The 57,671-nt window shown below is 38.2% G+C and carries 50 protein-coding genes (2 of these 50 only partly in view); 20 read left to right on the top strand and 30 right to left on the bottom strand.

Features of this window, described 5'->3' with window-relative positions:
• Positions 1-2,595: the 5' portion of a carboxypeptidase-like regulatory domain-containing protein gene (locus P0077_RS09520; RefSeq protein WP_276168945.1), read on the bottom strand. It extends 135 nt beyond the left edge of the window; the window shows 2,595 of its 2,730 coding nt (coding positions 1-2,595); its start codon is at positions 2,593-2,595; the stop codon falls past the left edge of the window.
• Positions 2,596-2,641: 46 nt separating this feature from the next.
• Between P0077_RS09520 and P0077_RS09515 the strand changes: the two genes are divergently transcribed.
• Positions 2,642-3,763: an endonuclease/exonuclease/phosphatase family protein gene (locus tag P0077_RS09515; protein WP_489980872.1), complete on the top strand. Its 1,122-nt coding sequence runs from the start codon at positions 2,642-2,644 to the stop codon at positions 3,761-3,763.
• A gap of 61 nt (positions 3,764-3,824) precedes the next feature.
• Here P0077_RS09515 and P0077_RS09510 read toward each other — a convergent pair whose 3' ends face one another.
• The 10 genes from P0077_RS09510 to uvrC form a co-directional block, all read right to left on the bottom strand.
• Complete coding sequence (locus tag P0077_RS09510; protein WP_276168944.1) at positions 3,825-4,418, bottom strand: 3-keto-disaccharide hydrolase; 594 nt, start codon at positions 4,416-4,418, stop codon at positions 3,825-3,827.
• A 42-nt stretch (positions 4,419-4,460) separates the two neighbouring features.
• Complete coding sequence (locus P0077_RS09505) at positions 4,461-4,901, bottom strand: hypothetical protein (protein ID WP_194525618.1); 441 nt, start codon at positions 4,899-4,901, stop codon at positions 4,461-4,463.
• Between the two features lie 93 nt (positions 4,902-4,994).
• Positions 4,995-7,610 carry a TonB-dependent receptor gene (locus P0077_RS09500; RefSeq protein ID WP_276168943.1) on the bottom strand — a complete coding sequence of 872 codons (2,616 nt, stop codon included), beginning with the start codon at positions 7,608-7,610 and terminating at the stop codon, positions 4,995-4,997.
• Positions 7,611-7,782: 172 nt separating this feature from the next.
• A complete protein-coding gene (pgi, locus tag P0077_RS09495) occupies positions 7,783-9,420 on the bottom strand; it encodes a glucose-6-phosphate isomerase (RefSeq protein ID WP_276168942.1) in 1,638 nt (545 codons plus the stop codon).
• Between the two features lie 78 nt (positions 9,421-9,498).
• Complete coding sequence (locus tag P0077_RS09490; RefSeq protein ID WP_276168941.1) at positions 9,499-10,791, bottom strand: M23 family metallopeptidase; 1,293 nt, start codon at positions 10,789-10,791, stop codon at positions 9,499-9,501.
• A gap of 1 nt (position 10,792) precedes the next feature.
• Positions 10,793-11,764 (bottom strand): tryptophan 2,3-dioxygenase family protein, encoded by a 972-nt coding sequence (locus tag P0077_RS09485; RefSeq protein ID WP_276168940.1) that lies wholly within the window; start codon positions 11,762-11,764, stop codon positions 10,793-10,795.
• Positions 11,765-11,771: 7 nt separating this feature from the next.
• Complete coding sequence (locus tag P0077_RS09480; protein ID WP_276168939.1) at positions 11,772-12,551, bottom strand: DUF3108 domain-containing protein; 780 nt, start codon at positions 12,549-12,551, stop codon at positions 11,772-11,774.
• A 503-nt stretch (positions 12,552-13,054) separates the two neighbouring features.
• Entirely contained in the window at positions 13,055-14,197 is a 1,143-nt protein-coding gene (gene hppD / locus P0077_RS09475) for a 4-hydroxyphenylpyruvate dioxygenase (protein ID WP_276168938.1), read from the bottom strand.
• A gap of 188 nt (positions 14,198-14,385) precedes the next feature.
• A complete protein-coding gene (locus tag P0077_RS09470; protein WP_276168937.1) occupies positions 14,386-16,647 on the bottom strand; it encodes a patatin-like phospholipase family protein in 2,262 nt (753 codons plus the stop codon).
• Positions 16,648-16,668: 21 nt separating this feature from the next.
• Positions 16,669-18,456 carry an excinuclease ABC subunit UvrC gene (gene uvrC / locus P0077_RS09465; RefSeq protein WP_276168936.1) on the bottom strand — a complete coding sequence of 596 codons (1,788 nt, stop codon included), beginning with the start codon at positions 18,454-18,456 and terminating at the stop codon, positions 16,669-16,671.
• A 428-nt stretch (positions 18,457-18,884) separates the two neighbouring features.
• Between uvrC and P0077_RS09460 the strand changes: the two genes are divergently transcribed.
• Positions 18,885-19,448, top strand: a complete 564-nt coding sequence (locus P0077_RS09460; protein WP_276168935.1) for a 5-formyltetrahydrofolate cyclo-ligase — start codon at positions 18,885-18,887, stop codon at positions 19,446-19,448.
• 6 nt (positions 19,449-19,454) lie between these two features.
• Here the strand turns inward: P0077_RS09460 and P0077_RS09455 are convergent, their stop codons facing one another.
• The 4 genes from P0077_RS09455 to ileS form a co-directional block, all read right to left on the bottom strand.
• The gene (locus tag P0077_RS09455) at positions 19,455-20,099 is read right to left on the bottom strand and encodes a lipoprotein signal peptidase (RefSeq protein WP_276168934.1); all 645 of its coding nucleotides are present in this window, start codon (positions 20,097-20,099) and stop codon (positions 19,455-19,457) included.
• 37 nt (positions 20,100-20,136) lie between these two features.
• Positions 20,137-20,751, bottom strand: coding sequence for a DUF4097 family beta strand repeat-containing protein (locus tag P0077_RS09450; protein ID WP_276168933.1), 615 nt, complete (start codon positions 20,749-20,751; stop codon positions 20,137-20,139).
• Positions 20,752-20,822: 71 nt separating this feature from the next.
• Positions 20,823-21,206 carry a TraR/DksA family transcriptional regulator gene (locus P0077_RS09445; RefSeq protein WP_276168932.1) on the bottom strand — a complete coding sequence of 128 codons (384 nt, stop codon included), beginning with the start codon at positions 21,204-21,206 and terminating at the stop codon, positions 20,823-20,825.
• A 4-nt stretch (positions 21,207-21,210) separates the two neighbouring features.
• Positions 21,211-24,609, bottom strand: a complete 3,399-nt coding sequence (ileS, locus tag P0077_RS09440) for an isoleucine--tRNA ligase (protein ID WP_276168931.1) — start codon at positions 24,607-24,609, stop codon at positions 21,211-21,213.
• A 220-nt stretch (positions 24,610-24,829) separates the two neighbouring features.
• On the opposite strand from ileS, the gene P0077_RS09435 reads away from it, so the two are divergent.
• Complete coding sequence (locus P0077_RS09435; RefSeq protein ID WP_276168930.1) at positions 24,830-25,207, top strand: hypothetical protein; 378 nt, start codon at positions 24,830-24,832, stop codon at positions 25,205-25,207.
• A gap of 78 nt (positions 25,208-25,285) precedes the next feature.
• Here the strand turns inward: P0077_RS09435 and P0077_RS09430 are convergent, their stop codons facing one another.
• The 4 genes from P0077_RS09430 to P0077_RS09415 form a co-directional block, all read right to left on the bottom strand.
• Positions 25,286-27,697: a TonB-dependent receptor gene (locus tag P0077_RS09430; protein WP_276168929.1), complete on the bottom strand. Its 2,412-nt coding sequence runs from the start codon at positions 27,695-27,697 to the stop codon at positions 25,286-25,288.
• A 1-nt stretch (position 27,698) separates the two neighbouring features.
• Positions 27,699-28,418, bottom strand: a complete 720-nt coding sequence (recO, locus tag P0077_RS09425; protein WP_276168928.1) for a DNA repair protein RecO — start codon at positions 28,416-28,418, stop codon at positions 27,699-27,701.
• 137 nt (positions 28,419-28,555) lie between these two features.
• A complete protein-coding gene (gene gdhA, locus P0077_RS09420; protein ID WP_276168927.1) occupies positions 28,556-29,899 on the bottom strand; it encodes an NADP-specific glutamate dehydrogenase in 1,344 nt (447 codons plus the stop codon).
• 86 nt (positions 29,900-29,985) lie between these two features.
• Positions 29,986-31,140 (bottom strand): cystathionine gamma-synthase, encoded by a 1,155-nt coding sequence (locus P0077_RS09415; protein ID WP_276168926.1) that lies wholly within the window; start codon positions 31,138-31,140, stop codon positions 29,986-29,988.
• 85 nt (positions 31,141-31,225) lie between these two features.
• Here P0077_RS09415 and P0077_RS09410 point away from each other — a divergent pair, with 85 nt between their 5' ends.
• Complete coding sequence (locus P0077_RS09410; protein ID WP_276168925.1) at positions 31,226-31,966, top strand: DUF3298 and DUF4163 domain-containing protein; 741 nt, start codon at positions 31,226-31,228, stop codon at positions 31,964-31,966.
• Between the two features lie 3 nt (positions 31,967-31,969).
• Here the strand turns inward: P0077_RS09410 and P0077_RS09405 are convergent, their stop codons facing one another.
• On the bottom strand, positions 31,970-32,431 hold the full coding sequence (locus P0077_RS09405) for a DinB family protein (protein ID WP_276168924.1): 462 nt from the start codon (positions 32,429-32,431) through the stop codon (positions 31,970-31,972).
• Positions 32,432-32,517: 86 nt separating this feature from the next.
• On the opposite strand from P0077_RS09405, the gene P0077_RS09400 reads away from it, so the two are divergent.
• Both P0077_RS09400 and P0077_RS09395 read left to right on the top strand, forming a co-directional pair.
• Complete coding sequence (locus P0077_RS09400) at positions 32,518-32,871, top strand: arsenate reductase family protein (protein WP_276168923.1); 354 nt, start codon at positions 32,518-32,520, stop codon at positions 32,869-32,871.
• Positions 32,868-33,770, top strand: coding sequence for a DMT family transporter (locus tag P0077_RS09395; RefSeq protein WP_276168922.1), 903 nt, complete (start codon positions 32,868-32,870; stop codon positions 33,768-33,770). The genes P0077_RS09400 and P0077_RS09395 overlap by 4 nt, the downstream gene beginning before the upstream one ends.
• Here P0077_RS09395 and P0077_RS09390 read toward each other — a convergent pair.
• A complete protein-coding gene (locus P0077_RS09390; RefSeq protein ID WP_276168921.1) occupies positions 33,745-34,221 on the bottom strand; it encodes an acyl-CoA thioesterase in 477 nt (158 codons plus the stop codon). The two genes, P0077_RS09395 and P0077_RS09390, sit on opposite strands and share 26 nt — an antisense overlap.
• 124 nt (positions 34,222-34,345) lie before the next feature.
• On the opposite strand from P0077_RS09390, the gene P0077_RS09385 reads away from it, so the two are divergent.
• The 4 genes from P0077_RS09385 to P0077_RS09370 all read left to right on the top strand — a co-directional run bounded on the left by P0077_RS09385 (position 34,346) and on the right by P0077_RS09370 (position 38,137).
• Positions 34,346-35,320 (top strand): NAD(P)H-dependent flavin oxidoreductase, encoded by a 975-nt coding sequence (locus tag P0077_RS09385; RefSeq protein ID WP_276168920.1) that lies wholly within the window; start codon positions 34,346-34,348, stop codon positions 35,318-35,320.
• Between the two features lie 72 nt (positions 35,321-35,392).
• Complete coding sequence (locus P0077_RS09380; protein ID WP_276168919.1) at positions 35,393-36,355, top strand: YheT family hydrolase; 963 nt, start codon at positions 35,393-35,395, stop codon at positions 36,353-36,355.
• A 75-nt stretch (positions 36,356-36,430) separates the two neighbouring features.
• A complete protein-coding gene (locus P0077_RS09375; protein WP_276168918.1) occupies positions 36,431-36,916 on the top strand; it encodes a c-type cytochrome in 486 nt (161 codons plus the stop codon).
• 105 nt (positions 36,917-37,021) lie between these two features.
• Positions 37,022-38,137 (top strand): glycoside hydrolase family 88/105 protein, encoded by a 1,116-nt coding sequence (locus P0077_RS09370; RefSeq protein WP_276168917.1) that lies wholly within the window; start codon positions 37,022-37,024, stop codon positions 38,135-38,137.
• Positions 38,138-38,259: 122 nt separating this feature from the next.
• Here P0077_RS09370 and P0077_RS09365 read toward each other — a convergent pair whose 3' ends face one another.
• Positions 38,260-39,831 carry a SulP family inorganic anion transporter gene (locus tag P0077_RS09365; protein ID WP_276168916.1) on the bottom strand — a complete coding sequence of 524 codons (1,572 nt, stop codon included), beginning with the start codon at positions 39,829-39,831 and terminating at the stop codon, positions 38,260-38,262.
• Positions 39,832-40,058: 227 nt separating this feature from the next.
• Positions 40,059-40,970 (bottom strand): nicotinic acid mononucleotide adenyltransferase, encoded by a 912-nt coding sequence (locus tag P0077_RS09360; RefSeq protein ID WP_276168915.1) that lies wholly within the window; start codon positions 40,968-40,970, stop codon positions 40,059-40,061.
• A 173-nt stretch (positions 40,971-41,143) separates the two neighbouring features.
• On the opposite strand from P0077_RS09360, the gene P0077_RS09355 reads away from it, so the two are divergent.
• The gene (locus tag P0077_RS09355; protein WP_276168914.1) at positions 41,144-42,139 is read left to right on the top strand and encodes an NAD(P)H-dependent glycerol-3-phosphate dehydrogenase; all 996 of its coding nucleotides are present in this window, start codon (positions 41,144-41,146) and stop codon (positions 42,137-42,139) included.
• A gap of 104 nt (positions 42,140-42,243) precedes the next feature.
• Here P0077_RS09355 and P0077_RS09350 read toward each other — a convergent pair whose 3' ends face one another.
• The 3 genes from P0077_RS09350 to P0077_RS09340 all read right to left on the bottom strand — a co-directional run bounded on the left by P0077_RS09350 (position 42,244) and on the right by P0077_RS09340 (position 46,058).
• Entirely contained in the window at positions 42,244-43,911 is a 1,668-nt protein-coding gene (locus P0077_RS09350) for a glycerol-3-phosphate dehydrogenase/oxidase (RefSeq protein ID WP_276168913.1), read from the bottom strand.
• Positions 43,912-43,951: 40 nt separating this feature from the next.
• Complete coding sequence (gene glpK, locus P0077_RS09345) at positions 43,952-45,433, bottom strand: glycerol kinase GlpK (RefSeq protein WP_276168912.1); 1,482 nt, start codon at positions 45,431-45,433, stop codon at positions 43,952-43,954.
• 271 nt (positions 45,434-45,704) lie between these two features.
• Positions 45,705-46,058 (bottom strand): hypothetical protein, encoded by a 354-nt coding sequence (locus tag P0077_RS09340; protein ID WP_276168911.1) that lies wholly within the window; start codon positions 46,056-46,058, stop codon positions 45,705-45,707.
• A gap of 84 nt (positions 46,059-46,142) precedes the next feature.
• Here P0077_RS09340 and P0077_RS09335 point away from each other — a divergent pair, with 84 nt between their 5' ends.
• The 7 genes from P0077_RS09335 (at position 46,143) to amaB (ending at position 52,678) form a co-directional block, all read left to right on the top strand.
• Positions 46,143-46,676 carry a CvpA family protein gene (locus P0077_RS09335; RefSeq protein ID WP_276168910.1) on the top strand — a complete coding sequence of 178 codons (534 nt, stop codon included), beginning with the start codon at positions 46,143-46,145 and terminating at the stop codon, positions 46,674-46,676.
• Positions 46,677-46,852: 176 nt separating this feature from the next.
• Positions 46,853-47,272, top strand: a complete 420-nt coding sequence (locus P0077_RS09330) for a lipocalin-like domain-containing protein (protein WP_276168909.1) — start codon at positions 46,853-46,855, stop codon at positions 47,270-47,272.
• Between the two features lie 479 nt (positions 47,273-47,751).
• Positions 47,752-48,228, top strand: coding sequence for a CAP domain-containing protein (locus tag P0077_RS09325; protein WP_276168908.1), 477 nt, complete (start codon positions 47,752-47,754; stop codon positions 48,226-48,228).
• Between the two features lie 137 nt (positions 48,229-48,365).
• Positions 48,366-48,905, top strand: a complete 540-nt coding sequence (locus P0077_RS09320) for a 3-hydroxyanthranilate 3,4-dioxygenase (RefSeq protein ID WP_276168907.1) — start codon at positions 48,366-48,368, stop codon at positions 48,903-48,905.
• Positions 48,906-48,997: 92 nt separating this feature from the next.
• A complete protein-coding gene (locus tag P0077_RS09315) occupies positions 48,998-50,608 on the top strand; it encodes a CHASE domain-containing protein (protein ID WP_276168906.1) in 1,611 nt (536 codons plus the stop codon).
• 37 nt (positions 50,609-50,645) lie between these two features.
• Positions 50,646-51,002: a DUF1304 domain-containing protein gene (locus P0077_RS09310; protein WP_276168905.1), complete on the top strand. Its 357-nt coding sequence runs from the start codon at positions 50,646-50,648 to the stop codon at positions 51,000-51,002.
• A 122-nt stretch (positions 51,003-51,124) separates the two neighbouring features.
• Positions 51,125-52,678 carry an L-piperidine-6-carboxylate dehydrogenase gene (amaB, locus tag P0077_RS09305; protein ID WP_276168904.1) on the top strand — a complete coding sequence of 518 codons (1,554 nt, stop codon included), beginning with the start codon at positions 51,125-51,127 and terminating at the stop codon, positions 52,676-52,678.
• 139 nt (positions 52,679-52,817) lie between these two features.
• Here amaB and P0077_RS09300 read toward each other — a convergent pair whose 3' ends face one another.
• Positions 52,818-52,949 carry a hypothetical protein gene (locus P0077_RS09300; protein ID WP_276168903.1) on the bottom strand — a complete coding sequence of 44 codons (132 nt, stop codon included), beginning with the start codon at positions 52,947-52,949 and terminating at the stop codon, positions 52,818-52,820.
• 420 nt (positions 52,950-53,369) lie between these two features.
• Here P0077_RS09300 and P0077_RS09295 point away from each other — a divergent pair, with 420 nt between their 5' ends.
• Both P0077_RS09295 and P0077_RS09290 read left to right on the top strand, forming a co-directional pair.
• The gene (locus tag P0077_RS09295; protein WP_276168902.1) at positions 53,370-54,287 is read left to right on the top strand and encodes an OmpA family protein; all 918 of its coding nucleotides are present in this window, start codon (positions 53,370-53,372) and stop codon (positions 54,285-54,287) included.
• Positions 54,288-54,310: 23 nt separating this feature from the next.
• A complete protein-coding gene (locus tag P0077_RS09290) occupies positions 54,311-54,889 on the top strand; it encodes a hypothetical protein (RefSeq protein WP_276168901.1) in 579 nt (192 codons plus the stop codon).
• Between the two features lie 343 nt (positions 54,890-55,232).
• Here the strand turns inward: P0077_RS09290 and P0077_RS09285 are convergent, their stop codons facing one another.
• The 3 genes from P0077_RS09285 to P0077_RS09275 form a co-directional block, all read right to left on the bottom strand.
• Positions 55,233-56,231 carry an acyl-ACP desaturase gene (locus P0077_RS09285; RefSeq protein ID WP_276168900.1) on the bottom strand — a complete coding sequence of 333 codons (999 nt, stop codon included), beginning with the start codon at positions 56,229-56,231 and terminating at the stop codon, positions 55,233-55,235.
• A 62-nt stretch (positions 56,232-56,293) separates the two neighbouring features.
• The gene (locus P0077_RS09280; RefSeq protein ID WP_276168899.1) at positions 56,294-57,019 is read right to left on the bottom strand and encodes a metallophosphoesterase; all 726 of its coding nucleotides are present in this window, start codon (positions 57,017-57,019) and stop codon (positions 56,294-56,296) included.
• On the bottom strand, positions 57,016-57,671 hold the 3' portion of the coding sequence (locus P0077_RS09275; RefSeq protein WP_276168898.1) for a TFIIB-type zinc ribbon-containing protein. It continues 430 nt past the right edge of the window; the window shows 656 of its 1,086 coding nt (coding positions 431-1,086); its start codon lies off the right edge, out of view; it ends in the stop codon at positions 57,016-57,018. The genes P0077_RS09280 and P0077_RS09275 overlap by 4 nt, the downstream gene beginning before the upstream one ends.

Genomic DNA, 57,671 nt, shown 5'->3' with positions numbered 1-57,671 from the left:
TCCCGTTCGATACACTGCATCAAAAAGATTATTGACACTTGCAAAAACACTAATATATTTTCCTTTTCTCAACCAAGATTTACCACCTACTAGGTTTAGTAAGTAAAAATTATCTAATGGCTCTTGGGCCAGCGCGTTACTAACGTTCTCTTCTGTGGCCTCCGGAAATGGTTGATTTGTCTCTGGGTCCAAATAAAAACTTCGGGTTCTAGTAAGAGTAGATATATTGGCATAATTATTTGACAAGTAATTTGTTGTAGCACCCACCCACCAATATTTTGGATCGCGATATTCAATACCTATTGCGTAGGCTTGCTGTGGACCTTGCGCCAATTTATAATTTTTAACCTTTGCGACACCCAGGTTTACCGCTCCTTCTAAATTGATAAGGTCTTCTTCCCTTCCTGCCGTATCAAAATTAATGGCAACATTAGGGTCGCTTGCATACACATACTTACCTACGGCAGCCACAGCGGTTAGTTTTACCGCTGACGACAATTGATACTCCAACCCCAGTTCCGTGCCCATATGAAGCTTATCTAGACCTGTAAGCACCTCCTGCACGAAGTCCGACCCAACACCCGCATCAACAAAAAAGAAATTAACGTCTGTTGTATTTTGAAAACGGGTATAAAAACCTGTCAGCCTCCCTGTCAATTTTGGAAGGCGTAAATAATAATTAAGGTCTAAAGTGGAATTTGTTTCGCTTTGGATATTAGGAACAATACTATTATTTTCCCTAGGGTTGATAAATACGTTTTGCAACACTGGAGGCCTATTCATATATGCCCCATGAGCAGATAACCAATGCCTTTCCGTTACCTTATAGGTAAAACCCGATTTCACTCCGTATGTACTAAAACTAATAGTCTCTCCCTTACCTAAAGAATTATTTGGGTAGCGATCATTGCCAAAAAGGCCTTCACGTTGATAACCGGTGGTCATATACTTACCCCCAATAAAAGCACTCCACTTTTCTTGATTGTACCTAAGTTGGGCAAACGTTTCAAACTGATCAGCATCCATTAGGTACTTATAATTAAAAATATCACCTTCAGTTTTCTCTACCTGACCGGTATTATCATTTAGGGTTTCTGAAAAAGGGTCAATATCCAAATGAAAATCAGCACCGAACAAATCATTGATTCTGGCATAATTTTCTGAATTCATGGTTTTATAGGTGAAACCAAAATCAACTAAGAGCCTATCGGTCAAAATTAGATTTCCTATTGTATTTACACTTATCTGAGTGTCATCTGCAACATCATCATACAGCACATAAGCAGCCTGCCCATTTGAGTTAGCGGTATAAATTTGGTTCCAATCCATTTGAGGACTGTTCAAGAAACCTTCTTTTGCCGTATTTGCACTGATAAAATTGGCACCCACGGGGCTGTTAATGTAAAAACTAGGCAGATAACGGTAATATGTTGGGTCAGGATTTGGAGCTTTATAGTACCCCAAGCGGCTTCTAGAATTTGTGCCAAATTGATAGGCCATTCCAGTATTTAAACTAAACTTTTCCGAGTTAAAATAATGATTGAGCATAAAAATGGGTTCCGCTATTTTTCGTTCCCGAGAATTCCTAATCTTATCATCTTGTTCTCCCCAATAGGGATTGTATTTCTTCCCTGCCAACTCAAAAACCTCTTCCGTTATTGCCGAAGAACGTCCTCGCCGGTTGGAAGCCCACAGAGCTGTAGCATTTAGACTATGTTGTTCATTAATCTGATACTCTATAGCACCAAACAACGAAAACGCATCGTATAAAGTTCCGTCTATATAACCTTGTTTTGCCCATCTTCTTGAACCGGATACACTATATACTAAGCCATTTTTTTGAACGCCTGAAGTATATGTGGCCATTAACCGCCCAGCATAGGTTCGGTTCGAAAAAGACGAAGAAAGGCGCGTACCCGGCCTCAAACCAGAAGGTCGGGTATCTATGTTGGTGTTCCCCAAAATACCACCAAACGTATAATCAGATGCCTCAAGTCCATTCGTAAATTGTTGATTTCTAGTTACGTCGTTCATGCCGCCCCAGTTGTTCCATTGCGGTCTGCCGTCATAAAACTTGTTCATTGAAATACCATTCAGCAATACAGTTCCATTTTGCGAGTCATAACCACGAACTCGGAAAAATGCCTGACCGAAATCAAAAGCCGCTCTGTTGAGAAACAAATCGCGTGTTGCCCTCAGCAATCCCGATGAATTAGAGCTTACCTCATCATCTAACAATTCTGAATCGCTTAGAGAAATAAGATTGTCCGACTGTTCAATTTGCAGGTCTTGATCTAGCAAAAGTGTTCCTAAATCAAGCCTCTCTTTCGTTACAGAAACAGGCAAACGTTTTACGATATAACCTGTAGCTTCTATGGATAAAATATACTCACCCGCATCTGGAACAGATAAAGCAAATCTTCCCTTATCATTGGAATTGGAAGAAATCATTAGCCCTTCCAAGCTAACTTTTGCATTTACAATAGACAGTTTTGACCGAAGCGAGAGAATCTCCCCTTCAATAGAATGACTCGTTTGAGCCCAAACAGTACACTGCCATATAAGAAAAAAGAGGGCTACAAAAGGAAAGCGCATTAACGGGGGTTTAATGGTCGGTAATCCTGGTCAAGATATCGAAAACATGAAGTATCTGACAAGAAAGACCTACAAAATCCATCGTTTTTTCGTTAATTGGTATTTACATCTATCTGATTATATGAATTTTAGACTTGTAGCAATTTTCATTTTACTCTCATTTGGGGTCAATTCCCAAGAAAATAAATCGTATCGAATTAGAACAATTGCATTCTATAACTTAGAAAACCTGTTCGACACGGAGAATGACACCCTAATATTTGATGATGACCGAACACCGGAAGGAAAAGATCAATGGACCGAGGAACGTTATAATAAAAAATTGGACAATCTTTCTTACGTACTATCAGAAATAGGTTCTGATAAAAGCAGAACCTCTCCTGACATTATTGGTATCTGTGAAGTCGAAAACCGTAAGGTTATTGATGACTTGATCAATCACCCAAACCTAATTACTAAAGATTATGGCATAGTCCATTATGACTCACCTGACGAACGTGGTATTGACGTGGCACTCTTGTACAAAAAATCTGTGTTTCTACCTACTTCTTCCGCAAGCCACAGATTACTTTTAATAAATGATGACGATGAAAGAAACTACACCAGAGACCAACTCATTGTAGGCGGATTGTTAGATGATGAGCAATTCTTCTTCATGGTAAATCACTGGCCCTCCCGTAGTGGTGGTGAGGCTAGAAGTAAGCCCAACCGAATGGCAGCGGCAAAGCTTAGTAAACGCATTATAGATTCGGTCCAACGCTTAGACACTGATGCCAAAATCATTAGTATGGGTGATTTTAATGACGACCCTAACAACGATAGCTTCAAAAAAATACTGAAGACCGTTGGAAAAGCTAAGCAATTAGATAGTATGAGTTTATACAACCCCATGGAAAGACTTTACAAAAAGGGTGTCGGCTCACTCGCCTACCGAGACAAATGGAACTTATTTGACCAAATCTTCTTCACCGAAAACATTCTAAACCCTAAAGTTGGCAATTATAAATTTTGGAAAGCCAATGTCTTTAACGCACCATATTTAATCTCGCAAAAAGGACAATACAAAGGATACCCACAAAGAACGTATGCCGGCGGAAGCTATACTGGCGGCTATTCAGACCACTTTCCCGTCTATATGTATCTCATAAAACCTGTGCATAAAAAATGAAAGCAGCCTGCTCGTAATAGATTCTGAACAGGCCGCTTCAAATATTTTAAGAACACAAAAATTACTTCAGTTCTTTAATTTTAATATTTTTCCATTGTACCTTGATTCCTCCACCGTCATGAATCTGTAGTATTACAGAGCCGTCACCTGCACCTACTTTTTCATCATTTAAGGAAACCATTTCAGTACCGTTTAACCATGAAGTAACATTGTCTCCATTTACACGTATTTTCATAGTATTCCATTCACCCATTTTAAGAGCTTTGTCTTTTTCAGGGGCAGGTTTCACCAACCAATGACGACCATAGGATTCATAAATACCACCCGTGAAATACCCCGGTGGCGCAACCTCTACTTGCCAACCACTAACTGTTGTACCCTCTACGGTAGAACGAATAAACACGCCACTATTACCGTCTGCCAATTGCTTAAAATCTAAGGACAGTTCAAAATTTTTGTAGTGTTTGTCCGTAGCTAAATATCCGTATTGTTCATCAGGACCACTCTCGCAAACTAGAAGCCCATCTTCTACGTACCACCTTTCAGTTCCGTAGACCGTCCAGCCGTCTAAATTTTTTCCATTAAAAAGTTCTTTCTCCTGAGCAAATGTAAGAGCTGTAAAGAGTGTAAATACTAATACTAAAATCTGTTTCATATAGTTGGTTTAGTTAATGTTCCTGGTTGAATGGCCATTGATTTAACCAAGCCATTGCCCCCAAGGAATGCGGCTAAGAATAAGTACTAATCCAAGACCGTAAAAAATTGCGATGCTTTTGAACTTCTTATCGCCTTCAACAAACTTTTTATGACGCGACCAACCCACCGTAATTAGAACGATAGCAATAATATTTATGAACGGATGTTCTACTGCCAGTAATCTTGATGCAGAATTAAGACCGCCCATCCCCAAGGCCTGAATAGCTTGAAGCCCACTTGGCGAAACAAAATATAGTATCAAGCCCACCAACAGCTGAATGTGAGACAAAATCAATGTAAAAAGACTTAGACGCAAATCCTTTTCCATAGTAAACATTTTATTGCCTACCCAGCCCATAATAGCATTAGCAACGGCAAAAAATAAAAGCGCAAGCACAACATAGGCCAAATAAGAGTGAACCACCTGAATAACTTCGTACATAATAGATATATTTTAAGGTTTAAATGTACTGATTTTTGGGCATAAAAAAACCCTGCCGATGGGCAGGGTTTTAGTATACAAGTTATTCTATTCTTAGAAATCATATCTAACAGACGCATTCCATGTGAATCCGTTTGTATTATAATAACCAAAATCATCTGTTTGCTGAAGCTCAATGTCATCTAACAAGTTAAACCCATTAGCTCTAAGAGTTAACTTATTCTCTCCAAACATGAATGCATATTCAATTCCAGCATCAAGTAACGAATAAGAAGGTAATATCCCATTGTCTTGAGTTTCTATATCAGATCCTGAGAAATCTATATCATTTTGGTAATGTCTTTCGTAAAAGTTCCAGTTGGCATCTATTCTCAAACCTTTAAAGATTTCTCCATCAAAAGTTAAACCTGCAGTAGTTTGAGGCGCAGTAGTGATATGTGTTCCGTCCACACTGTTCAAATCATTACCAGATGTTACACTTGAAAGCAATTCTCCGCTATCATCACTATAAGAATCGATTCTATCAATACTTCTATAATTCCAAGAACCAGCAGAAATATAACCACCTAAGTTATATTTGTTAGCTATCCTATATTTAAGATCTAATTCTACACCTTTATGTTCTTGGCGTACACCTCTTCTGAAGTTATTAACATCAACCTCATCTCCATCGATCATTTCAGTACCTGTAGTTAGAATAACTCTGTTATCCCAATTCGTGTAATAAAAGTCAAAGTTTGCTCTAAAGTTTCCTTTATTAAACCTAAATCCAGATTCAACACTTGTTATTTCCTCGTTATCTACATCTGGCACAACTAAATCATTAGAATACCGAATATTACTAAAAACATTATCCAAGAAAGGTTGACGAGAGTAATGACCTGAATTTACGAACAAAGTAAATTCTTCATTAACATCATAACTCATACCTCCTTTAAGGTTATATCCTATTTTATTCAATTTATCAGACTTTCCAGGACCAACCAATCTACCATCTCTAACATAAGATTGATTAGATACAGCTCCTTGCAAGAATGCAGAGAATTTATTCTTAGAGTATTCAACCTGGGAAAATATACCTTGATAATTGATTGTTTCAGAATAATCATAATCTATTCTCTGATCCTCATCCGCATAATCAAAAAGTGTAGACCAAGGATTATAATCGAAAGATTCAGTCACAACAAGATTATCTGGTCTATCATCTGCCCAGCCATCTAAACCATAAAAATCAGTTACTTGTCTAAAGTGGTCTCCTGTATAAAATCTAAAATCAGCACCAACATTAAAATCGAAATATTCATTCAATTCAGTTTCGTAGTTGGTTACTAAACCATACCATAAATGATTGTTCATTGAAGATCGGCGAATATAGTTACCTTCTTCTTCTCCATCATCAAGAATAAAATAATCTCCAGATTGCCCAATTCCATCAGGATCAGCTAAATTTTGCTGTTCAATACCGTAATAGTCCATTTGACCATCATCCGTTCTAACACGGCCATCACCACGATCTCCGGTTCCACCACCTCTACCAACAGAAGCATATACTACTGTAGACAATTGTGACTTATCATTAATTAACCAGTCCCAGTTTAAGTTTGCTACAGGCTTATGGTAAAAATTGGTTCTTTCAGATTCTATATCGTCTGTGTAATATCCTGTTGAAGAGTTCAAACCTGAAGTATATCCCCAATGTTGATTGAACTTTGGATCCTCCTCTATTGTAGTTAAACTTTGTGACCATCTTTGACCATGTTGCTGAGGAGCACCAGTAATCAAGAAATTAAATGAATGGTCTTCATTTGGCTTATAACCAACAGAGAAAAAATAAGTTTGTCCTGAGCCAAATGTTCCATCTGCCCACTTATTTTCTGCTTGCCAATGATCTAACAGCAAAGAAAAGGACCAACCCTTATCGTTAATTCCTGTATCATAAGAAACAGTTCCTTTTAAATAACCATCGTTTCCTGTTAAAAATCTAGCAAATCCACCTTGCTCTCTATCCGTAGATTTCATAACTAAGTTCATTGTACCACCAACAGAAGAGATAGCCAGCTTTGAAGAACCTAGACCACGCTGCACCTGAACACCATTTGCTATATCTGCAATACCCGCCCAGTTAGACCAATATACTCTTCCATCTTCCATACCATTTACAGGCTGACCGTTCAATAGTACTGCAACATTTGTTTGATCGAAACCTCTCATAAACAATTGTCCGTCACCAAATCCAGTTTGACCAGATACATAAACAGAAGGTGTGTTTTTCACTATTTCAGCAACGTCAACATTACCAACAGCTTTTCGCTGAATAACACCTTTAGTTACCGTACTAACTGCCACAGGAGTCTTTCTGTCTTCTGCTAAATCTATAACACCAGATCCAACAACAACAACTTCCCCTAATTGTTCTGCATCAGGCTCCAAAGTAATAGAACCTATACTACCAGTAGCAGTGAAAGCTACCGTCTTAGATGTGTACCCAATATAAGAAACTACTAGAGTTCCTGTACTTTCAGTAACATCAATTTGAAACTTACCATCAAAATCAGTGGAGGTACCATTTGTGGTTCCTTGAATAACAACACTTGCGCCCGGTAATGGCTCATTAAGCTCACCATCTATAACGGTTCCCGTTATAGTAGCTTGTGAAAATGCGATGGTCGTCATTAGAAATGCGACCCATGCGAAGTACATTTTTTTCATTTGTTCAGTTTTTACGTTTTCTCAATTTGCTGCAAAAGTGCTTCATTTTGGTCTTGCGAATGTTAAGGGAAGGTTAAATAACCCCTTTGCGAATATACAGAACAATGGCGCAACATCTTCTTAAAAATAAGATGTTGCGCCATTGTTCTAAAAAAAATACGGAAACGGTATTCTAACCCTTAAAATATTTTAGAAGTTGCAAAGTAGAACTATCATGATCAGCAATTTCCGAACCTTGAATGTCTTTCAAAATCGTACCCGCCAATTGTTTACCCAGTTCCACACCCCATTGATCATAACTAAATATGTTCCAAATAATGCCTTGTACAAATATTTTATGCTCATAAAGTGCAATTAGGCTTCCTAAACTTCTTGGCGATAATTTATCTATAAGGATGGTGTTGGTAGGTTTGTTTCCTTCAAATATCTTAAAAGATAATAGCCTATCTATTTCGCCTTCACTCATCCCCTTGCTCTCTAGCTCTTCACGAACTTGATCACCAGTCTTACCGTTCATTAAGGCTTCTGTTTGGGCAAAGAAATTGGCCATTAATTTATTGTGATGATCAACATCGCCATGTAAAGACTTCTTGAAACCAATAAAGTCTACTGGAATAATTTTTGTTCCCTGATGAATCAACTGAAAGAAAGCGTGTTGTGAATTCGTACCTGGCTCTCCCCAAATAATAGTACCGGTCTCATAGTTTACACGCTTGCCATTACGGCCTACGCTTTTACCGTTACTTTCCATTATACCTTGCTGAAGATATGCAGAAAATCTACTAAGATATTGTGTATATGGTATGATAGCCTCGGTTTCCGCCCCATAGAAATTATTGTACCAAACACTTATCAATGCTAAGGTTACAGGAAGGTTGTCTTTAAAATCAGCGGTTTTGAAATGCTCATCCATTTCATTTGCACCTGCCAATAACTCATCAAAATTTTCAAAACCTACAGCCAATGCAATTGAGAGACCAACGGCACTCCATAATGAAAAACGACCGCCAACCCAATCCCACATTGGAAATACGTTTTCAGCAGCGATACCAAATTCAGAGATAGCTTCCGTATTTGTAGATACAGCAGCAAAGTGTTTGGCTATATCTTCTTGCGTTCCGTGTTTTAGAAACCATTTTTTAATGGTAGTAGCATTACTAAGGGTTTCTTGAGTTGTAAATGTTTTGGAAACAACCACAAATAGCGTAGTCTCTGGATCAAGTTCCTTTAACACCTCATTTACAAGATCCCCATCTACATTACTTACAAAATGAAGCTTTAGGTGATTTTTGTAAAATTTAAGCGCTTCAGTTACCATGGCAGGCCCTAAATCCGACCCACCTATACCAATATTAACCACATCAGTGAAAGCTTTACCGGTATACCCGGTTGCACTTCCGGAGATAATAGTTTCTGTAAATTCCTTTATATGCTCTTTAACTTCATACACCTCATCCATTACATTCTCGCCATCTACTAAAATGGTATCGGACTGTTTAGCACGAAGTGCGGTATGAAGAACCGAACGGCCTTCGGTTTGGTTGATCTCATCTCCACCAAATTGTTTCTGAATAGCATCCGCCAAGTTTACCTCGTTGGCCAATTCTAAAAGCAATTGCAAAGTTTCGTCTGTAATTCTGTTTTTTGAGAAGTCTACTAAGAAATCGTTCCACTTTAAAGTGAATTTTTCCGCCCTGGATGCATCTGAAGCAAAAAGGTCTTTTAACTGTTCTTCTTTGGTGTTTTCAAAGTGCTGAGAAAGCTTCTTCCAAGCAGAAGTTTCAGTAGGATTAGTGCTATGTAATGACATTTTGGATTTTTTATAGTGTTAGCAATTGTCTATGGCGAAAATAAACCATATCACTCTAAACCAAAACCCTAGGAGCCGTTATTTTTCGGCAGATGCCAAATCTTCAACTAGAATATCCTCTTGTACCGGACTTTCTGGATATGTCATGCAATCTAACTGGTCTTTTATTGGATTGACATAGTTGAAGTACTCCGGTTGCAAAGACTGATCCAATGGCTCGGCCAAGGGCAGCTCCTCTCTTAAAGGATCTACTTGCCTTCCATTTTTCCAAAAGCGATAGCAAACGTGGGGACCACTAGTATTACCTGTCATTCCGATCCACCCAATTACATCTCCCTGTCTTACAAATTCTCCTCGCTTTACATTTTGCTTGCTCATGTGCAGGTATTGCGTAGAGTAAGTTCCGTTATGTCTGATCTTTACATATTTTCCGTTACCTCCTCTTCTTGTAGATTCCGTTACCGTACCATCTGCAGTGGCCAAAATAGGTGTTCCTTTTGGCGCGGCATAATCCGTACCTCTGTGAGGTCTAATTTTATTTCCGTAATAACGGATTCTTCGTTTTAGATTATAACGTGAAGAAATTCTACTGAACTGAACCGGAGCTCTTAAAAAGGTACGTCTAAGGTTGTTCGCCTCCTCATCAAAATAATCAACAATATTTTTTAAGGAATCATTTTCGTAAGCAAAAGCGTAAATTGGTCTGCCGTTGTGCTCAAAATATGCAGCTTCAATAGGGCCGGCACCGGCATAAATAGAATCATTGATAAATTTTTCTTTATAAATTACCTTGAATTTATCTCCTTTTTGAAGACGGAAGAAATCAATGGTCCAAGCATAAACTTCAGATAAGCTATTGGTAACTGTATAATCTATGCCCTGTTCCAAGATAGCCTGAGACAATGAACTTTCAATAACCCCTGAAGCTTCACGCTCCACATAGGTCACTTCTTTTTTATTTTTATATGCTTTTACGGTATCTCTTAAATCAACGACCGTATAATTAATTGGGTCATTTTCATAAATAAAAACTTGGGCCGCTTCCGTGGTGTCTTTAGATTTTAGAATGAGGTATGGTTTACCCACACGAATCTTGCGAACATCAAAAGTATCTTTAAACTCTTGGGTAATTTTAGCAATTTTAGGATAGTCTACCTTATGCTGAAGCATTAATTCACCAAAGCTATCACCTCTCTTTACCGTATCTAACTGCACGGTAAAATCATTTAAGTTAAACCCAAATTGCTTCATGACGGGCTTTTCAATTGGAACAATTGACGCCATTTGCACCGGTTCTTTCTGAACAGGTTTATCATCTTTACAAGAAATGGTTACTAAAATAACTAAAAGAAGGCCCCAATATTTATTCATGCTAATCTGTATGTTTCTTATCCGGGTTAAAGATATGGTCTACCCATTCTTTACCCCAATTATTTAACTCTTGTTTTGTGTAGATTTCCGGGAAGAACACGATTTTCTGAAAACTGGGCGGTAAATACTCCTTCCAATTTGTTCCTCCTGTAGCATCTATCTGTTCCTTATCCTTTCCTAAATAACGATGAGCAGACCCCATATGCATTAAAGGCCAATTTACGTTGGCATTCATATCCAATGTCTTTAACGCTTCTATTAGCTCTTTATTATCTTTCTTATCAGCAGGTAATTGCAGGTATTTCCGATAAATGGTATTCTGCTCCACCTGTTTTGCAATTCTGATCAAGCGAGGTGTATACCTATACTCAAACTGCTTGAGCGTCAATGTCTTTTCTCCCGTAGCTAAGTCAGTGGCTCCTTTTTTCCAATATATTGCCTCATAAAGCTCTTCTATACTATTCTGCGAGGAAAAGGAATCTCTTTCTGTATGGTGTACTAAATTTTCCAAAGGTGTGGCATAAATCTCTATCATACGGTACTGTGCCGACTGAAAACCACTGGCCGGAAGCAATGCCATACGGTATTGAAGAAACTGTTCTCTCTCCATACCTTTTATCATAATACTAAAAGAAGATATCAAAGCCTTAAAATAACTATTGATACGTCTTGCCTTTTCTATAAAGAAATCTATATTTTGAGATTTATCATCCACCAACTGCTTTTGCTCATGAAGAATAAGCTTAAAATACAACTCTGTAATCTGATGGTACATGATAAAAATTTCCTCATCCGGAAAATAGGTGCGGGGCACCTGAAGACTTAATAGGGTGTCTAAATGAATATAATCCCAATAGGTGAGGTAACGTTGATAAAGAAGCCCATCTAAATAAGAACTTAAATCCTGACCGGAATCTTTGTACTTCTCTTCTAGTTTTGAAATTTGTGAATCTATTCGCTCTTTATCTCTCATTAGGGTTTTAATCCATTATTATCTTGAACTGATGCTTTAGTCCGTTATATCCGTCAAGGTCCGCCTTTATCGATCCGACCGCCAAATCTGCCTGAATGCGAATAGGTATTCTATTATTGTCAGTAGAAACCCAAAGCGAAAGACTTTCTTTTTCCTTAAAAACTCGACCGGACTGTACCAAAGGCCTAAATTTATAACATTCTACCTTACCGAACTTAGTTTTAAGCACTTCTGTACCTAAATATTTTAGCTTAAAGTTGAAAATACCGTCGTCATCGAACAACATTTTCAATTTCACGGCCTCACCCTTTACCAAATCCTTAGGATCATAGTTGTTTCTAAGGTAATAGAATGCGGATAACAAATCTTGAATACTATCCTGTAGTTCAAAATTATACTTTTTATTATGCTTTTTATCATTCAGAACGGCTTTATCTTCCTCATGATCAAAATTGATTTCTACATCCTTGGTATACCCACCCTCGTTTATTTTCCTAATAAATCTATATGGCTTACCGTCTTCTTTACCAAAGTAACTTTCATATGTATCGTCTACTTTAAAAAACACACTTGCAAACCCGGTAGTCTCTCCCCTACCTACAACATGATACACAGGTACATCATCAATTATATCAGATTTAACATGTAGCGTTGCATAACTAGCGTTTAGAAAACCGTAATGCATTCTAAATTTAAGCCACTCACCGGCATCAAAGGCCGACTTACTATTCTGAGAGTAAGAAGAAAAAAATGTGAAAAGGAAAAGTAATGCAAAGGCTTTTTTCATAGCTGTAGTATTACGATAAAAATACAAAACGCATTCATATCATATTAAGGGCTTACAATTACTTAAACAAAATTTATTCCAAAGTATTGTATGCATTACACAGCTCTGTTTTTTTAATGATTTTCATAGGATTTCATCTACATTAAAAATCCTAAACTGGTGTTGAACCGAACAGGTCCAACTACGGATTAAAAAAAAAGCCCCAACATTTCATGTCAGGGCTTTTCCTAAATAACCAACCAAACTTTAAATTATGAAAAACCAATACTTAAAGTTGTAAGGGAACCACCCCTTACGCCTACAAATTTAAGGCAAACCTTTAAACCAAAAACCGTTTTAACTTACTTTAACTATTACATTAACAGTTATTTTTGCTTACAGCTCTAAATTTGGCAATTCATTAAGATATGACCTCTAATTTAGGCCCAAAACACACCATTTTTACCTGCAAAATCACCTGTTCTACCATTAAAAACCGAACTAAAGAATCCGCAAGACAAAATTTACAGTGTACCCCTAGACTCTTGTTCTCTTTCTATAGCCTCAAAAAGTGCTTTAAAATTTCCTTTACCGAATGATTTAGCTCCTTTTCTTTGAATAATCTCAATAAACATTGTGGGTCTATCCAAGATTGGCTTGGTAAATATTTGTAATAGATACCCTTCTTCGTCTCTATCAATAAGAATTCCCAATTCACTTAGAGGTGCTAAATCTTCATCTATTTCTCCTACACGATCCAGCACATCTTCATAATAACTAGAGGGTACCTTTAAAAATTCCACACCCCTATCTCTTAAGGCCGTAACCGTTTCAACAATATTATCCGTAGCCAATGCCATATGTTGCACACCTGCCCCATTGTAAAAATCTATATATTCTTCTATCTGTGATTTTTTTCTACCATCGGCAGGTTCATTAATCGGAAACTTAATTCTTCCGTTACCGTTACTCATCACCTTACTCATGAGCGCCGTATATTCCGTAGAGATATCCTTATCATCAAAAGATACCAACTGAGCAAACCCCATGACCTTGGCATAAAACTCACACCATTTGTTCATTTCGTTCCAACCCACATTTCCCACCATGTGGTCTACATATTTAAGTCCCACATCCGTTGGTTTAAAGTATGGATTCCACGGCTGATAACCGGGCATAAAAACACCCTGATAATCCTTTCGTTCCACGAAAATGTGTACCGTTTCACCATAGGTATGTATTCCGGACAAAACTACTTTCCCATCTTCATCTGAAATGGTTTTAGGCTCTAAATAACTTTCCGCACTTCTTTTTGTTGTTTCAAGATAACTTTTGGAAGCATCATCTACCCAAAGTGCAATAGCTTTGACACCATCTCCATGAGCATCTATATGTTTATTAATATCTCCTCCAGATTTTAACGGGGAGGTAAGCACCAGCCTAATCTTATCTTGCTGTAATACGTAGGACACGCGGTCTTTTAGTCCGGTTTCAAGCCCTGCATAGGCCAATGGCTGAAAACCCCAAGCTGCCATATAATAATGGGCAGCTTGCTTGGCATTGCCTACATAAAGTTCTATATAATCCGTACCCAATAATGGAAGAAAATCTTCTGCTTCCGGATTTTCCTTGGGCAAATTCAACGAGGTAGTGTCTAAAGTTGACATGATATATGTTTTTAGTGAATTGAAAATTTAAAAAGTCGAAAAAATAATAACGCCGTTCACGCTTTAGCATGAACTATGGAAAATTGGCTATTTACCACATGGCTCTAAGGTGAGCAGTAATATCAACTCTTAATTGTAGCATACATCACAAATATCGGAAAAAAAACAGCATCCTTAACCTAAGGACGTTAAAACCAATACCCTAGACTAAAAAAGAAATTATTGGTCTTGCCTTCCGGAGACCATGAATAGTGCATTTGCATTGGTCCTACGAAAGATTCCCATCCGTAGCCAACACCATAACCAGAGTAAGTTGGCAACTCAAACCAATCTCCCGTTCTAAAAATATCATCTGCAACGTTGGCATAATTTGCCGTGAACATTAAATGGTTTTTTGGTGCAAATTCATAATCTAGTCTTCCATATGCCTTTACAAAAGCGTTACCCGGAAGTGCTAAAAAATCATACCCAAAAAACGGTGTAAAATTGCTCAAAAGATGCGTGCCATAACCCCCAAGAATAAAATCAAAAGAAGACACATTGGAAGTACCCAATTTAAATCCGCCCTGAGTCTCAACATTCAATGAAAAGTTCTTTAAAAAAGGTATAGCGAGTCCTGCTTTTGCCTTTGCAATTGAAAACTCTTTAAAGTTATTATTAAAGTCCGATGAGAAAACGTAGAAATGAAAATCACCATCAAAATACAACCCTTTTGACGGAAAATATTTGTCATCATATGTATCAAAAGTAAGCTGGCCGAAAGCACTGTAAAAACTACTTTTTTCAAGAAATGTTCTCGTATTGGTATTTCCGGAAACCTGCCCTGTATTTGCTACCTGCGCTAAAGTTTTGGTACTATATTTTAAATATTTATGCTCTACGCCCATTCTGAAAGCAAACTCCTCCCGCAATACCGTTTGAACATACACCTGATTGGTAAAATCTGTTATATCCATATTAATGGAATTCAAGTTTGCCCCGGCCTGTACACCAAAATTACTTCTCACCAGATCAAAATCGACATCCTTTTCAAACTCATTAAAGCTTGAGTTGAATCCAAAACTCCAATAAAACCCTTTATCTACATAATACTGTAGTTTGTATCTAACGTTATCCCCAATAATAAAGTCAAAAGAAGAAACATCATCCCTAGTGATCAAACTTTTTCGCGTATAGTTTAGAATAGCCGCAGTTTTATAAAGGTTATCATAATGTGCCCCAATGCGAATAAAAGATTTACTCTTATTTTCTTTCAGGTCCAAAATCATCTCTTGCTCATCATTGTCTTCGTCATCCTGTATTTTGTAATGAATGGTATGGAAATTTCCCGTGGCCGCTAAATTACTGATGCCTTGCTGTACCCGCGAAAAGGTGGTTGGCTTATCCGTATCAAATCTTAATTTTCCTTTTACATAACCCCTAGAATAATTCTCACTTTCCAATATCACCAAATGACTAATACTTAACGTATCGGAAGAAATAATTCTTTGCTTAGCTTTCCTTTTTCCGCTTTGCCTAGAAGCAATAGCTCTTAAAGTATCTATTTTTTTGCGGGCCGCCTCTTCTCCACTTTTAATAATTACATCACCAAGATTAAAATCTATAATAGAGTAATCTTCCATATAAGGTTTTATATAGATATCCGTCTTTTTAGATTTTTCGGCCATATCCAGAACGGTCCTATAATTGTTGATTTGCAATAAAATCTCGGTAGCGGTCAATAACGACTCCCTGTTTCTAAGGCCGTGCTGTACATCTACCCCAATTATTATATCCGCACCCATTTTTCTGACCTCATCAATAGGGTAGTTATTCACTACTCCGCCATCTATCAATACCTTACCATTAATTCGGGCCGGTTCAAAAAGTGAGGGCAACGTACCACTGGCCATAACAGCTTCTGGCAAATAACCTTCCCTTAAAATAACTTCTTCACCTGTCTCCACATCTGTGGCCACACAAACAAACGGAATTGGCAATTCATTAAAATCATTTACATTCCGCACGGGATACAAGAACTTCACAAGCTCATTATAAACATTTTGGCCACCAGAATACGCAGGCGGAACGGATACTTTAAAATTGTCAAAAGGAAGGGTAACGGCATACTTTTCCGAGTTCTCTTTCTCATAGAAGGTTTTAGCGTTTCTAGGCAGATTATCCTGTATAAGGTTGGTGAAATCCGTTGCTCTAAAAATAGAATCTAACTGGTCTCCCCTATAACCCGCCGCATATAAAGAGCCCACAATGGCCCCCATACTGGTACCTCCTATATAATCTACTTGAATACCGGCCTCTTCCAAAACTTTTATGGCACCAATATGCGCCATTCCTTTTGCACCGCCACCACTTAACACCAAACCCACTTTCAGGTCTTTCTTTTCCGGGTCTTGTGCCATGGCAAAACAGGTAAATAAAAATAAACCAATACCTAATATGACTCTCTGCATAGTATAGTCTTAGTCGTAACTTTAATGAAATGCTTCATAAATTTTTTTCGCCCTAGACACACCAACGGTTTCGGTGAGGTTTTCTATGGATGCTTCTTTTATTCGCTTTACGGATTTGAACCGCTTTAAAAGTTCTTCTGCCGTCTTTTCGCCAATGCCTTCAATGCTCTCTAACTTAGAATTTATAGCGGACTTACTTCTCTTATTCCTATGAAAAGTAATACCAAAGCGGTGTGCTTCGTTTCGTAATTGCTGAATAATCTTTAAACTCTCAGACTTTTTATCGAGATACAGGGGAATATTATCTTCTGGAAAATAGATTTCCTCCAAACGTTTTGCTATTCCTATAATAGCTATTTTTCCACGTAATCCAAGGATATCCAAACTTTTTAAAGCGGATGACAATTGCCCTTTTCCCCCGTCAATAACAATTAACTGCGGCAATGGCTCATCTTCCGCCAGCAAACGCTTATAACGCCTAAAAACAACCTCCTCCATAGATGCAAAATCATCCGGACCTTCTACCGTTTTAATATTGTAATGACGGTATTCTTTTTTAGAAGGTTTGCCATTTTTAAAAACTACACATGCCGCCACCGGATTACTACCTTGAATGTTACTGTTATCAAAACATTCTATGTGTCTAGGCTCCTCAGAAAGACGTAAATCTTTTTTCATCTGCGCCATGAGCCGGTTGGTATGCCTATCCGGATCAATGATCTTAATTTGCTTAAAACGTTCTTGCCTATAAAATTTAGCATTCCGTTCGGACAATTCCAGAATTTTCTTTTTATCACCCAATTTAGGTACGGTAACCTTTAAATGCGATTCTACCGGAACCTCAAAAGGAAGGTAGAGTTCCCTGGAAAGAGAATTAAACCTCTGCCTTATTTCTATAATGGCCAATGCCAGAAGATCCGCATCCGTTTCATCTAGTTTCTTTTTTATTTCCATGGTATGGGAACGTACAATGGAGCCATGGGATAACTGTAAGAAATTTATATACGCATGACTTTCATCTGAAATAATAGAAAAAACATCTACATTATTAATTTTAGGGTTAACAATTGTGGACTTGACTTGATAATTTTCAAGCACTTCTATCTTCTCCTTAACCTGTTGTGCTTCCTCAAACTTCATTTCAGAAGCCAAGATTTTCATTTGTGAACGAAAATAATTCAGCGACGATTTAAAATCGCCCTTAATTATCTTTCTAATATCTTCAACTTGACTATGGTAGTCTTCTGCACTCTGATAACCTTCACAAGGGCCTTTACAATTACCTAAATGGTATTCTAGACAGACTTTATATTTACCTGCCTCTATTTTTTCCTGTGACAGATCGTAATTACACGTACGCAAAGAATACACGCCCTTAATTAAATCCAGCAGTGTCCGGACCGTTTTCATACTTGTATACGGTCCATAATACTCACTACCATCTTTTATTAGTTTGCGAGTAGGGAAAATTCTTGGAAAACGCTCGTTCTTAATACAGATCCAAGGGTATGATTTATCATCTTTCAGCAAGACATTATATCTAGGCCGGTATTTTTTTATAAGGTTGTTTTCCAGAAGTAGCGCATCAGATTCCGTCGGAACCACAATATGCTTTATACTTTTTATTTTTTTCACAAGAACACGCGTCTTTCCGTATTCATGGTTTTTTGTAAAATATGAAGATACCCGCTTCTTTAAATTTATGGCTTTTCCTACGTAAAGTATTTTATCATCTATATCGTAAAATTGATACACCCCAGGGCTCTGGGGCAATGTACTTAATTGTACTTCTATAGGAACTTGGGGCATTACAAAAACGGTTTAACAGATTAACGGGTAGGTATATCTACTTCTACCATGTTAAATTACTACGTTTTATCAAAAGGGCTAAGTGTTTTGCTCTTTTTTAACGAAACGTGATTTTCATGAAAACTTAATATGAATAAAAAGTTAAGCTTCAATGTGTTATCCGCGTGCAATTTTGCACGTTTCTTAGTGCAAAATTGTTAAAAAACTCTAAAAAATGCAGTTCATCGATAAAAAGTTGCAGTTAAAAGTATTTTCATTGATATTTTTTATTTAAATTTAAGAATCAAAATCAATTACCACATGGATAAATACATCATAACCCTCGGCCTGTATCTTATTTTAATGATATCTTTTAAGATATATTACTCAGTGTCAGTAAAAGAATAGGCATACCCAAAGATTCCCCAATTGTACTGAGGTCATAATCAATGCTCAAAAAAGATTTAAGATTTCTATACAAAAAAAGAAGAGATTCAATAGATAACGAATCACTGACAGATTCTAGCTTGAGTATTGCTAATGAAATACTCAAACTGCCCATATGGTCATATAACTATTACCATATTTTCTTACCGATTTCTGAAAATAAAGAGATTGACACTACCTTTATTCTATCCATACTTCAAGGAAAGGATAAAAATGTAGTTTTACCGAAAGTAGTGAACAAAACCACATTAGAGCATTATTTGCTAACGGATTCTACGCGTCTTATAAATAACGCATGGAACATTCCCGAACCTGTTGACGGAATAGAAATACCCACCACCAAAATAGAGGTTGTTTTCATTCCCCTACTTGCCTTTGACACTAAAGGAAACCGCGTTGGTTACGGAAAGGGATTTTATGACACCTTTTTAGCCGAGTGCCGAAAAGATGTAATTAAAGTTGGGCTGTCCTTGTTTGAGCCAGAAGAGGAATTCATTACGGACGTAAACAGATACGATATTACTTTGAACTACTGCGTTACACCCTCCAAGACCTATTCTTTTTAAATATGATTAAGCTACTTCCTCTGCAGGTATTTCGTCATCAGCCTTACCGAAAGCTTTTTTATTGAAAACCAGAAGAATACCTACACCGGTACTAATAGCCATATCCGCAATATTGAAAACAGGTTCAAAAAAACGAAAGGTAGAGCCTCCAAAATAAGGCATCCAGTCTGGCCATATAGTATCTACCATAGGAAAATAAAGCATATCTACCACTTTTCCGTAAAACAGGCTACCATAAGGCTCATCTGAAAAGGCGGTTGCCAATTGTTGGTAACTATCACTGAATATCACCCCATAGAAGACGGAATCTATAATATTACCTAGAGCTCCCGCAAAGATTAAGCAAACCGCTAAAATTAGGGTCTGCGAAGACTCCTTACGTATAGTATCATACAACCAATACCCTATTCCCGCTACTGCAAACAGACGGAAAATGGTCAAAACCAATTTACCCGTAGGCTCGGAAATAGGTAAGAAATCACTCAATTTAGCACCCCAAGCCGCTCCAGAATTCTCAATGAACAGAATCTTAAACCAACTAAAAACTTCAACGGAATCACCCAATACAAAATGGGTCTTTATATAAACTTTGCTCAGTTGATCAATCAACAATATTGCTATTATAATGAGCAATGATTTCTTTAAATTCATAGTATATATACAACTTGAATACGCAAAAATAAGTATATTATTCGGTTTTCTTTATTCCTATATTTCCCGTTACCGATGTCAACGTGTATACGGCACCCCCGTTAGGAATATCTTCTTCATCTATCTTCCCGTATTTACTATCAGCCTTTATATCAGCTTTTAAAGCTTCAACCAATATATGACCACTTTGAGTGTGTACATTTACATCTTCGGAGACATTAAAAAGTTCACAATTCCCATCGTTCAATGTAACATTCAACTTCCTGTAATCTCCGGTAGCGAATACATTGCAACTGGTTCCAAAAACGGTAACGTATTTATACCGGGGAAGCACTACTTTTAAAGAAATTGAGACAACCTTGTGTGCACTAAGTTTATCATTAGGGTTTTTAAAATTAGGCTGAAAACCACTACTTATCAGTATAGAACCTTCATTTTCTTTTACGGTTAGCAAAAGGTCTTTTGTATACTCACCGTCAATAATTGCCTCTACTGACATCTCATGGCTTTCCGAGGTTTCCAACTCCAATTCATAACAATGGGCTACGTCAATATTAATTGCAGTGACGGCATCATTTATCAATGATTTTTTCACCACCTTTTGTGCTGTCAAAAGATTAACGAATAAAAAGAAAACTAAAAAGCACTTCATTTTTTTAGGGCGTAAAAAAAGCCTACAAGAAATTGGTTCTTGTAGGCTTTTAAAATTTTATAATGCAATAATTACTTTTGCATATTCTTAGCCTCAATACTTAAAGTAGCATGAGGAACAAGTTTAAGACGCTCTTTAGCGATCAACTTACCTGTTACACGGCAAATACCATAGGTCTTGTTCTCAATACGCAGAATAGCGTTTTTTAAATCCCTAATGAATTTCTCTTGACGAATAGCCAACTGTGTATTCGCTTCTTTGCTCATAGTCTCCGAACCTTCTTCAAAAGCTTTGAAAGTAGGTGAAGTATCATCGGTACCATTATTACCGTCGTTCATATACGAACTCTTCAACAACTCTAAATGACTTTTTGCTTTCTCGATTTTATCTTCGATCAACTCTCTAAATTCGGCAAGATCCTTATCCGAATATCTAACTTTTAAATCTTCTGCCATTGTATTAATGTTTTTCAATAAATAATTTAGTGTTCACTTCGTCAAAAGAAACCTCGGCTCCTTCCTCCAGTTTTTCCTCTAAAATTAGGTCTGCTGTCAAGGTTTCGGTCTTAATATACTCTAAATTATTAGATACCGCTTTTTCAACAAAACCATCTTTTAGAATCTTAATATCAATTCTATCTGTCACCTCAAACCCAGAATCTTTTCTTATGTTCTGAATTCTGTTCACAAGCTCTCTAGCAATACCCTCTTCTCTTAAATCTTCATTGATAGTTACGTCTAAGGCTACCGTAATAGATCCTGAACTTGCAACCAACCAACCTTCAATATCTTGAGAGGCTATCTCTACATCTTGCAGCTGTAATGTAATAATTTTATCGTCAATATCAAGCGAAATTTCGCCATCCTGCTCAATTTTTTGGATATCCTCTTGCCCCAACTGAGCTACAGCTTGAGCAATTTTTTTCATATCTTTCCCGTATTTAGGACCTAAAGTCTTAAAATTAGGCTTGATCTGCTTCACCAAAATACCTGAAGCATCATCCAACAATTCAACTTCTTTAACATTCACCTCGGACATAATCAAATCTGCAACAGCTTCTATCTCATGCTTCTGATTTTCATCTAAAACAGGTATCATTACTTTCTGTAATGGCTGACGCACTTTTATCTTTTCTTTCTGACGGATAGATAGCACTAAAGACGAAATAGTCTGAGCTTTCTCCATCTTACTTTCCAAATCCTTATCTACGATGGCTTCATCATATTTTGGAAATTCGGCCAAATGTACAGATTCAAAAGCCTCCGTATGTGTGGTATTCGTTAAATCTTTATAAAGTCTATCCATAAAGAAGGGAGCCACAGGAGCCGATAGTTTAGCAACGGTTTCAAGACAGGTATACAGCGTTTGATAAGCCGATATTTTATCCTTCTCATAACTACCTTTCCAGAAACGCCTTCTGCATAAACGTACATACCAGTTACTCAAATTCTCTTGTACATAGTCCGAAATAGCACGGGTTGCTTTGGTAGGCTCATAATCGGCATACGCTTCATCAACAGTCTTGATCAAAGAATGAAGTTCTGATAATATCCACCTATCAATTTCCGGTCTTTCGCTCAATGGAATATCTTCCTCTGAATAATCAAAAGAATCTATATTGGCATATAAGCCGAAGAAAGAATAGGTGTTATAAAGTGTCCCGAAAAATTTTCGTTTTACCTCAACTATACCTTCCGTATCAAATTTTAAGTTATCCCAAGGATTGGCATTAGAGATCATGTACCAACGCGTAGCATCTGCTCCGTGTTCGTTCATCGTATCAAAAGGATCCACGGCATTGCCCAAACGTTTGGACATTTTCTTGCCCTCCTTGTCCAAAACAAGTCCGTTGGAAACAACATTTTTATACGCCACAGAATCGAACACCATAGTTCCTATGGCATGTAATGTATAGAACCAACCTCTAGTTTGATCTACGCCTTCTGCGATAAAATCAGCCGGGTAAGTCTTACCCTCATCAATCAGATCTTTATTTTCAAAAGGATAGTGCCATTGTGCATAGGGCATTGAGCCACTATCAAACCATACATCTATCAAATCACTTTCGCGTTTCATAGGTTTGCCCGATGCGGAAACTAGGACAATATCATCAACAATGTTCTTATGAAGGTCTATTTTATCATAGTTTTCATCGGATAAATCACCCACCACAAAATCATCAAAAATATCTTTTTCTAACACTCCGGATGCAACCGCCTTTGCCATTTCGGCTTTTAGTTCGGCCACCGAACCAATAATGATTTCTTCTTTACCATCTTCAGTTCTCCAAATAGGAAGTGGAATACCCCAATATCTAGATCTAGAAAGGTTCCAGTCATTGGCATTTGCCAGCCAGTTACCAAAACGGCCTTCACCTGTAGATTTTGGTTTCCAATTAATCGTTTGGTTCAAAGCGAACATACGATCTTTAACATCGCTGATTTTAATGAACCAGGAATCCAATGGGTAATATAAAATAGGCTTGTCCGTACGCCAGCAGTTAGGGTAACTGTGTACATACTTCTCCACTTTAAAGGCCTTATTCTCTTCTTTTAATTTAATAGCAAGCTCAACGTCTATTGACCTTTCTGGCTCATCGCCTAAATCATAATATTCGTTCTTCACATATTTGCCGCCAAACTCTTTCATCTCCGGACGGAAACGACCCTGTAAATCCACTAATGGAACAGGATTGTTATTTTCGTCTAGCACCAATAATGGTGGCACCTCTGGTGACGCTTGTTTAGCTACCAAGGCATCATCCGCACCAAAAGTTGGCGCAGTATGAACAATACCCGTACCGTCGTCTACAGTTACAAAATCTCCGGAAATTACACGAAACGCATTTTCAGGATTTTGGTACGGCAAAGCGTAATCCAACAACTGCTCATATTTAATTCCCACCAAGTCTTTACCTGTAAATTCCTTTACAACGTAAAAAGGGATTTTCTTATCACCTGACTTATAGTCCAATAATTCGGGTTTAGACTCTACTTGTTGAAACTTTCCGGAGAATTGCTTCCCTACCAAGTTTTTGGCAAGCACCACGTTCATAGGTTCAAAAGTATACTGGTTGTACGTTTCTACCAGAACGTACTCTATTTTAGGGCCCACCGTTAGTGCCGTATTGGAAGGAAGTGTCCACGGTGTGGTCGTCCATGCCAAGAAATATACATCACCTTCATTCTGCAAAAAATCTGGCAATGACGCTTCTACAGCCTTAAATTGGGCTACAACGGTAGTATCCGTAACATCTTGGTACGTTCCTGGTTGGTTTAATTCATGAGAACTTAAACCTGTACCTGCTTTTGGCGAATACGGCTGAATAGTATACCCCTTATAAACAAGACCTTTATCATAAATCTGCTTCAATAACCACCAAACAGATTCCATATATTTGGGCTTGTAGGTAATATACGGGTCATCCATATCTACCCAATACCCTACTTGTTCGGTCATACGGTTCCAAACATCAGTGTACCGCATAACCGCCTTTTTACAAGCTGCATTATATTCCTCTACAGAGATTTTCTTACCTATATCTTCCTTAGTAATACCTAATTCTTTCTCAACACCCAGTTCAATTGGTAATCCGTGTGTATCCCATCCGGCCTTACGTTTTACTTGAAAGCCCTTCATGGTCTTGTACCTAGGAAAAATATCCTTGATCGTACGTGCCATTACGTGGTGAATACCAGGCATACCATTTGCCGATGGCGGACCTTCATAAAAAACATAACTAGGTTTACCCTCTCTAGAGGAAACACTTTTCTCAAATATTTGGTTTTGCTTCCAGTAATCAAGTATATCCTCGGCTACTTTGGGCAAGTCCAATCCTTTATATTCCGCAAACTTCATAATAAGTGGCTCTACTGCATTAATTTAAGGCTGCAAAATTAAGGATTTTTAGTCGAATTAAGTCGATTTGAGAGAATTGAAATACGGAGGAAAAAACAAGGTTGTAAGAAAATGTTAAAAAATAGCGTCTAAATTTCAGTTTCATACGTATATGAGAGAAACAATTAAACAAAACTTTAAACACAAAATCATGAAAAAACTAATTTTAGGTTCAGTTCTAATGCTTGCCCTAAGTATCTCTTTTGTTTCTTGTAGAGAAGCTGGTGATAAAGCAAAGAGTGCCACTGAAGAAGCTGGTGCTGCAATGGAGCAGGCTGGTGACGATGCTAAAGAAATGGGGTCTGACGCCATGGACAAAGCACAAGAGGCTGGTAACGACGCAATGGAAAAAGCTGAGGAAGCTGGCGAAGAAATCAAAGCTGATGCTGAAGATGCTGCTAACGATTTAAAAGATAAAGCCAACGAAGCTGGCGAAAACATCAAAGCTAAAGCTAACGAAGCCGCTAGCGATGTAAAAGATGCCGCCAACAAAGCTGCTGATGACGCTAAAGGCGCTGCCAACAGTGCTGCTGACAAAGCTAAAGCTGCTGTAAACTAATTTAAGATTGTTTCTTACACCCAAAGAACCCTGGCCATAATTGGTCGGGGTTCTTTATTTTTAGTAAGAGTCCCATCTCTAAAACTTATACCCCAACCCTACTATTAAATTAATTCCTGGAGCGGAAATTCCCGAAGAATAAGAACGGTACCGTTGATCCGTAATATTTTCAAGATTCAAAGAAACTTTCATAGCGTTTGAAACCTCATATTGCGAACGGAAATTTAGCGTATACCAAGATGGGGAATACGGATTTCCTTCAGCATTCAATGCGTAGATATAATCTTTACTACGTTCGGAAGCCGCCAAATCATCAAAGGGAATCTCTCCGTTATAATTCACGAACAAGTCGCTTCTTAGTCTCTGGTTCTTATAAACCAAGTGTAAATCTCCAAAAGTAGGGGCAACGTGTCTCCCGGGAGATTCGGTACCATCATCTTCCTCTTCAATGCCCTCGGTAATGGTTAAATTGGAAACAACCGAAACGTTATCCGTAAGAAAAGCTTCCAAACCAAATTCAAAGCCATAGACATACGCCTTTGCCGCATTCTGAATAGCCTGTACACTACTCATTTCGCCATTGTATAAAATTTCACTCTCCCCATTAAATAAGTAATCTCTGCGCACTAGAGCATCTACCAAATACGTATAGAATGCAGCACTTTTAAAAACCAGTTTGTCATTAAAGTTCTTCTGAACCCCTAGTTCTATATTGTACGCATATTCTGGCTCTAGGTCAGGATTAGGAACCACTACGGCACCAGGTTCAGAATCAAAAATCTTACCTACATCATCTACATTAGGTGCTCTAAAACCGGTTGAACCATTAAAGGTAATCTGCAAGTCTGCTTTCGGGAACCAACTAAAGCCTAGACTGCCCGTTAACGCGCCATTATTCAGATTGGCATCATCAAAAGGAAAAGGGTAATACGTTTTGTCAAAATCCGCATCAATCCACACATGGCTATACCTTAAGCCCGAAAGTAAAGTAAAGTTAGGTTTCGCCTTGTATTCTCCATTTACATAGCCTGCCAAGGTTTGCCAAATAGCTCCATCTGGATATCTGGAAGCTGTTCCCGAAACCAAATGAGTCTCAATATTTTCTTGGCTACCAACAGAACCTACTTTATTAAAAATATACTCGCCCCCATAATACAAACGTAAGTCGCCAATTTTTTTATTTTCAAAATCGATATTAGTGGAAACAGCATCTACTTTTTCTTCTGTTGAATATCTTACCACATCTTGAAAGCCCCTATCATTGCGGCTTTCTTCAAAATGCTGATAGGCAGTTGTTATCTTTAATCCATCATAAAAAATGCCTTTTCCTCTTTTTTTCATTTGTAAATTACCCATGAACCATTTCTGGGGTCCGTAAAACCATTCTGCCGAGCGTAAGCCTTCCCCCGAACCATCTGGACGGATTAAACGGTCATATCTAGAATAATCCGAAGTTTCCGAATAATGCAAGCCGAAATCATAGTGCCATGTATTATTGGGTTTATATGCTATTTTTTGCATTAAATTAAACTGATTGTACCCTGTAGGGTTCTGATTTTTAGCATTCTGGTTATCAACAAGAACATCCATTCCATTACCGGTAGATACATATTGATTTCTTAAGTATGAATCCGGACCGTGAGACCCCATCTTCATATCTTGAAAACTATTGTAGGTAGCACTAGTTAAAAAAGCCCATTTCTCTTTACCTAAATTGAAATCTACGTGAACCGTATTTTCCGTGTTTACCGAAGCAAACCTATAACTGGCATTACCCGAAAATGAAAGACTGTCAGAGGTGGAGAATTCGGCCTTTTTGGTATAGAAATTCATAACCCCGCCTATAGCATCACTACCATAAATAACAGAACCTGGCCCAAAAATAATCTCTGTATTTTTTACCGAATACGGGTCAATGGAAATTACGTTTTGCAAATTACCACCCCTAAAAATAGCATTGTTCATACGTACCCCATCTACGGACAAAAGCAAACGGTTGGTAGCAAAACCACGAATCATTGGGCTACCACCGCCCATCTGGCTTTTTTGAACAAATACCTTACCACTGTTTTGTAGTAAATCTGCTGAAGTTTGTGGACTGGAAAATGTGATGTCACGCCCGTCTATAACGGCAATTTTATTGGGAATATCTTTCTTTTGCTGCTCCCACTTGGAAACCGACATAACCACCTCGTCCAGCTCTTCCGCCTTCATGACCATATAAAACTGTCCGCCATGTTTTAAAATCTGTTCTTTGGTATTCTTTCTTAATTGGTAACTAAGGTGACGAAAAGTAATACGTTCCCCTGGATGAAAGAACTTTAAATCCGCATTGCCATCAAAATCCGTAAGGGCTGTCTTAGAGTGGTCATAATTATATATGGCCACATTGGAAATGGGTTCACGAGTTTCTACATCCAAAACCGTAATCTGTTGGGCAAATATGGACTGAACGCACAAAAAAATAAGTAAAAACAGAAACTTGTTCATACTAACTAAATACTTCGTTTAAGATAGCCAAGGATTTTGGTTTTCTAAATCCCTGTAAATGCAACTCATAGAACAATACTAACGATTGCAAAAGTTCTTGACGGTTGCTTTTATTCATTTTGATATGATGTATCTCATCAAAATTTATGCCCAAGAAGGTTTTAAAGTAATCAAGATTATCTCCTATTAGAATAGGATTCAGAGACGGTGTATTTGTAAACTCCCCTTCCTGCAGGTCAAAACTACTGGATTCCATCTCATTGGTATCAGGATAAAAACCCAAATAGCGCGTGAGTCGTATTAAAAAATAGATGTGGAAATTAGATATTTCATTTTGAGCATCAAGCCATTGTAACGAAGCTTCTATAAACTCAAAAAGCGCCGTATTGGCTTCCTCTTCATGGATGCTATTTGCTAACATCTCGGCAAGAAACAAAGTCATGGCATTTTTTGAAATATCGGAATGCAAGGCCTGATATGGATAGTTTATTTTCGCCTCTTTTATACTTTCCAAAGCCCCTTTATTCTTATGATTGGCAACTATTTCTAACTGGGTCAATGGTTGAAAGTAGGCCGTTTTTAACTTCCCCTTTTTAGAGGCCAGAACACCCCTTAACAAATATGATTTAACACCTTCAGATTCAGTAAAGGCTTTTACTATTAAACTTGTATCGCCATATTTGAGTGATGTAAGAACTATGGCTTTGGTAGTTACCTGCATGTTTAAGGTTGGACTTTACAACAAAGATAGCTTTAAATAGGAAAAGGTGGTTGATGGGAAATAAAGATCTACAAATACAAAAAAGACCTGAAGCTCAATAAGCTCCAGGTCTTCGGTATTTTCAATAATAAAATTTTTTATATCACACCTTGTGCTAACATGGCATCGGCAACTTTTACGAAACCGGCAATGTTTGCACCCTTAACATAATTACAGAAGCCATCTTCTTCTTTACCGTATTCAATACAAGAATCATGAATATCCTCCATAATATCCCTAAGTCGTTCGTCCACTTCTTCTCTGGTCCAGCTGATACGTAGAGAGTTCTGAGACATTTCAAGTCCTGAAGTAGCAACTCCACCAGCATTGGAAGCTTTGCCTGGAGCAAACAAAATTTTAGCGTCATGAAAAGCATGCACCGCATCTGCATCACAAGGCATATTTGCACCTTCCGCTACACACATACAACCATTGGCCAACAGTGTTTTGGCATCGTCTACCAAGAGCTCATTTTGAGTAGCACATGGTAGTGCTATATCGCACTTTACATCCCAAGGTGTTTTTCCTTGGTGGAATTCTGCATTTGTATACTTCTCTGTATATTCTGATATTCTTCCTCGTCTTTCGTTTTTCAACTCCATAACAAAGGCTAATTTCTCAGCGTCTATGCCATCCGCATCATAAATATAGCCGCCAGAATCCGATAGGGTAACAATTTTACCTCCCAATTGCAGTACTTTTTCCGCCGCATACTGAGCCACGTTCCCTGAACCGGAAATAACAACGGTCTTACCATTGAAAGATTCGTTTTTGGTTTTAAGCATACTTTGCGCAAAATACACCGTTCCGTACCCTGTTGCTTCTGGCCTAATTTTAGAACCGCCCCATGAGAGACCTTTACCAGTCAAAACTCCGGTAAACTCATTTCTTATTTTCTTGTACATACCAAATAGGAAACCTATTTCGCGCGCACCCACACCAATATCTCCAGCAGGTACATCTGTATTTGGACCAATATGACGACAAAGCTCCGTCATAAACGCATGGCAAAAACGCATCACTTCATCATCCGACTTTCCTTTGGGGTCAAAATCCGAACCTCCTTTTCCTCCACCCATAGGCAAAGTGGTCAAACTGTTTTTAAATACTTGCTCAAAAGCCAAGAACTTTAAAATACTAGCATTTACTGATGGATGGAACCGCAAACCGCCCTTGTAAGGGCCAATAGCTGAATTCATTTGAATGCGATATCCTCTATTTACATGTATTTCTCCCTCATCATCTATCCAAGCAACCCTAAATGAAATTAGTCGCTCTGGTTCAACCATTCGTAGCAAGATATTCTTACCGTTATATATTTTATGCTTTGCGATATATGGAATTACCGTTTCAGCAACTTCTTGCACCGCTTGAATGAACTCAGGCTCGTGCCCGTTTCTATTTTTGATTTCATCCATGAAATCTCTAATCTTACTATCCATAACGTGTTTTTGTTGAATTTTTATTATAACGGCAAAATTATGTTATTTATATAACTAAACAGCTCTTTTTCTAAAAATACACTAAACTAGCTTATTGCTTGCTCCAAATCAGCTATCAGATCCTCAATATCCTCAATACCTACACTTAACCGTATCAAAGCATCCACAACTCCACTTTTTTCCCTTTCCTCCTTTGGAATACTAGCATGGGTCATACTTGCCGGATGCCCAGCCAAACTCTCAACTCCACCCAAGGACTCTGCCAACGTAAATACCTTTAATTTTTCAACAATTTTAATGGCATCTTCATAACTGCTTCCCTTGGTCACAAAAGAAATCATACCTCCAAAACCGTTCATTTGACTTTTGGCCACTTCGTGATTAGGGTGACTTTCAAAACCGGGCCAATATACTTTCTCAATTTTTGCATGCTTCGCCAAAAACTTAGCGATTGCCTCGCCGTTCTCACAATGCCTTTGCATGCGTACATGAAGTGTTTTAATACCCCGTAATACCAAAAAACTATCCGTTGGCCCTAAAATAGCTCCGCTGGCATTTTGAATAAAATACAGCTCGTCCGCAATTTTCTTGTCCTTTACAATCAATGCTCCCGCAACAACATCGCTATGCCCGCCTAGGTATTTTGTAGCGGAATGCATTACAATATCCGCACCCAAATCTAATGGTGTTTGCAAATAAGGTGTAGCAAACGTATTATCTACAGCTAGCAACACTTTATGCTTTTTAGCCAATTGGGCAACCCCTTCAATATCAATAATGTTCATCATTGGATTTGTAGGTGTCTCTACCCAAATCAACTTTGTATTGTTGTTTATGGCAGATTCGATGGCATCTACATGCTGCATGCCAACAAAATTGAATTTGATACCATACTTTTCAAAAACCTTTTTAAACAAGCGGTAACTTCCTCCATATAGGTCATTAGTTGAAACCACTTCATCACCAGGACTCAATAATTTAATTACTGCATCCATTGCCGCAAGTCCGCTAGCAAAAGCCAGACCGTAACTACCGTTCTCTATACTGGCCAAGGAATTCTCCAAAGCGGTTCTGGTAGGGTTGGCACTTCTTGAGTACTCATACCCCTTATGCCCTCCGGGTGTAGTCTGTGCGTATGTAGAGGTTTGATATATAGGAGGCATTACCGCACCATAAGCTGCATCAGGCTTTTGCCCACCGTGAATTGTCTTGCTGTTGAATTTTAACGTTTTTTCGCCCATATTTTATATTTATTCGTAGAAATCTATCGTTATATTTGATATTGGATAATCCAGTATTATTTGTCTACCCCAATGACATTCCTCTATGAAAACCCAAGTTACTTATATCATTTTACTTTTAGCCTTAGTCGGATGCCAAAAAGAAAACAAACTGACGTTTGAGACCCTTAGCCTTGATGAGACGCGTTGTTCCGAATGTCCGAGCGTAGAAATCAATATTCCAAAGGCGATTGAAAATTCTAAAATAGCAACTTCCATAAATACGGCTATAGATGAAGAAATCATAGAAACCTTGAACTATGATGATGAAATTGAGACTTCTAGCATCAAAGAAGCCGTTAAATCTTTTAGCAATGGTTATTGGGAACTTAAAAAATTATACCCTGAGGAAACCACAAATTGGGAAGCAAAAATAGAAGGCAAGGTTTCTTATGAAGACCCAGACTTTCTAACTATTGAACTCAACTCCTATATTTTTACAGGAGGAGCACATGGTTATAGCTCCCAACATTTCTTAAACTTTGATAAAACGAAAGGGAAAGAACTTGAAAACTGGGAAATTTTTAAGGACCGAAAAGATTTTGAGAAATTTGCCGAACAAAAATTTAGAGACCAAGAACACATACCCCAAGATGGCCCAATTAACAGCACAGGCTTTATGTTCGAGAGTGATATCTTTTACCTCCCCGAAAATATTGGGTTCACTAAAGAGGGCATACGATTACTTTACAACCCTTATGAGGTTGCGTCATACGCAGATGGTCCAATTGTATTAACGCTTCCTTTTGAAGACGTTAAACCTTATTTGGTCAAAAAGAAATCTTAACTCTTATTTTCCAACAACTTTGAGCAATGAAATAATTGCCCCTGCATGTAAACCTTCGTGGTATGCCGTAAACGCAAGTGCATCTTCTACAGATTTTAACGTTACACCGGCACTAGTGGTATATTCTGAATATTCCTTAAAAAGTGCGGCTTCGTAATCTTCGACCATCCATTCTAAAGTAGAAATAAGAAAGTCTGCAACTATCATCATTTCTTCCTCGGTTGCGGTCCCGTCAGGCACTGTTCCTTTTTTAAATTTTTCGACCAACTCCTCCGAAACACGCATTTGAAGGTGACTAAACTTATACACTAAAACCTGAGGCGTAATTACGGTATGCGCTATATTCCACCAAATATTGTTATTAAAACTCTCTGGTATCTCAAGTAGTTGCTCCCTTGGGGTTTCTTCTAAGATTTTATATAATCGTTTTCTATTCTGTAAAATGACATCAAAAAGTTTTTCCAAAGCTATTTTGTTTTAAACTAGACCTTAAAAATAGTACAATTGAACTGAATTGGGTTTCTTTGCAAAGTGATTTTATGTTAAGAAAAATGAAAAAGATTTACCACCTCAGCACCTGTGATACTTGCAAACGTATTCTTAAAGAATTACAACCATTGGATGGTGTTGTTCTTCAAGACATTAAAACCGAAGCACTGACCAAAAAGCAGGTAGAAGAAATGCAAAAACTTGCAGGAAGCTATGAAGCTCTGTTTAGTAAGCGCGCTCGTCTATACAGGCAGATGGGCCTACATGAAACCCAACCTTCCGAAGATGAATTAAAAAATCTGATTCTAGAGCACTATACATTTCTCAAGCGACCTGTCATCCTAATTGATGATCAAATATTTGTGGGCAATAGCAAAAAAGTAGTGGAAGCTGCAAAAGAAGCCCTACACCATTGAGCAGGCGCACACTTGCCATATTAGCGGCCTTAGGAGCAACTATTATTTATGCACTAAACCATACCATTGCCAAAGGTGTAATGCCTAATTATGTTCAGCCTTTTGGCTTTATCATGTTACGCGTAATTGGAGCGGCCATACTCTTTTGGAGTATTTCATTTTTTGGACCGAAAGAAAAAATAGACAAAAAAGATTACCCCAGAATGTTCATTTGTGCACTCTTGGGTATGGGCCTGAACATGTTAGTTTTCTTTAAGGGGCTTTCTCTATCCACACCTATAAACAGTGCGGTATTGATTACAACTACACCAATAATTGTGGTTTTACTCTCGGCTGTTTTGATAAAGGAAAAAATTATTCCTAAAAAAATGGTGGGTATACTTATTGGTCTTTTGGGAGCACTTGGACTTATTTTCTTCGGAAGCGAAACAAGACAAGACGCTCCTAATATTCCACTAGGGAATTTTTTGATTTTTATGAACTCCGTTTTTTACGGTTCTTATTTAATCGGAGCAAAAACCTTAATCGCTAAATACCATCCGTTTACTTTTATGAAATGGTTATTTACCATAGGCATAGCCATCTGTCTTCCTTTTGGGTACCAAGAACTTATTGCAATTGACTGGTTTAACTTACCGTTTGAAGCCCTTTGGAAAATTGCTTTTGTTGTTTTGGGAACGACGTTTTGCACCTACCTATTTAACATCTTTGCACTCACACAGCTCAAAGCTTCTACGTTAAGTGCTTTTGTATACATACAACCGCTCATAGGTATCCTTTTTGCTGTTGCTACAGGACAGGACAAGCTCACCACCCTTAAAATAGTAGCGGCTTGCCTCGTATTCTTAGGTGTGTACTTGGCCAGTAAAAAGCCTAAACCAGATCCTTTGGAGTCCTAGCGTACTTTCTGGTGTCCTCTTTGCTTAATACCCTATAGCCTTCAGGTTTTTCAATAACATTGAATTTAGCCAGAAGATCATTGGGCAAACCTGTAAGTTTTCTTGCCTTTAAGTCTATCCAGGCACCCATCATTTCACAGTGGGCAAAGTTTCGCCCTTTGTAATCGTAAAAATTATGGTGAAACTCAAAAAATTGTCCATCTTCGCTCATGCCCATTACTTCCATAGAAACCTTTACCGGTCTTCCAGGAAAAGCTTCTTTGAAATAGTACATATGCTCGTAAAAAACAACCGGTCCTATTTCCTTTTCCAGTAGCGTTTTATGTCCAAAACCTATTTCCGATAAAAAGCTCATACGAGTGTGGCTCATAAAGTTTAAATAGGCAGAATTGGCCAAATGTCTATTCGCATCAACATCGCTCCAACGTATTTCAAATTCTTTTAGGTACATATTCCAAAAATTAATATATTATGCATGCATAAGAATAACAAAAATACTATAGTTTTGATAATAGGGTAATTTATACCCTTAAAAATTTATAGTTAATACTAATCTCAACTAAACATTTCCTAATATGAGCACAAAACCTTCATTTATAAACGACTTGGCGCTACCTGCCATTGCCGCCCCCATGTTTTTGATTTCAGGGCCAAAACTGGTAATTGAATGTTGTAAAAATGGTATCGTTGGCACGTTTCCGGCTTTGAACCAACGTACTAGTGAAGGTTTTGAAGAGTGGCTCATAGAAATTAAGACCGAACTTGAAAAATTCGAAAACGAAACTGGCAAAAAACCTGCACCGTTTGGTGTTAACCTTATCGTTCACCCAACCAACCCAAGACTAGAAGCGGACGTAAAACTTTGTATAAAGCACAAAGTCCCGTTGGTAATTACCTCTTTAGGTGCCGTTTCCATGGTTGTAGATGCTATTCATAGTTATGGAGGGCTCGTATTCCATGACATCATAAAAAAACGTCATGCCGAAAAAGCTCAAGAAGCTGGCGTAGACGGGTTAATCCTAGTTGCAGCTGGTGCAGGAGGCCATGCAGGAACTATAAACCCAATGACTTTAGTTGCAGAAATAAAAAAATTCTTTCATAAGACCATAATTCTTTCCGGTTGTATCAGTACGGGACGCGATATTGCCTCCGCCCTGCAGATGGGTGCGGATTTAGCCTATATGGGTACACGCTTCATCAATACCGATGAAAGTAAGGCCACCTCTGATTACAAGAAAATGATTATTGATGCCGGAGCAAATGATGTGGTGTATACCGCTTCTATTTCCGGAGTACATGCTAATTTTCTTGGAGCTAGCCTAAAAGCTGCCGGAATTACGGAGGAAGACCTAAAGAAAGATACTAAAATAGACTTTGGAAAAGAGCTTGATACCGAAGCCAAAGCATGGAAAACCATCTGGTCTGCCGGCCAAGGTTCTGCCTTAATCGACAATTCCATTCCTGTGACGGAACTTGTTTCCAATTTGAAAACAGAATTCAGGTCAGCTATTGAAAGTCATATTATGATTTTGGAAAAATATCCAAAATAAATAAGACCGAACAAGACGTTGTCTGTACTTTTATAAAATTATAAAGCTACCCAAAACGTCATTTTTTATTTTATGCCTGTATTACCTTCTGACTACAACCCTAAATTCATATTCAAAAACGGACACCTATCTACCGTATATTCCGGTCTTTTTAGACGGATAAACGACCTGGAACAACAACGCGAACGTCTTGAACTAGAGGATGGTGATTTTATGGATTTGGATTGGAGCTATTCGAAGACCAAATCCGAGAAAGTAATTATTCTCTTGCATGGCCTAGAAGGAAATGCGCAGCGCCCCTATATTACGGGAAGCGCCCAAGTTTTTAACACGAACGGAGTTGATGCCTGCGCCGTAAATTTTAGAGGGTGTAGCGGAGAAACAAATCGTCTTTTTCGTTCGTACCACTCCGGTGCAACAGAAGATTTGGATGCTGTGGTGCAGCATATTCTAACCAAACGGAAGTATTCAGAAATCTATATTAAAGGTGTGAGTTTGGGCGGGAACATGGCCCTGAAATATGCTGGCGAAAGAAAAATACTTCCTCCTGAAATCAAAGCTGTGATCGGGGTTTCAGTACCGTGCAACCTCCATAGTTCACTTAAAGAGTTATTGTCCGCAAAAAACTATCTCTATGCCAAGCGGTTTAAAAAACATTTGGTGAGCAAACTGTGTAGTAAAGTTGAATTGTTCCCTAATAAAATTTCAAAAAAAGACGTTCTTGCCATTAAGACGCTAAAAGATTTTGATGACATCTACACAAGCAGGGCGCACGGTTTTAAAAATGCCATAGATTATTACGAACAATGTAGTTGTAGACCGTTTTTACCTCATATTAAAATACCTTCTCTTATCATCAATGCTAAAAATGATTCCTTTTTGGGCGAGGAATGTTACCCATACACAGAGGCGGAGGAAAATCCGCAACTTTATTTCAAAGTGCCTAATTTTGGTGGGCATGTAGGCTTTGTAGCACCTCTAAACCTTTACTATTCCGAAAAATCAGCAATTAAATTTGTACAAGACATGGTTTAATTTTAGTGAATCGTTATATTAGCATCTCGAACAAAAAGCCCTTAACTCGGCTCGAATATTGAAATAAAGCATAAGATGAAAAAATTATTAAGCGTATTGGCACTTGGTGCATTGCTTGCCAGCTGTGGCGAAGAAAAAAAGGAAGAAAAAAAGGGTGGTTTTGAAATGAACAGAACTAAGACCGAAACTAAATCCGTAGAAGCTAAATCGGAAGGTGTACCGGTTGATATGGATAACCAAGGAGTTGGGCCATACAAAGACATTTCTTTTGATGCCGATATTGATTCTGAAATGGCCGCTGCCGGAGAAGCTAAGTTTAAAGCGGTCTGTACCGCTTGCCATATGGTAGACAAACGATTAATTGGTCCTGCTTTAAAAGGAGTTTATGAAAGAAGAAGTCCAGCATGGGTTATGAATATGATTGCCAACCCTGATAAAATGCTTAAGGAAGACCCAATTGCACAGGCACTATTGAAAGAATACAATAACGCAATTATGCTAAATCAGAATCTTTCTGAAGAAGACACAAGAGCCGTTGCAGAGTACCTTCGTACGCTTTAATAGTCAATAATTTTATATAAATATGCCGTTATCCTTAAAAATAGGGATGACGGCATATTTTTTTTGAATATATTCGTAACTCTCAACCCTCTTAAAACTTTTATTTTGAAATCACTACACTCATTTATTATTGCCTTAATTACAATTACGTGTGCGAGCACGGCTTATTCGCAAAAGATTAAACCCAAAAAAGTAAAGGAAACCATGCAACGCGTTGCAGATTGGCAAATCGAAAATTTTGATGGTCTGTATAGCGGACATAAAAAACCGCATCACCCGTTAGACTGGACGAATGCCGCCCTCTATGTAGGTATGGTAAAGTGGGCGGCTATGGCCGAAGATGATACCTATTACGAATGGTTAAAAAATATTGGTGAGGAAAACGAGTGGCAACTACATAGAAGAAAATATCATGCGGACGACCATGCTGTGGGCCAAATGTATATTGACCTTTTTCGTAAATACAATGATGAAAAAATGATTGCTCCTACCAAAGAACAATTCAATTATATTATGTATCACCCTTCACAAAGCGCTTTGGAATGGAAAACACCATATCACCAAGACCGTTGGAACTGGTGTGATGCCCTTTTTATGTCACCACCGGTTTGGGCAAAGTTGTACAAAGAAACGGGAGAGAAAAAGTATCTAGACTTTATGGTATCCGAATTTAAAGCCTCTACAGATTTTCTCTTTGATAAAGATGATAGCCTTTACTACCGCGATGAAAGGTATTTTGATCAGTTGGATAACGGTACAAAAATATTTTGGTCTCGTGGCAACGGATGGGTGTTTGCCGGGCTTACCAACATCATGAACGAATTGGACCCAAAAAGCGAAGAATACGCCTATTTCTTGGACATCTATACCAAAATGGCGAAAAAGCTTCTTGAGATTCAAACTGAAGAAGGGCATTGGGCCATGAGTCTTTTAGGTCAAGAGTTTTATCCTACTCCTGAAACAAGTGGTTCGTCATTCTATGTTTACGGGTTAGCATGGGGTATAAACAAAGGTATTTTGGACAAGGACACCTACGAGCCAGCTGTTAAAAAAGGGTGGAATGCAATGGTAGGCCATGTAACTAAAGACGGCATGCTAGGCTATGTTCAACCTATTGGGGCCGCACCGGGCAAAGCTTGGCCCGATAAAACGGAAGTATATGGAACGGGTGCGTTTTTAAGCGCTGGCTCCGAAGTTTATAAACTTTACGGTGGCGAATAATTGACCACTATTTCCAAGTTGTAGCGGTGCGCTTCAAAGAGTTTAAAATTTTCTTTAAACCATCTACTTTAAAATTCTATAAGAACTATAGCATTATAACGGTAGGAGCGCATCACTATATGTTACACCTTATCCGTAACTACTTTGTAAGTAGGATCCTCTAGAACGTTTACATCAATAATATCAATAGCATTCTCTAAAAGGCGAATACAATCTTTACTTAAATGCCGTAATTGAACTTTCTTTCCTTGCTCCGCATATCGCTCTGTAATCCTATTTAAAGCTTCAATTGCGGACATGTCCGAAACTTTACTTTCTGCAAAGTCAATTATTACTTCATCCGGATCGTTCAGCACATCAAACTTTTCATTAAAAGCAGTTACCGAACCGAAAAACAAAGGACCATAAATTTCATAATGTTTAACCCCATTTTCGTCTATACGTTTACGCGCTCTAATACGCTTCGCACTTTCCCAAGCAAATACCAATGCAGATATTATAACCCCTATTAATACGGCTAAAGCTAAATTGTGCAATAGCACGGTAATTAAGGTGACCAATATCATTACAAAAATATCCGGCTTAGGCATTCTTCGTAAAGCCTTAAAGCTTGCCCACTCAAACGTACCAACGGCGACCATCACCATTACCCCTACCAATGCGGCAATTGGAACAAGTTCTATGACCGGAGCACCGAACAGTATGATCAATAATATAGTGAGTGAAGCAATTATTCCCGACAATCTTGCCCTAGAACCTGCTGATAGATTGACCAAAGTTTGCGCAATCATAGGACATCCGCCCATTCCTCCGAAAAATCCGTTCAGTATATTTGCTCCTCCCTGTGCCAAACACTCTCTATTACCACTCCCTTTGGTTCCAGTAATTTCATCTACCAGGTTCAACGTAAGCAAACCTTCGGTTAGTCCAACTGCTGCCATGATCAAACCATAAGGTAAAATAATCTTAAAGTCTTCCAATGTAAAGGAGATATCGGGTATGTGGAATGAAGGCAGAGACCCACTAAGCGACTTGAGCTCTTCTCCTGGCAAGGTATCTTGATTAATAATATGTACCACCTGTTTGGTATCAATATCAAGAACATACACTATTATAAATACTACGATAATTCCGATTAAGGAAGACGGAACCGCTTTGGTAAACCTGGGGACAAAAACGATAATCGCGATCGTAAACAATACTAGGCCTAACATGGTATATAATGGCGTACCTGAGAGCCAAACTGCAGCATCTCCCGTCCCCATTTTAAATTGGTCCATTTGTGCCATAAAAATAATGACAGCCAAACCATTAACAAACCCGAACATTACGGGTTGAGGAACTAAACGAATAAACTTACCAAGCTTTAACAGACCTACTATCATTTGAAAAACACCTGCCAAGGCAACTGCTGCAAAAACATATTCCAATCCATGAGAATTCATCAGTGCCATCAATACCACTACCGTAGCACCGGCCCCACCGGAAATTAGCCCAGGTCTTCCTCCAAAAATCGATGTAACCAAGCCCATTATAAAAGCAGCGTACAAACCTACTAATGGCGAAAATCCGGCAAGAATCGCAAACATTAACGATTCTGGTATCATCGTCATTGCAACCGTTAATCCCGCTAATATTTCATTTTTATAATCGACCTTCTGATTAAAATCGAACAAATTCAGATACTTCTTCATGGCATTGGGATTTTAAGCGTGCAAAAATACGTCAAAATACCCTATATGCCATAGGGTTAGCAACTAAAAAGACCGTGCGGAGGTGCTACGGACCACATTTCTACATCTCTTGTAAATAAGAAAAGGGTGGGATATGTACGGAAGCTCTTCTAAATGTCTGAAAAAAAAACCGCCCAAAGCATTGCTGCAATGGGCGATTTCTAACTAAATAACCAACCAAAAAACGTTTATATATCTCTACTTCTTTTCACATTCATGAAGGGATTAGAAGTCTTTTTTCTCTTTTTTTCTACTGCGCCTTTTCCGGCTTTTAAATACTCTTGATAACCTTTTCCGCGGAACTCATACACTGTTCTACTGCTGGGATGATAAAGCTCAATAGTACTCTCATTAATAACGTACAATTCAAAGTAATCATTGCTCGATGAACGGTAGTCCAGTGTTAAAGTTTTGAGCATTTCATCGTCTGCAGTGTCGTACACCGAGTAATCACCCTCAAAATCCCATTGAAGGTTTACAAGAGGTGTTCCAACTTGATCAATAGACGACCTAAAATTGTTAGGATTAAACTGCAAAAAGTTCTCATTATCGAACTCATTCAAGGCTCCTTCTAGACTTGTATATGATTTTTCCCAAGCATTATACTCTTGTAAAAAGTAATGGATATTCTCATAAAACAACATATCATAATCAAAATTACTAACCTGATACCCCTTTAAATAATATGATGTATCCGAACGTGCATCATATAATTCTATAGTATTCCCGCTTACGGCAAATACATCTAAAAACCATTCTCCGTCTATATCATGATCTATATCTACCGATCCACGAACTGTATTGTAATAGCCCACATCAATACCAAAACCATTTCCTGTTTTACCAATGCCCACTATATTATTATTGGCATAAAATATACCCCTATCAAAAGATACCGTAAAGGCACGTTGTAAAAAAGGAACCTCCCCGTTGCCCGAAGTAGCATTGATATCTACATACCAAAGGTCATATGACTGCAATACTTGGCTTGTATTATAAACAGGTTCATCTATATAATCATCTTCAACAATAACCTCAGTATAACATGAGGTCATTAAAGTGGCCGCAAAAATTGTTGTTAAAAGTAGTTTTGTCTTCATAATGATGGAATTACAATTCTTACTATGTAAAACAAGCACCGTGCCATTATTCTTAACCAACTATTAATCAGTCCTTAAGGTTTCGGTTTTAAAATTAACTAGTTTTGTACTGATTGAAACTCCAATACCTACAACCAACCATTGAACAGTAATTAGACATCTATTATAGTGCTATGACCCAAAAATTTACAGTATTAGGAGGCGGTAGCTGGGCTACAGCCATTGTGAAAATGCTTTGTGTAAATCAAGAAAAGGTAGGTTGGTACATGCGGAATTCAGATGCCGTTGGTTTTATCAACATTCAAAAACACAACCCCAATTATCTTACTTCGGTTACTTTTGACACCAACAAATTAGAACTTACCGATGACATCAATAAAGCGGTAGATAATTCTAATATTTTAATATTTGCCATTCCATCCGCATTTGTGGAAGGTGAGCTCAAAAAAATTACTACATCCTTAGAGGATAAAATTGTGTTTTCTGCCATAAAAGGAATTGTTCCCGAATCCGGATTAATAGTTGGTGAGCATTTTCATGAAAAATATAACATCCCTTTTGAAAATATTGGCGTCATTACCGGACCCTGTCATGCAGAAGAGGTTGCCTTAGAGCGGTTATCTTATTTAACCATTGCTTGTGCAGATACGGAGAAAGCAACTTATGTTGCCAAAAATCTAAGTAGCGATTATATTAAAACAAAAGTTACCGAAGATATTATAGGTACTGAATATGCGGCAATGCTGAAGAATATTTATGCCATTGCTGCAGGTATTGCCCACGGACTGGGTTATGGGGACAACTTCCAAAGCGTACTTATGAGCAATGCCATTCGCGAAATGAAGCGTTACACCAAACGCATCCATAAAATAGACCGTAATATTAATGAATCTGCCTATTTGGGCGATTTATTGGTTACCGGTTACTCCACATTTAGCCGTAACCGTATGTTTGGAAATATGATTGGGAAAGGGTACACCGTAAAAAGTGCTCAGATGGAAATGCGTATGGTTGCCGAAGGGTATTACGCTACCAAAAGTGCCTATGCGATCAAATCCAATTTTAAGAAAAAAGTGAAAGTTCCTATAATAGACGCGGTATACGCGGTTCTTTACGAAGATAAAAGTGCCAAAAAAGTCTTTTCGGCACTGACAGACAAGCTGGATTAATACTTATTTACCAAACGGTAGAACAAAAAATCGGCCCGTTTCTTTGGAAAACGGACCGACTTATCACTCAACATTAAATTTTTACAATTTCACCCGGTTGCGAATTATACGCGATCTAGGGTGAAGTTGGAGTGGTCATCTAATTCTTTCATTAGGATTTCTCTCCATTCAGCAACCTGAGCGTCATCAACAGTAAAGATGGATTTAAACTCTTCCAATATAGGTTCCATTAGGGTGCGTATACTATCAATATCAAAATACAATCTACCTGTTCTACGGATAAAGAAATCCATTGGGTTTTGTACCATCTCAAACTCAACGCCAAACTGAAGTTCTGCTTTTGCCATACGGACATATTTATCCGCATCTTTTAAAGTGGCGTAGTTTTCTAGTATCATTTCCGTCTGTTTACCGTAATTGGTAACCAAGAACCAAGCATCATGTTTAGAGAAACCATCAGATTTAATACGGCTATAAACCTCAGCAATATATTTTTCTACGTGTTTGAATTTTTTGAAATCAACATTACCACATAAGAATATTTTTTCTGTGTAACATTCTTTCAACTGGGTACCGTCTTCCTCTTCCATTTTCTTGGCGATACGATCAACAACACGTTCAGCCATTTTACGGTAGCCCGTAAGTTTCCCTCCTGCAATGCTAATAAGCCCCGTATCAGAAGTGAAAATTTCATCCTTTCTGGACAATTCAGAAGCAGATTTCCCTTCTTCATGAATTAACGGACGTAAACCTGCCCACGAAGAAATGATGTCATCCATTTCTAAATTAATGCTCGGAAACATATTGTTCACAGCTGAAATTAGATAGATGGCATCTGCCAAATCTGTACGAACATTATCTTTATCCTTATTGAAATTGGTATCCGTAGTACCTACATAAGTAATTTTCCCACGAGGAATGGCAAACATCATTCTACCATCTGGAACATCAAAATATACCGACTGTTTTATTGGTAATTTTTCTTTTGGAAATACTAAATGTACCCCTTTGGTTAAATGCAACTGCTTTCCTTTCTTAGAGTTATTGGTACTTCTAAGCTCATCTACCCACGGGCCAGCCGCACTGATTACGTATTTAGATTTAATACTGAATGTAGCACCGCTAACTCCGTCTTTTACTTTAACCCCTGCCACTTTATCGTCTTCATAGACAAAGTCCTCCACAGAAGCGTAGTTCAAAGCCTGTGCGCCAAATAAAAGACTAGATTTAATATTTTCAATAGTTAAACGTGCATCATCTGTACGGTACTCCGCATAATATCCCGCACCTTTTACTATTTTTTTTGGAAGTAACGGCTCTAATTTCATAGCCTCTTTCTTCTCCAGCATCTTACGTTTGTCCTCTCCGGTAACCTGGGCCAAAATATCATACACCTTTAACCCAATTGATGTTAACCACTTTCCGTACGAACCGTTTTCAATAAGCGGTAACAACATTTTTTCGGGCAAAACCAAGTGCGGTGCCAGTTTATGAACAATTGCTCGCTCCGACCCTACTTCCTTCACCAGCCAAAAATCAAACTGCTTTAAATAACGCAATCCGCCATGAATTAGTTTTGTAGACTTGCTACTGGTACCGGATGCAAAATCGCCTTTTTCCACCAAGGCTACTTTCAATCCTCGTGAGGCTGCATCTAGGGCAATTCCACCTCCTGTAATACCACCGCCAATTACAACCAAATCATAAGTGTCATTGGTTAGCTCTTGTATTGTTTTCGCCCTATCTAAATTAGAGAACCTAATATTTTTCATAGCTTTTTTGTGTCTTTCTATGTACCGTTATTACTATCACTTATTTATCATCCCAACCTTTGGTACGCTCAACGGCCTGTTTCCATTTTTTATACAGACGTTTGCGCTTTACGCGGTCAAAGGTAGGCTTAAAGATTCTGTTCATTGGCCTATTTTGGTCAACATCTTCCTGTTTCCAAAGCCCTACTTGAATACCCGCTAAATAAGCGGCTCCCATAGCGGTAGACTCAATTACTTCTGGTCTATGCACCTCAGAATCCAATATATCTGCCTGAAACTGCATTAAATGGTTATTGGCGCATGCCCCGCCATCTACACGAAGGTTCTTCAATTGAATTTCGGAATCGTCTTCCATTGCTTTTAAAATATCCTTTGTCTGATATGCCAAAGACTCTAAAGTCGCTTTTGCCAGATGAGCCTTACCTGTATCCCGTGTTAATCCAAAAACAGCACCTCTAGCGTACATATCCCAATAAGGAGCTCCCAAACCAGCAAAGGCAGGCACCACATAGACCGGATTTTCACCTTCTACAGAATCCGCCAAAGCCTCGGTTTCAGATGCGTTCTCAATTAACTCCAACCCATCGCGAAGCCATTGAATTGCCGCTCCGGCAATAAAAATACTCCCTTCAAGAGCATAGTTCACTTTACCATCTAATCCGTAAGCAATGGTAGTAAGTAGTCCGTTTTTACTGAACTGAGGAGTTTCCCCCGTGTTCATAAGCATAAAACAACCGGTACCATATGTATTTTTGGCAGTACCCTTCTTAAAACATGCCTGCCCGAAAAGTGCTGCTTGTTGATCACCAGCAATACCTGCAATAGGTATTTTCTTCCCGTTTATCTCGTAATCGCCAAAATGGTGCGCAGATGGTTTAACCTCTGGCAGCATCAACTTAGGAATACCAAGCGCTTTTAACATCTTATCGTCCCATTTCAGGTTAACAATATCATAAATCATTGTACGGGATGCGTTGGTATAATCCGTTACATGATTAGCACCATTGGTCATGTTCCACACCAACCACGAATCAACAGTACCCATAAGCAAATCACCATTCTCTGCCTTTGCACGAGCACCTTCAACATTATCTAAAATCCACTTTACTTTGGTTCCGGAAAAATAAGAATCAATAACCAATCCGGTTGTTTTACGGACGTGCTCCGTTAAACCGGTCTTTTTTAAATGCTCACAGATATCCGCCGTGCGCTTATCTTGCCACACAATAGCATTATAAACAGGCTCACCTGTAGTCTTGTCCCAAACCATTGTGGTTTCCCTTTGGTTGGTTATACCTATACTTACAACATCCTTAACATCTACTTTTTCCTTTTCTAGCAGTTCACTTAAAACTCCCATTTGAGTTTCTAGAATTTCTTTTGGGTCATGTTCTACCCAACCTGATTTTGGAAAAATTTGCCGGAACTCCTTTTGAACCATGCCTTGAATTTGGCCCTCTTCATCCACAAGCAAAGCACGTGAACTGGTAGTTCCTTGATCTAACGATATTATGTATTTCATATAATAAGGGTTTAAGGCTAGAACCACACACAAAGTAGCATAGTGTAGCACAGCAAATATAAATAAATATAAGGAAATAATTACATAGCGAAGAATCTATTTTTCGCTTCTCCTTAAATACCAAAAAATATGAAGTTACAGCACGACAAACCCAATACACCGAATAGGGCAGTTTCATTCTAACAAAGCTATTAGCCTTACCTTACTAGCGTACTAAACAGTTAACGAAGCAAGATACTCCGGATTAAACTCACCAAAAGTTACCAACTGCCTAGATATATTCCTTATCTAAAAAATATCCTACAATAGCCTCCTTCATAAGTACGGATTGCTCCCCAGCCTTTAGTGCCGGTAGTTCTTCTTTAATCTTATAGTGAGGCCAGCCTTCCTCATCAAAAAACTCAAACTCATAGTAGCCATAGGGTTCTAATAAACGACAAATAGCGATATGCATTAGATCTAATTTATCGTTCTTTTTATATTTTCTATGGTATTGGCCCAATTCCTGAACCCCTACCAAATAAATAATTGCGTCTAGTTCTAATATATCCCCACCAGCAAACTGGTTAGATAACTTATCCACTAGCACATTCCATCTCTCTTTTAACTCTTCGTCTCTTGCCATTAATTCTATTGCGTTTTTCCGCCAAATGGATATAAGTGGCAAAGGTACAAATCAAAATACTACTTTTGTGTAAAGACATCGATCATGAGCTTCTTAGATATTATTTTAGGACTACTTCTTTTATATGGACTTTGGAAAGGTCTAAAAAACGGACTTTTTGTAGAACTTGCCTCCATTGTTGCTCTTATTGCAGGAATTTACGGAGCCATCCATTTCTCATACTATGCAGGCGATTATCTTTCTCAAAACATGGAATGGAATGAACGGTATATTAATATTGCCGCTTTTGTAATAACTTTTATAGTCATTGTTCTTGCGGTACAATTAGCTGGAAGATTCCTAACCAAAATTGCCAATTTTGCAATGTTAGGTCTATTAAATAAAGTTGCAGGTGGAATTTTTGGCGTAGTCAAAGTAGCCGTAATCTTGGGAGCCTTACTCATTTTCTTTGAACGAGTAAACAATTCAGCAGGTGTGGTCAAAGATGAAACCATGCAAGAATCCGTGCTTTACGAACCCATTAAAGAAATTGGTGCTTTTATTTTTGACAAGGTCCTTAAAGAAGAAATAAACCCTAAAGGCGAAGTAGAAAAACAAACACTACAGGCAAGCAATTGAAACACTTTGGCCGAGCATTAAACCTGAAAGTACTTGTACCAATTACCTAGACCAAGTATATAATACTTGATAAATCATCTTCATCTTTAAAAGATGGTAGTTCCTCTAAAACATGGCCTCTCATGTAATTTCTACAATTGAGGGGCGTTTTAGTATATCACCAAATCAGTTTAAAAATGAAAAAACCTATTCTATTATTGTTTTTGGCCGCAGGCTGCATTGCAACTTCGTGTAAATCCGACGACTCCGGTGAAGATGGGGATTTAATGGGAACTTGGTCTTATATTGCATATATAGATTCTGATGGCGAAGAGCCTTCCAATGACTGTGAAAGCATGGATATTCTCCGGTTTAAGGACGGGAATGTTTTCGATTATGAGTTCCACAGTACGGATAATTCAAACGGTGACTGCATAGAAGGCACTCACAATTCCGGCTCTTGGACTTATTTGTTCAATAGAAAAGTTCAATTGGATTATGGCCTGAACGGAGATTCAAACATAACCATTGCCAAATACAAGGTTTCTGGAGATATTCTAACCCTTACTATTGATGAAGATAATGGTGAATATCAAGAAAAATATAGGAAAAACTAAATGATACTTCTAACATCCAGTACAAAAAAAGACCCGTTACAAGGGTCTTTTTTTGTACTGGATGTTATCTATCAATTGAACGACTTGCCCATTGGTCTTTGGTAGAGAACGAAAAAATGGGGCGACCTACATAAAGTAGCTTTTCGCACAAATCTATTGGTTAAAGCAGAAATCACGGAACGGTTTCCACTGAATTACAATAGACACAAAACCCATAACTACAGGAACAAAATAGAATGATTATTGTTTGACGTGAAAAGTAGGATACAAATCTAAAAACCCACGTACGGTTTGACCTACAACACCTTAACAGAAACGTGTATTTCATCGAAAATTAAAAATTATAAACCCGAGTAAGCAATATATTTTAGATATTCGCCTCAGAACGATTCCCCTGATCGATTCATAGAACACGAGAACACCCCACTTTTCTCTCCTACTTTTTTTTAGAACACGCCTACTTACAAATAGAACTTTGTATGAAAATGAGAATGACCTATGTCGCCCTCGTTTTATTTGTATGTACTTTGGCCTCTTGTAGCAAAGAGTCTGTGGCAACTGCAGATATAACCGAGAAAGAAAACGCAGAAATCGTAGAGAAAGAACTTCTTGAGGCCGTTAATGGACACCGGCTTTCTATAGGAAGAAATTCACTGGAATTTAGTTCAATAGCATATATACATGCTAATAAACACACGGATTATATGATTGCCAAAGGCGCCCTGAACCACGATAATTTTAGTGCTCGCGCCTCTGAAATATCTTCCGTGGAAGCCGCTGAATTTGTTGCTGAAAATGTAGCAAAGGATTATACTACCGCTTCTGAAGCCCTTACCGGCTGGCTAAACAGCAGCAACCATAAAGAAACAATGGAGGGCGAGTTTACCCATACTGCGGTAAGTGTAAAAAAAGATAGTGAAGGAAAACTCTACTTTACACAAATATTTTTCCGCTAGTCTAAAACGTTAAAGTACACTATCTGTAGCCGCACGCTAGTAATAGAACTTACTTTTTCATAAATTTGAGATGAAATGACCCCCTTTTACACATGTGCAAAGCATGAGTAAGAGGCTGTGGTCGTAAATGTCGAAAAATGTCAATAAAAGCCCCTTTTAATCTCAATCGTTGGATAGAGGAAAATAGAAACACGCTTAAACCTCCCGTAGGCAACAAAAACCTTTATAAAGATGCTGGAGATTATATTGTAATGGTAGTTGCAGGTCCCAATGCAAGAAAAGACTATCATTATAATGAGACCGAAGAGCTTTTCTACCAACTAGAAGGAACTATTGAAGTTCACATTCAAGAAGAGGGTCGTAAGAAAACAATGCAACTTGGCCCTGGAGATATGTATTTGCACCCCGCAAAAATCCCACATTCACCCGTGCGTCACGAAGGCAGCATAGGCCTTGTTATTGAAAGAAAACGAGCCGACATGAATGTAGACGATGGCTTACTCTGGTTTTGCGATAATTGCAACAACAAGCTATATGAAGCCTATTTTACCCTAAATGACATTGAAGTAGACTTTTTAAAGCATTTCAAGCATTTTTATGGTTCGGAAGAACTGCGCACATGTAATAATTGCGGTACCGTAATGCCCGTTGATAAGAGATTTGTAGGTAGTGAGTAAACCGTATTAATTTTTAAAATAAAAAAATCACCGTTCTTTGGAAATAGTACCAGCCTAGCCGGTTATTATAGAAGTCCCCACATTAACCTATTATGACCAAACAGCAAATTCTAAAATACTTGGCCATACTACTTTCTGGAAGTAGTATTTCTTTATTTATTTTCTTTTCTATAAATACTAGATACCAGCTAAGAAACATGGCCGCAATAGACAATGCAGTCAATAAATCCGTGATTAAACTAGAAGATGAACTCAATAAGATCAACTTAGTTGTTGAGTCAATGGCCTTCTTTTATGAGAATAAAAGTTTTATACCGCAACACCTTTTTGAGCGCTTTACAAATCCCTTTTTAAATGAACTCAATGGCATAAAGGCCCTAGCTTGGGCTCCTAGAATTACAGATTCGGAAAAAACTAAATTTGAAAAGTTTACCGCAATTACAGAAGCCGACTCCTTAAGAAACTTACTCCCTATAAAGGCGATAGATCTACATTATCCAATTCGTGTTCTAAACCCGTTAACGCCTTTAAAGAAAGTGCTGGGCTACGACTTGTATTCCGACAGTACCAGAAGGGAAGTTATAACTAGATCCATACGGACAAACAAACCGGCAATATCCGGATTGATAACATTGATGTCGGATGATCGCGACGCCAATGGAATTCTTGCCTTAAAATCTATTAACAATCCAAAAACAGGTGAACACAAAGGAATTGTGCTAGGAGCTTATAAAATGAACAAGCTTATTTCCGAAACCTTAAATTCCGAAGTTAAGGTCTTGGACATGTGTATTCATGATGATGTTAATAACACCACTTTGTTTACTAATATGGGTGAATGCAAGGTGAACGATAAAAAATCCAATAAGAATATTATAAAAAAAACTATTAAGGCAGTAGACCGAGAATGGCAAGTTCATTTTGTTCCGAAGCCGGAATACTTGTCTTTCCCACATATTTTTGAATCTTATGTAGTGCTTATTTTAGGTTTAATTACTACATTTTTATTGGTATTAATTGGTTATAAAAAAGACAACCATAATGATCGTCTTGAAGCCCGCGTATTGCTACGGACTGCAGAACTAGAAGAATCCAACAAACAAAAAGAGAATCTACTACGTGAAATCCATCACAGAGTAAAAAACAACCTTCAGATTACATCCAGCCTCATAAATATGCAAAAACGCAAGCTGGTCAGTAAAGAAGCGATTACGGCCCTACAGGATAGTCAAGCTAGAATATCTGCGATAGCACTTACCCATCAAAAAATTTATCAAGATAAAGATTCAAAAGCGGTGAATCTTCATGAATATCTAAAGGATTTAATGGAGTATCAAAATAAAATATCCCCAACTTTTAGCTACACCATTAATTGCCCGGAAATATCCATAGACCTTGATCGGGCCGTTCCGCTGGCTCTTATTATTTCGGAATTGGTTACAAATGCCGTAAAACATGCGTATCCGGATACCACCAAATACAACGAACTCATTATAGATGTAGATGTGCTAGACGATGGAATGGCAGCTTTTTCCATAAAGGATAATGGCAAAGGGCTCCCCGAAAATTTTGTGATAGAAAATGCAGAAGGTATAGGTTTTGATATTGTAAAGGCACTATGCCGACAAATTTCGGCTGAATTAAGTTATAATTCTGACGGCAACGGAACTCATTTTACCGTAACTTTCCATAACAGAACATAACTAACCGCTTACCACGGCAAACTCAAATCAAAATGATATGATACAAAAAATATTGATTGGCTTTATCGCTTTTTTGCATCTTTACTTTCTTTATTTTGAGATGTTTGCCTGGACCACAAAAGGTCCCAAAATATTCCGCAAATTCCCTTCAGACCTCTTTGAAGCTACCAAACCAATGGCTGCCAACCAAGGTTTATATAACGGTTTTCTGGCTGCAGGTCTTATTTGGTCTCTCTTCATAACGGACACGATTTGGCAAACCAATGTTTCGCTATTCTTTTTAACCTGTGTATCTATTGCTGGTTTGTACGGTGCTTTGTCCGTAGAGAAGAAAATCTTTTACATACAAGCCTTACCTGCATTGGTTGCAATAGCCCTTACCCTATTTAGCTAAATATTCCATCTCAATTGACCTCGGTATCATTCACAATAATGCAGTGAGTAATATTTATTTTTCTGCCTTAGAAAAAGTATCTTTATAAAAAATATAACAATACACTGTAAAAAAGTTATAAAATGTCAAAAACAGCATCGCAATTTGGTATAGACACCGCCCTTAAGGATTTAGGTATTCAAGATATAAATAACGGAACCTCTACCGGTTCTTTAAATTTTGGTTCTGGTGAAGTTATTTCATCACATTCCCCCGTAGATGGCGCGTTAATTGCTAAAATAAAATCTACTAAAGAAGCGGATTATGAAAAAGTGATGCAGTCCGCAACTGAAGCCTTCAAAGTATGGAGAACAAAACCTGCCCCAGCACGCGGAGAGATTGTTCGCCAATTTGGCGAAAAACTACGAGAGAAAAAAGAAGCCTTAGGCAAACTTGTTTCTTACGAAATGGGTAAAAGCTACCAAGAAGGTTTAGGAGAGGTTCAGGAAATGATAGATATCTGCGATTTTGCAGTTGGCCTTTCAAGACAACTCCATGGCCTTACCATGCACTCGGAAAGACCGGGTCACCGTATGTACGAACAATATCATTCTTTGGGCGTGGTAGGTATCATATCCGCATTCAACTTCCCGGTTGCCGTTTGGGCATGGAACACGGCCTTGGCATGGATTTGTGGCGATGTATGCGTCTGGAAACCTTCAGAAAAAACACCTTTATGTGGCGTAGCCTGCCAAAATATAGCCGCAGAAGTCTTTAAAGCCAATAATTTACCCGAGGGTATTTCTTGTTTGATCAATGGCGATTACAAAGTAGGTGAAATGATGACCAATGATAATCGAATTCCTTTGGTATCTGCCACTGGCTCCACACGTATGGGAAAAAATGTTGCACAGACAGTAGCTTCCAGATTAGGTAAATCCTTGTTGGAACTTGGGGGAAACAATGCCATTATCGTAACGCCCGATGCAGATATAAAAATGACGGTTATTGGTGCAGTTTTTGGAGCTGTAGGAACAGCTGGGCAACGTTGTACATCTACAAGAAGATTAATTATTCATGATAGCATTTATGACAAAGTTAAAACTGCTATTGTTGATGCTTACAAGCAACTAAGAATCGGAAATCCTTTAGACGAAAACAACCATGTAGGCCCCTTAATAGATACCGATGCAGTATCTTCCTATAATGCAGCATTAACCAAGGTTGTAGAAGAAGGCGGAAAAATAATTGTAGAAGGCGGAGTTCTTGAAGGCGAAGGCTACGAAAGCCGTTGTTATGTAAAGCCGGCAATAGCCGAAGCCAAAGCAAACTTTAAAATCGTGCAACATGAAACTTTTGCACCGGTTCTTTACCTACTAAAATATTCCGGTAGTATTGAGAATGCCATTGAGGCCCAAAATGGGGTGGCTCAAGGATTATCGTCAGCCATCATGACGAACAACCTTAGGGAAGCGGAACATTTCTTATCCGTTGCAGGAAGTGATTGCGGTATTGCCAATGTAAACATAGGAACTTCAGGAGCAGAAATAGGTGGTGCTTTTGGTGGAGAAAAAGACACCGGAGGTGGTCGTGAATCCGGATCAGATGCTTGGAAGGTGTATATGAGAAGACAAACTAACACTATTAACTACACCACGGAACTACCTCTAGCACAAGGCATAAAATTTGACCTTTAGGATTTAAGTGTTTATATATGTGAAAACCCGCCGTTAATCACTTGTCCTTCCCCCGAATAGACAAACGAAAAATTAGCGGGTTTTTAAAACACTAACTCAAATAACTATTTTAAGAACGTATTAAAATTCTTTATGATGGTTATATTCTATTTTGACCACCTTTTATTGGCTTCGTCTTGCCCACTCTCCAACTTCCTTGAAGTAATGTCTGTATGCCCAAGACTATAAACATGCAAACAAAGGTTGCTACCTTTATTATTTCAACTTTCATAACTTGTGTGTTTTGGTCCATCTGTTTTGCACTATAAATGTATCTATCTTAGGTCAGCACAAAAAGCGATAATGTATGACCCTATGGAATACCCCTATAACTTGCTCGTTTTCATGTATAATCGGTACGGTTCAAAAAAATTCATCAAATCCAATTATCAGAAGCTATCCTTAGTATTGAGTAGTATTTTCACTTCTTCCTAAATCAACAGAAGACATAAACAATACATTTACAACAAGTTAAGCTCTCTTTTGTATTTCGGACCAAGAAAGCCCAAAGAGCATCAAAAATTATAAGTCTAATTCATAAATTAGTGTTCTGTGAATTTTTTGTAGTACTTTACCTATTAATTTTTTAGATTTAGAAATTATTTGGTTTTTTTTAATACATTGTACTCTAAACACTTATAACCCATTAACTATGAAAAACACCACCCTTTACCTACTTGGTATTATCATTACCATTCTAGTAGGTACGTATTTCTATTTTTCGTGTTGTAGCTATTGCGGCACAATCGTTTCACAAAAAGAAGAGCCAGAAAAATCAGTGACACCTGCCCCGGTTGCTCCAAAAGCAACTTCCTATCCTTTTGCTTTGGGCGCAGGTGACTTTGCCTATTCTACCGAAGATAACTTTAACTTTAACATGTCGTCACCCAACTATCTGGAACCTGTTTCAGAAAATGTAAGAAATGGAATCTTACCTGGGCTGAAAAACTTTATGACCAATAATGAGAATAAAGTACTGAACATTACCGGGTATTATACCAGTGACGAAAAAAATAATTCAGCTTTTCCCAACCTAGGTTTGGCCCGTGCAAATTCCGTAAAGAACTATTTGGTCTCTCAAGAAATTCCATCTTCACAGATAAATACCAATGGGAAACTAATGGACAACATGGTTCCGGACAATAACATCTACCACGGACCTGTAGACTTCGCTATAGAAGAGGTCTCGGAAGATGCTGAAGACGAAATAAAAGCCATGTATGATAAAATAACAGCGAACCCGTTAATCCTGTATTTTGATACCGCCGAAGCTTCCATCAACCCATCGGAAGAGCAGCGACAGAAAATAGCGGACATTACACACTACCTTGATAAGGTGGCAAAAGCTCAGTGCCAGATCACAGGTTATACTGATAGTGAAGGTAGCCGTAGTACCAACATGAGACTGGGTCAACAAAGAGCGGATTTTGCAAAGGCCTACCTTATACAAAATGGCATATCCGAAAGTAGAATTAAAGCAGACTCCAAAGGGTCAAAAGACCCTATTGCCACCAACGACACTGAGGAGGGAAGGGCAAAAAACAGACGAACCGTAATAACTATTAAATAATCTACAAACTAAATTGAATTAAAATGGAATCAGAAAACATAAACATTTGGTGCTGGATAATCCCCCTTATTGTAGGTGTGATATGTGGTATTCTGGGATATCTTATAGGCAAAGGAAGTAACAAGATAATAGACAACTCCGAAGATTTAAAGCGTTGCCATGACAAGAATGCAAAACTAAAAGCCGATTTAGAAGCATGTAACCAAAAACTTTTAACAACTCCAGAACCGGATGTGTCCAGTTCGTTAGGAAGCGTTGCCGCAGCAGCACCTATAGCAATGGCTCCTGAACCAGTACTAATTCCTTTTGATGCAGCAGCGGCAAAAGCAGCAATCGGAAAAACTGTTAAAGAAAATAATTTAAAAGTGGTTGAAGGTATCGGACCAAAAATAGAAGGCCTTTTTCAAGCTGAAGGTATAGATACATGGAAAGCGCTATCCGAAACATCTGTAGCCAGATGCCAAGAAGTACTTAAAGGCGGGGGCGACCGTTATAAAATTCACGACCCTGCATCTTGGCCCATGCAAGCAAAAATGTGTTATGAGGGTAAATGGGCCGAGCTTGCCAGATGGCAAGATGAACATGACCACGGAAAGTTATAATTTTCAACTTTTACTATTCAAATGAACCCTCCCTCAACGGAGGGTTTTTCTATTACTATAGGTCATTCATCGAGAAAACCGTACTTCTTATATTTTTCACAACTATATAGCCTTAGTTCACAACAATAATTTAGGAGAAACGAGAATCTACCGTAAGTTTACAGTGTAATTAAGTGATAGTATTGACCCCAAATCGACTCTAAAACTTAACCGAAACAAGTAACGAACCCCAATCCGTTATTTGACCTAGAGAAAAAAGAATATACCTACTTAAGCAAAAAAAATCCGATTCTGTAACGAGTCGGATTTTTTGATTTAGAATGTTTTGAGAAGGTCTACGGAATTAAATCATGCCGTTAGCATCTACCCACTTAAATTTATACTGATCTTCAGGAAATTTCATTCTTTCTGAAATCCGCTCCAATCTTGCTGGTAACTTAATCAGGTAGTCTCGTGCTTTTTCAGCTTCGTCAGAAAGGCTTCTTACCTTATCAAGCTCCCAATACGCATTTAGTTTTCTAAGAATATCAACATAATCCTGTGCCGTATAAACACCTAAACGCTGTGCACAATTAGAAAAATTCTCAAATGCCGTTCCTATTGTTCCACCGGATTCACGTAAAAAATGAGCTGGCATCACAATTTTCTTCTTCATCATATCTGCAAAAGCCAGCATCATACCAGATGGGTCTTCGCCAAAAATGGTTTTCACAAACTCTCTATATGCCAAATGGTGACGCATTTCATCACCTGCAATAATGGTACACATCTTACCTAATAAAACATTTCCTTTTTTCTTAGCCATTTGACCAACCCTCTTGTGAGATATGTTGGTGGCCAATTCCTGAAATGAAGTATAAACGAAGTTCTTATACGGATCTCTATCGGTTCCAATATCAAAACCATCGGAAATTAAATGCTGTGTGGTAATCTCTATTTCACGCATATTTACTCTTCCGGATAAGTAGAGATACTTGTTCAATACATCTCCATGACGATTTTCCTCTGCCGTCCAAGCTCTAACCCACTTGGACCAGCCGTTTTTTTTATTAGGGCCATGTTGGTCAATTCCCTCAACATCCATAAGCCATGACTCATATGTTGGCAGGGCTTCCTCAGTAATGGTATCCGCTACCATAGTTACCCAAAAATCGTATCCTAATTCTTTAGCTTCTCCTCTAAGTTCCCTTACCGATTCTAAGAAACTATCACTTTCCGAGTCAGGTAAGAAGTCCGTAGGTTGCCATATGTCTTCTGGCTTTATGAGAAAAGAATCCATAAACCCATCCACCTGCGGCTCAATTGCCTGCATCACCTCTAATCTTATGTTCTTTTCGGACATAGTTCTATTTTTTGTAAAGATCGTAATTATCTAATGAAAACATGAAAATAAACTGTCTATTTTCAATTCCTACCCGGTTCATTTGGGTACAGGGTATGAACTGGGTCGCTCTGCCAAACCATCTTTGTATCAACATCTAACATTGAAAGCGGTCCTTTAAAAGCGGCTCCTGTATCTACATTCCAAACATTGGCTGCCTGCTTTGGCTCCGCTACTCCGATTTTTGTAATAGGCGTATGACCAATAAAAATCTCTTTGTATTGTGTCAACCGTTTAGGATAGTCAGATTCAGTTTCTTTTAGGTCTGGGTTCAAAGACCTTGCCAACTCCCAAAGTGTGCGATCCCAATAAAAAGTTTCCTTAAAATATTCATGGTCTACGCCTTTTAAATTGGTAAAACCCGCATGAAGGAAGAGTCTATTTTTAGCATCCAAATAATAATTTTCAAGACTCTGATAGAAAAGAATGTGATCCTTTTTAGTCTCATCATCCGTTCTTTCATAGGAAGCCAATGTAGCACCGCCACCGTGTTGTAACCAAAGTGGATTGTCCTTATCATCTCGCAACCACTCTAAACAAAGTTCATCATGGTTTCCTCTAACAAATGTGCAGTTATGGGTTTTATTTAGTGCAATTAAAAAATTGACCGTTTCGGCTGCTTCGCTCCAACCATCTACATAATCGCCTAAAAAAATAAGTTTATCGTCAGAAGTTACTTTTGCTCTTTCAAGCACTTGTTTTAAACCTCTTAAACCAGAGTGTATATCACCTATTACCAATGTTCTCATTGTGCAAAAATCGTAATTATACCAATGATAGCAAGAATAAAAAGTATCAAAAAAAATATTTTCCAGAAAGAATACGGTCTACTACCGCTTAATTCCCCCGTCTGACCATTAATGTAAAAGTTATATTCTTTACCGTTATAGCGATATGAACTGATATAAACCGGAAGCAGTATATGTTTGAACGTTTCGTCGGAAAGTTTAATGTCAGCATGAGAAATTCGTTGGGTATCACCACCTATATCTTTTCTGATCCACGTATTGGCAATCTCCTTTGCTTTCTGAAATGAGGAATGGTGTCCTTCTTTAAGCGATACCGTATATTTCTCTGTTACAAAACCCGACAAATACTTTGAATTGAAAGGAACTAACTCCTTAACATTCCAAAATGCAATCTTTGCAGGAATGTCTTTTCGTTTTTTTTCAGAAGCGTTAATTAGAATATCATCAACAAAACCATTTACAGCACCAGATGCAGAAGACCAACGTGTTTTTCTAACTTTTCGTTTTTGAATGCCATTTTTGGTGCGTACCCGCTTGGTCTCGTAATAATAGTCACCTCTTTGTCCTTGGTATTGAGCATTTAAATTAGCGTCAAACGTCCAATACGGCAGATATAAACCATGTAACCCTTCTGGATCAAGAGCAGCTCGTT

It is taken from the genome of Zobellia alginiliquefaciens (assembly GCF_029323795.1).
Taxonomy (GTDB): Bacteria; Bacteroidota; Bacteroidia; order Flavobacteriales; family Flavobacteriaceae; genus Zobellia; species Zobellia alginiliquefaciens.
Note: the sequence above shows the minus strand (reverse complement) of the source record. Positions and strands in the feature narration are given on the sequence as shown.

Bases quoted from the DNA above. Each gene is read 5' to 3' on its own strand.
- P0077_RS09515 (WP_489980872.1), top strand. From the start codon at position 2,642: ATGAAGTATCTGACAAGAAAGACCTACAAAATCCATCGTTTTTTCGTT.
- P0077_RS09510 (WP_276168944.1), bottom strand. From the start codon at position 4,418: ATGAAACAGATTTTAGTATTAGTATTTACACTCTTTACAGCTCTTACA.
- P0077_RS09505 (WP_194525618.1), bottom strand. From the start codon at position 4,901: ATGTACGAAGTTATTCAGGTGGTTCACTCTTATTTGGCCTATGTTGTG.
- P0077_RS09500 (WP_276168943.1), bottom strand. From the start codon at position 7,610: ATGAAAAAAATGTACTTCGCATGGGTCGCATTTCTAATGACGACCATC.
- pgi (WP_276168942.1), bottom strand. From the start codon at position 9,420: ATGTCATTACATAGCACTAATCCTACTGAAACTTCTGCTTGGAAGAAG.
- P0077_RS09490 (WP_276168941.1), bottom strand. From the start codon at position 10,791: ATGAATAAATATTGGGGCCTTCTTTTAGTTATTTTAGTAACCATTTCT.
- P0077_RS09485 (WP_276168940.1), bottom strand. From the start codon at position 11,764: ATGAGAGATAAAGAGCGAATAGATTCACAAATTTCAAAACTAGAAGAG.
- P0077_RS09480 (WP_276168939.1), bottom strand. From the start codon at position 12,551: ATGAAAAAAGCCTTTGCATTACTTTTCCTTTTCACATTTTTTTCTTCT.
- hppD (WP_276168938.1), bottom strand. From the start codon at position 14,197: ATGTCAACTTTAGACACTACCTCGTTGAATTTGCCCAAGGAAAATCCG.
- P0077_RS09470 (WP_276168937.1), bottom strand. From the start codon at position 16,647: ATGCAGAGAGTCATATTAGGTATTGGTTTATTTTTATTTACCTGTTTT.
- uvrC (WP_276168936.1), bottom strand. From the start codon at position 18,456: ATGCCCCAAGTTCCTATAGAAGTACAATTAAGTACATTGCCCCAGAGC.
- P0077_RS09460 (WP_276168935.1), top strand. From the start codon at position 18,885: ATGCTCAAAAAAGATTTAAGATTTCTATACAAAAAAAGAAGAGATTCA.
- P0077_RS09455 (WP_276168934.1), bottom strand. From the start codon at position 20,099: ATGAATTTAAAGAAATCATTGCTCATTATAATAGCAATATTGTTGATT.
- P0077_RS09450 (WP_276168933.1), bottom strand. From the start codon at position 20,751: ATGAAGTGCTTTTTAGTTTTCTTTTTATTCGTTAATCTTTTGACAGCA.
- P0077_RS09445 (WP_276168932.1), bottom strand. From the start codon at position 21,206: ATGGCAGAAGATTTAAAAGTTAGATATTCGGATAAGGATCTTGCCGAA.
- ileS (WP_276168931.1), bottom strand. From the start codon at position 24,609: ATGAAGTTTGCGGAATATAAAGGATTGGACTTGCCCAAAGTAGCCGAG.
- P0077_RS09435 (WP_276168930.1), top strand. From the start codon at position 24,830: ATGCTTGCCCTAAGTATCTCTTTTGTTTCTTGTAGAGAAGCTGGTGAT.
- P0077_RS09430 (WP_276168929.1), bottom strand. From the start codon at position 27,697: ATGAACAAGTTTCTGTTTTTACTTATTTTTTTGTGCGTTCAGTCCATA.
- recO (WP_276168928.1), bottom strand. From the start codon at position 28,418: ATGCAGGTAACTACCAAAGCCATAGTTCTTACATCACTCAAATATGGC.
- gdhA (WP_276168927.1), bottom strand. From the start codon at position 29,899: ATGGATAGTAAGATTAGAGATTTCATGGATGAAATCAAAAATAGAAAC.
- P0077_RS09415 (WP_276168926.1), bottom strand. From the start codon at position 31,140: ATGGGCGAAAAAACGTTAAAATTCAACAGCAAGACAATTCACGGTGGG.
- P0077_RS09410 (WP_276168925.1), top strand. From the start codon at position 31,226: ATGAAAACCCAAGTTACTTATATCATTTTACTTTTAGCCTTAGTCGGA.
- P0077_RS09400 (WP_276168923.1), top strand. From the start codon at position 32,518: ATGAAAAAGATTTACCACCTCAGCACCTGTGATACTTGCAAACGTATT.
- P0077_RS09390 (WP_276168921.1), bottom strand. From the start codon at position 34,221: ATGTACCTAAAAGAATTTGAAATACGTTGGAGCGATGTTGATGCGAAT.
- P0077_RS09385 (WP_276168920.1), top strand. From the start codon at position 34,346: ATGAGCACAAAACCTTCATTTATAAACGACTTGGCGCTACCTGCCATT.
- P0077_RS09380 (WP_276168919.1), top strand. From the start codon at position 35,393: ATGCCTGTATTACCTTCTGACTACAACCCTAAATTCATATTCAAAAAC.
- P0077_RS09375 (WP_276168918.1), top strand. From the start codon at position 36,431: ATGAAAAAATTATTAAGCGTATTGGCACTTGGTGCATTGCTTGCCAGC.
- P0077_RS09365 (WP_276168916.1), bottom strand. From the start codon at position 39,831: ATGAAGAAGTATCTGAATTTGTTCGATTTTAATCAGAAGGTCGATTAT.
- P0077_RS09360 (WP_276168915.1), bottom strand. From the start codon at position 40,970: ATGAAGACAAAACTACTTTTAACAACAATTTTTGCGGCCACTTTAATG.
- P0077_RS09355 (WP_276168914.1), top strand. From the start codon at position 41,144: ATGACCCAAAAATTTACAGTATTAGGAGGCGGTAGCTGGGCTACAGCC.
- P0077_RS09350 (WP_276168913.1), bottom strand. From the start codon at position 43,911: ATGAAAAATATTAGGTTCTCTAATTTAGATAGGGCGAAAACAATACAA.
- glpK (WP_276168912.1), bottom strand. From the start codon at position 45,433: ATGAAATACATAATATCGTTAGATCAAGGAACTACCAGTTCACGTGCT.
- P0077_RS09340 (WP_276168911.1), bottom strand. From the start codon at position 46,058: ATGGCAAGAGACGAAGAGTTAAAAGAGAGATGGAATGTGCTAGTGGAT.
- P0077_RS09335 (WP_276168910.1), top strand. From the start codon at position 46,143: ATGAGCTTCTTAGATATTATTTTAGGACTACTTCTTTTATATGGACTT.
- P0077_RS09330 (WP_276168909.1), top strand. From the start codon at position 46,853: ATGAAAAAACCTATTCTATTATTGTTTTTGGCCGCAGGCTGCATTGCA.
- P0077_RS09325 (WP_276168908.1), top strand. From the start codon at position 47,752: ATGAAAATGAGAATGACCTATGTCGCCCTCGTTTTATTTGTATGTACT.
- P0077_RS09320 (WP_276168907.1), top strand. From the start codon at position 48,366: ATGTCAATAAAAGCCCCTTTTAATCTCAATCGTTGGATAGAGGAAAAT.
- P0077_RS09315 (WP_276168906.1), top strand. From the start codon at position 48,998: ATGACCAAACAGCAAATTCTAAAATACTTGGCCATACTACTTTCTGGA.
- P0077_RS09310 (WP_276168905.1), top strand. From the start codon at position 50,646: ATGATACAAAAAATATTGATTGGCTTTATCGCTTTTTTGCATCTTTAC.
- amaB (WP_276168904.1), top strand. From the start codon at position 51,125: ATGTCAAAAACAGCATCGCAATTTGGTATAGACACCGCCCTTAAGGAT.
- P0077_RS09300 (WP_276168903.1), bottom strand. From the start codon at position 52,949: ATGAAAGTTGAAATAATAAAGGTAGCAACCTTTGTTTGCATGTTTATA.
- P0077_RS09295 (WP_276168902.1), top strand. From the start codon at position 53,370: ATGAAAAACACCACCCTTTACCTACTTGGTATTATCATTACCATTCTA.
- P0077_RS09290 (WP_276168901.1), top strand. From the start codon at position 54,311: ATGGAATCAGAAAACATAAACATTTGGTGCTGGATAATCCCCCTTATT.
- P0077_RS09285 (WP_276168900.1), bottom strand. From the start codon at position 56,231: ATGTCCGAAAAGAACATAAGATTAGAGGTGATGCAGGCAATTGAGCCG.
- P0077_RS09280 (WP_276168899.1), bottom strand. From the start codon at position 57,019: ATGAGAACATTGGTAATAGGTGATATACACTCTGGTTTAAGAGGTTTA.